Origin of the sequence: Phormidesmis priestleyi ULC007, assembly GCF_003003695.1 — a bacterium.
GTDB classification, from domain to species: Bacteria; Cyanobacteriota; Cyanobacteriia; order Leptolyngbyales; family Leptolyngbyaceae; genus Phormidesmis_A; species Phormidesmis_A priestleyi_A.
Map to the genome: position 1 here is coordinate 1 of NZ_PVWG01000034.1, position 51,590 is coordinate 51,590.

Annotated in this window: 41 protein-coding genes and 3 pseudogenes; 32 read left to right on the forward strand and 12 right to left on the reverse strand. The window is 48.5% G+C overall.

Translation table 11 applies throughout. The features are described 5' to 3' along the window. From C7B65_RS19940 to hypE, 5 genes are all read left to right on the forward strand, one after another. A partial coding sequence (locus tag C7B65_RS19940; RefSeq protein WP_146135837.1) for a 4Fe-4S double cluster binding domain-containing protein occupies window positions 1-1,981 on the forward strand: 1,981 nt, incomplete at its 5' end. A gap of 1 nt (window position 1,982) precedes the next feature. Further along, the gene (locus tag C7B65_RS19945) at window positions 1,983-2,978 is read left to right on the forward strand and encodes a dihydroorotate dehydrogenase-like protein (protein ID WP_073074398.1); all 996 of its coding nucleotides are present in this window, start codon (window positions 1,983-1,985) and stop codon (window positions 2,976-2,978) included. 59 nt (window positions 2,979-3,037) lie between these two features. Next, a complete protein-coding gene (locus tag C7B65_RS19950; RefSeq protein ID WP_073074399.1) occupies window positions 3,038-3,544 on the forward strand; it encodes a hypothetical protein in 507 nt (168 codons plus the stop codon). Window positions 3,545-3,615: 71 nt separating this feature from the next. Then, a complete protein-coding gene (gene hypD / locus C7B65_RS19955) occupies window positions 3,616-4,698 on the forward strand; it encodes a hydrogenase formation protein HypD (protein ID WP_073074400.1) in 1,083 nt (360 codons plus the stop codon). An 8-nt stretch (window positions 4,699-4,706) separates the two neighbouring features. Next, complete coding sequence (gene hypE / locus C7B65_RS19960) at window positions 4,707-5,786, forward strand: hydrogenase expression/formation protein HypE (RefSeq protein WP_073074401.1); 1,080 nt, start codon at window positions 4,707-4,709, stop codon at window positions 5,784-5,786. 432 nt (window positions 5,787-6,218) lie between these two features. Here hypE and C7B65_RS19965 read toward each other — a convergent pair whose 3' ends face one another. Together C7B65_RS19965 and C7B65_RS19970 are read right to left on the reverse strand one after the other, a co-directional pair. Continuing rightward, the gene (locus tag C7B65_RS19965; RefSeq protein WP_073074402.1) at window positions 6,219-6,635 is read right to left on the reverse strand and encodes a hypothetical protein; all 417 of its coding nucleotides are present in this window, start codon (window positions 6,633-6,635) and stop codon (window positions 6,219-6,221) included. 5 nt (window positions 6,636-6,640) lie between these two features. Continuing rightward, window positions 6,641-7,393, reverse strand: a complete 753-nt coding sequence (locus tag C7B65_RS19970) for a DUF305 domain-containing protein (protein ID WP_073074403.1) — start codon at window positions 7,391-7,393, stop codon at window positions 6,641-6,643. Window positions 7,394-7,742: 349 nt separating this feature from the next. On the opposite strand from C7B65_RS19970, the gene ppsA reads away from it, so the two are divergent. From ppsA to C7B65_RS20020, 9 genes are all read left to right on the forward strand, one after another. Next, entirely contained in the window at window positions 7,743-10,181 is a 2,439-nt protein-coding gene (gene ppsA / locus C7B65_RS19975; RefSeq protein ID WP_073074404.1) for a phosphoenolpyruvate synthase, read from the forward strand. Between the two features lie 265 nt (window positions 10,182-10,446). Beyond that, window positions 10,447-10,632, forward strand: coding sequence for a DUF1816 domain-containing protein (locus C7B65_RS19985; protein WP_073074405.1), 186 nt, complete (start codon window positions 10,447-10,449; stop codon window positions 10,630-10,632). A 35-nt stretch (window positions 10,633-10,667) separates the two neighbouring features. After that, the gene (locus tag C7B65_RS19990; protein WP_073074406.1) at window positions 10,668-10,925 is read left to right on the forward strand and encodes a peptidoglycan-binding domain-containing protein; all 258 of its coding nucleotides are present in this window, start codon (window positions 10,668-10,670) and stop codon (window positions 10,923-10,925) included. A 207-nt stretch (window positions 10,926-11,132) separates the two neighbouring features. Then, window positions 11,133-11,903: a cysteine hydrolase family protein gene (locus tag C7B65_RS19995; RefSeq protein WP_073074407.1), complete on the forward strand. Its 771-nt coding sequence runs from the start codon at window positions 11,133-11,135 to the stop codon at window positions 11,901-11,903. A 118-nt stretch (window positions 11,904-12,021) separates the two neighbouring features. Beyond that, entirely contained in the window at window positions 12,022-12,483 is a 462-nt protein-coding gene (locus C7B65_RS20000; protein WP_073074408.1) for a cupin domain-containing protein, read from the forward strand. Continuing rightward, entirely contained in the window at window positions 12,476-14,104 is a 1,629-nt protein-coding gene (locus C7B65_RS20005) for a CocE/NonD family hydrolase (protein WP_073074409.1), read from the forward strand. The genes C7B65_RS20000 and C7B65_RS20005 overlap by 8 nt, the downstream gene beginning before the upstream one ends. 124 nt (window positions 14,105-14,228) lie before the next feature. Beyond that, entirely contained in the window at window positions 14,229-14,666 is a 438-nt protein-coding gene (locus tag C7B65_RS20010; RefSeq protein ID WP_073074410.1) for a GNAT family N-acetyltransferase, read from the forward strand. A 4-nt stretch (window positions 14,667-14,670) separates the two neighbouring features. Next, window positions 14,671-17,271, forward strand: a complete 2,601-nt coding sequence (locus tag C7B65_RS20015) for a phospholipid carrier-dependent glycosyltransferase (protein WP_073074411.1) — start codon at window positions 14,671-14,673, stop codon at window positions 17,269-17,271. A 162-nt stretch (window positions 17,272-17,433) separates the two neighbouring features. After that, window positions 17,434-17,754: a hypothetical protein gene (locus C7B65_RS20020; RefSeq protein ID WP_073074412.1), complete on the forward strand. Its 321-nt coding sequence runs from the start codon at window positions 17,434-17,436 to the stop codon at window positions 17,752-17,754. An 81-nt stretch (window positions 17,755-17,835) separates the two neighbouring features. On the opposite strand, the gene C7B65_RS20025 is transcribed toward C7B65_RS20020, so the two are convergent. Further along, window positions 17,836-20,025, reverse strand: coding sequence for a lytic transglycosylase domain-containing protein (locus C7B65_RS20025; RefSeq protein WP_073074413.1), 2,190 nt, complete (start codon window positions 20,023-20,025; stop codon window positions 17,836-17,838). Between the two features lie 291 nt (window positions 20,026-20,316). Here C7B65_RS20025 and C7B65_RS20030 point away from each other — a divergent pair, with 291 nt between their 5' ends. The 9 genes from C7B65_RS20030 to C7B65_RS20070 all read left to right on the forward strand — a co-directional run bounded on the left by C7B65_RS20030 (window position 20,317) and on the right by C7B65_RS20070 (window position 32,156). After that, entirely contained in the window at window positions 20,317-21,786 is a 1,470-nt protein-coding gene (locus C7B65_RS20030; RefSeq protein ID WP_073074414.1) for a leucyl aminopeptidase, read from the forward strand. 250 nt (window positions 21,787-22,036) lie between these two features. Further along, the gene (locus tag C7B65_RS20035; RefSeq protein ID WP_073074415.1) at window positions 22,037-23,167 is read left to right on the forward strand and encodes a histidine kinase; all 1,131 of its coding nucleotides are present in this window, start codon (window positions 22,037-22,039) and stop codon (window positions 23,165-23,167) included. 250 nt (window positions 23,168-23,417) lie between these two features. Further along, entirely contained in the window at window positions 23,418-27,158 is a 3,741-nt protein-coding gene (locus C7B65_RS20040) for a hypothetical protein (RefSeq protein ID WP_073074416.1), read from the forward strand. A 168-nt stretch (window positions 27,159-27,326) separates the two neighbouring features. Further along, on the forward strand, window positions 27,327-27,602 hold the full coding sequence (locus tag C7B65_RS20045) for a hypothetical protein (protein WP_073074432.1): 276 nt from the start codon (window positions 27,327-27,329) through the stop codon (window positions 27,600-27,602). Window positions 27,603-27,849: 247 nt separating this feature from the next. Then, window positions 27,850-28,482, forward strand: coding sequence for a thioredoxin family protein (locus tag C7B65_RS20050; RefSeq protein WP_073074417.1), 633 nt, complete (start codon window positions 27,850-27,852; stop codon window positions 28,480-28,482). Window positions 28,483-28,497: 15 nt separating this feature from the next. After that, on the forward strand, window positions 28,498-29,187 hold the full coding sequence (locus C7B65_RS20055) for a cytochrome c biogenesis CcdA family protein (protein ID WP_073074418.1): 690 nt from the start codon (window positions 28,498-28,500) through the stop codon (window positions 29,185-29,187). Between the two features lie 23 nt (window positions 29,188-29,210). After that, the gene (locus tag C7B65_RS20060; protein ID WP_073074419.1) at window positions 29,211-29,819 is read left to right on the forward strand and encodes a cytochrome b/b6 domain-containing protein; all 609 of its coding nucleotides are present in this window, start codon (window positions 29,211-29,213) and stop codon (window positions 29,817-29,819) included. Between the two features lie 10 nt (window positions 29,820-29,829). After that, window positions 29,830-30,537 carry a molybdopterin-dependent oxidoreductase gene (locus C7B65_RS20065; RefSeq protein ID WP_073074420.1) on the forward strand — a complete coding sequence of 236 codons (708 nt, stop codon included), beginning with the start codon at window positions 29,830-29,832 and terminating at the stop codon, window positions 30,535-30,537. A gap of 152 nt (window positions 30,538-30,689) precedes the next feature. Further along, window positions 30,690-32,156 (forward strand): sensor histidine kinase, encoded by a 1,467-nt coding sequence (locus C7B65_RS20070; RefSeq protein ID WP_083583137.1) that lies wholly within the window; start codon window positions 30,690-30,692, stop codon window positions 32,154-32,156. A gap of 115 nt (window positions 32,157-32,271) precedes the next feature. Here C7B65_RS20070 and C7B65_RS20075 read toward each other — a convergent pair whose 3' ends face one another. Beyond that, window positions 32,272-33,096, reverse strand: a complete 825-nt coding sequence (locus tag C7B65_RS20075; protein WP_219898665.1) for an MOSC domain-containing protein — start codon at window positions 33,094-33,096, stop codon at window positions 32,272-32,274. A gap of 334 nt (window positions 33,097-33,430) precedes the next feature. Here C7B65_RS20075 and grpE point away from each other — a divergent pair, with 334 nt between their 5' ends. Genes grpE through C7B65_RS20105 form a run of 6 tightly spaced genes read left to right on the forward strand, consistent with a single transcriptional unit; the run spans window position 33,431 to window position 40,215 of the window. Further along, window positions 33,431-34,108 carry a nucleotide exchange factor GrpE gene (gene grpE / locus C7B65_RS20080; protein WP_143162100.1) on the forward strand — a complete coding sequence of 226 codons (678 nt, stop codon included), beginning with the start codon at window positions 33,431-33,433 and terminating at the stop codon, window positions 34,106-34,108. Between the two features lie 21 nt (window positions 34,109-34,129). Further along, on the forward strand, window positions 34,130-35,662 hold the full coding sequence (locus C7B65_RS20085; protein WP_073074422.1) for an Hsp70 family protein: 1,533 nt from the start codon (window positions 34,130-34,132) through the stop codon (window positions 35,660-35,662). A 14-nt stretch (window positions 35,663-35,676) separates the two neighbouring features. Next, on the forward strand, window positions 35,677-36,432 hold the full coding sequence (locus tag C7B65_RS20090) for a hypothetical protein (RefSeq protein ID WP_073074423.1): 756 nt from the start codon (window positions 35,677-35,679) through the stop codon (window positions 36,430-36,432). Window positions 36,433-36,471: 39 nt separating this feature from the next. Beyond that, complete coding sequence (locus tag C7B65_RS20095) at window positions 36,472-39,303, forward strand: CHAT domain-containing protein (protein WP_073074424.1); 2,832 nt, start codon at window positions 36,472-36,474, stop codon at window positions 39,301-39,303. 33 nt (window positions 39,304-39,336) lie between these two features. Further along, window positions 39,337-39,849 (forward strand): hypothetical protein, encoded by a 513-nt coding sequence (locus C7B65_RS20100; RefSeq protein ID WP_073074425.1) that lies wholly within the window; start codon window positions 39,337-39,339, stop codon window positions 39,847-39,849. Between the two features lie 57 nt (window positions 39,850-39,906). Beyond that, window positions 39,907-40,215 carry an HNH endonuclease gene (locus C7B65_RS20105; protein WP_073074426.1) on the forward strand — a complete coding sequence of 103 codons (309 nt, stop codon included), beginning with the start codon at window positions 39,907-39,909 and terminating at the stop codon, window positions 40,213-40,215. Window positions 40,216-40,342: 127 nt separating this feature from the next. Here C7B65_RS20105 and C7B65_RS20110 read toward each other — a convergent pair whose 3' ends face one another. The 4 genes and pseudogenes from C7B65_RS20110 to C7B65_RS20120 form a co-directional block, all read right to left on the reverse strand. Beyond that, window positions 40,343-40,618 carry a hypothetical protein gene (locus tag C7B65_RS20110; protein ID WP_073074427.1) on the reverse strand — a complete coding sequence of 92 codons (276 nt, stop codon included), beginning with the start codon at window positions 40,616-40,618 and terminating at the stop codon, window positions 40,343-40,345. Then, complete coding sequence (locus C7B65_RS27995) at window positions 40,615-40,791, reverse strand: hypothetical protein (RefSeq protein WP_181314454.1); 177 nt, start codon at window positions 40,789-40,791, stop codon at window positions 40,615-40,617. Before C7B65_RS27995 ends, C7B65_RS20110 begins: the two co-directional genes overlap by 4 nt. 206 nt (window positions 40,792-40,997) lie before the next feature. Then, window positions 40,998-41,282: pseudogene (locus C7B65_RS29665) on the reverse strand (bacterial transcriptional activator domain-containing protein); the annotation flags it as partial. A gap of 146 nt (window positions 41,283-41,428) precedes the next feature. Then, window positions 41,429-43,081: an ABC1 kinase family protein gene (locus tag C7B65_RS20120; protein ID WP_073074429.1), complete on the reverse strand. Its 1,653-nt coding sequence runs from the start codon at window positions 43,079-43,081 to the stop codon at window positions 41,429-41,431. A gap of 325 nt (window positions 43,082-43,406) precedes the next feature. Here C7B65_RS20120 and C7B65_RS20125 point away from each other — a divergent pair, with 325 nt between their 5' ends. Beyond that, window positions 43,407-45,152 (forward strand): mechanosensitive ion channel domain-containing protein, encoded by a 1,746-nt coding sequence (locus C7B65_RS20125; RefSeq protein WP_083583140.1) that lies wholly within the window; start codon window positions 43,407-43,409, stop codon window positions 45,150-45,152. A 91-nt stretch (window positions 45,153-45,243) separates the two neighbouring features. Here C7B65_RS20125 and C7B65_RS28860 read toward each other — a convergent pair whose 3' ends face one another. The 4 genes and pseudogenes from C7B65_RS28860 to C7B65_RS28500 form a co-directional block, all read right to left on the reverse strand. Next, the gene (locus C7B65_RS28860) at window positions 45,244-45,426 is read right to left on the reverse strand and encodes a hypothetical protein (RefSeq protein ID WP_244913248.1); all 183 of its coding nucleotides are present in this window, start codon (window positions 45,424-45,426) and stop codon (window positions 45,244-45,246) included. A 93-nt stretch (window positions 45,427-45,519) separates the two neighbouring features. After that, window positions 45,520-45,600 (reverse strand): annotated as a pseudogene (locus tag C7B65_RS29670) (hypothetical protein); the annotation flags it as partial. 221 nt (window positions 45,601-45,821) lie between these two features. Further along, a complete protein-coding gene (locus C7B65_RS20135) occupies window positions 45,822-49,409 on the reverse strand; it encodes a nitric oxide synthase oxygenase (protein WP_219898666.1) in 3,588 nt (1,195 codons plus the stop codon). A gap of 27 nt (window positions 49,410-49,436) precedes the next feature. Continuing rightward, complete coding sequence (locus tag C7B65_RS28500; RefSeq protein WP_219898667.1) at window positions 49,437-50,255, reverse strand: hypothetical protein; 819 nt, start codon at window positions 50,253-50,255, stop codon at window positions 49,437-49,439. Window positions 50,256-50,538: 283 nt separating this feature from the next. Between C7B65_RS28500 and C7B65_RS20140 the strand changes: the two genes are divergently transcribed. Together C7B65_RS20140 and C7B65_RS20145 are read left to right on the forward strand one after the other, a co-directional pair. After that, window positions 50,539-51,018, forward strand: coding sequence for a hypothetical protein (locus C7B65_RS20140; protein WP_073074431.1), 480 nt, complete (start codon window positions 50,539-50,541; stop codon window positions 51,016-51,018). A gap of 253 nt (window positions 51,019-51,271) precedes the next feature. Then, a pseudogene (locus C7B65_RS20145) lies at window positions 51,272-51,454 on the forward strand (transposase); the annotation flags it as partial. Between the last annotated feature and the right edge of the window lie 136 nt (window positions 51,455-51,590).

Genomic DNA, 51,590 nt, shown 5'->3' on the forward strand with positions numbered 1-51,590 from the left:
GGGATCAATTCTGGAACAAGCTGAATCAATATGGCTTTTCCATTGCGCTCTAAGGGTATCAAATAAAGGTCGCACCCCTGTGATGCAGGTTTGTTTCTTTGCGGTGTCTGGAGTTTTGGAGAAAGAGGACGCGATCGCCCACATCAAACGATCGATCGAAAAAACCTACCGCAAAAAAGGCGATGAAATCGTCCAGATGAATCTGAATGCTGTTGATCAAACGCTGGAAAACCTCCATGAAGTGAATGTCCAAACTACACTCCACACTCCACACCCCACACCTTCAATCAAGCCCCCTGTAGCGGATACTGCACCCCCGTTTGTGCGCGAAGTTTTAGGCAAAATGATCGCGGGATGTGGCGATCGTCTTCCCGTGAGTGCTTTACCTGTAGACGGCACCTATCCTACAGGTACGGCAAAGTATGAAAAGCGCAATATTGCCCAAGAAATTCCAGTGTGGGACACCGATGTTTGTGTGCAATGTGGCAAGTGTGTGATGGTCTGTCCTCATAGTGTGATTCGCAGTAAAGTCTACGACGTAGAAGCATTGGAAACTGCGCCAGAAACCTTCAAACATACAAACGCCAGAGATCACGATTGGCAGGGGTTGAAGTTTACAATTCAGGTTGCTGTAGAAGATTGTACAGGCTGTGGCATTTGTGTCGATGTTTGCCCTGCCAAGAACAAATCGCAGCCGCGCTTGAAGGCAATCAATATGAACCCACAGCCACCCCTGCGCGAGTCAGAACGCAGCAATTGGGACTTTTTCTTGGATTTACCCAACCCCGATCGCCCATCGCTCAATCTCCACAAAATCAGTCAGCAGCAAATGCAAGAACCGCTGTTTGAGTTTTCGGGAGCCTGTGCCGGATGTGGAGAAACCCCTTACCTCAAATTAGTGAGTCAATTGTTTGGCGATCGCGCCCTGATTGCCAACGCTACAGGCTGTTCTTCTATCTACGGCGGCAACTTACCCACCACACCCTGGACTCACAACGCTGAAGGACGTGGCCCCGCCTGGTCGAATTCCCTGTTTGAAGACAATGCTGAGTTTGGTCTAGGTTTTCGCGTCTCTATTGATAAACAACGCGAATTTGCTAGTGAACTGCTTCAGCAATTAGCCTCCGAACTGGGAGAAGAATTAGTGAATGCCATTCTGAATGCAACTCAACACGATGAAGCCGACATCTACGAACAGCGCGATCGCGTGGCATTGCTCAAGGAAGGGATTCAAACTCTGCTTGAGCAAATATCTGATAACACTCTAAAATCCAAAATCCAAAACCTAAAATCCCTCGCTGATCTATTCGTCAAAAAGAGTGTCTGGATTATTGGTGGCGATGGTTGGGCGTATGACATTGGCTTTGGTGGCTTAGATCACGTTTTGGCAAGCGGTCGAAATGTCAATGTTCTGGTTTTGGATACCGAAGTGTACTCCAACACAGGCGGGCAGATGTCCAAATCCACCCCGCGTGGAGCCGTTGCCAAATTTGCAGCAGGCGGCAAACCTGCACCCAAAAAAGATCTGGGTTTAATCGCCATGACCTATGGCAATGTCTACGTTGCCAGTGTAGCAATGGGAGCCAGAGATGAACACACGCTCAAAGCCTTCCTGGAAGCCGAGGCGTATGATGGTCCCTCGCTGATCATTGCTTACAGCCATTGCATCGCCCACGGCATTGATATGAGTACCGCCATGCAGAATCAAAAAGCAGCAGTTGATTCTGGGCGGTGGCTGCTCTATCGCTACCATCCCGATCGCCGCCAACAGGGAGCCAACCCACTGCAACTCGATTCCCATGCACCCAAGATTCCCCTGGAGCGATCGATGTATCTAGAAAATCGGTTCAAGATGTTGACCAAAAGCCAGCCAGAAGCCGCAAAACGCCTGTTAGAGGAAGCGCAACAGGATGTCAACACGCGCTGGCAGATGTATCAATATCTAGCTGCCCGACCAACCCAGACTGCAAGGGAGGACTGAAATGGATTTGACTACAACCTATATGGGATTGACGTTGCGATCGCCCCTCGTCCCCTCCTCGTCCCCGCTTTCAGAAAACATCGACAACATCCAACTCATGGAAGATGCGGGAGCCGCTGCCGTAGTGATGCATTCCTTGTTTGAGGAACAGTTGCGGCTGGAACGCTACGAACTGCACCACCATTTGACCTACGGGACTGAGAGTTTTTCTGAAGCGCTCACCTATTTCCCCGAATTGGGCAGTTTTCGGGTGGATTCAGAAACTTATCTTGACCATATTTGCAAGGCAAAGGAGAAGGTCAACATTCCGATCATTGCCAGTTTGAATGGTTCCTCTGTGGGTGGTTGGACAAACTACGCCAAGCAAATTGAACAAGCAGGAGCCGATGCGCTGGAATTGAATGTGTATTACGTGCCAACTGATATGAATCTGACCGGAGCGCAAATTGAACAGACTTATATTGACATTCTTCAATCGGTAAAAGCAGCGGTCACGATTCCGGTTGCGATCAAACTCAGCCCCTACTTCACCAACCTGGCAAATATGGCGCAGCGTTTAGATCAGGTAGGTGCGAATGGACTGGTCTTATTCAATCGATTTTATCAGCCCGATATCAATTTAGAAACACTAGAAGTAGAACCAAATGTGCTCTTGAGTACACCACAGTCGATGCGGTTGCCACTCCGTTGGATGGCGATTCTCTACGGTCACGTCAACGCCAGTTTAGCCGCCACTAGCGGCATTCATAGCGGACAGGATGTGCTGAAAATGTTAATGGCAGGCGCGAATATTACTATGCTCTGCTCAGTGCTGTTGCAACACGGTATTCAGCAGATTCGCGTGATTGAACAGGAAATGCGGGAGTGGATGGAGCAATACGAATACGAATCAGTTCAGCAACTACAAGGGAGCATGAGTCAACAAAATTGCCCAAATCCGAGTGCGTTTGAACGTGCTCAATATATGCGATCGCTCCAAACTTATAAACGGCTCTGAATTTTACAAAAAAAGAGTATTATTAAATTTGATTTATTCAACTCATAAAAATCGAAGATATGTATCCAATCACGCTTGGCTATGAAGAGGCAAAAAATAGAATAAACTCTCTAATGCAGCATGGGCATCATGCAGAAGCTTTGGTCACCTCTGTATTTACGACAGAGAAAATGTTAAGACGTACTCTTAGAAAAATTATTGTATCGGCTGGATTTACCAGTAAAGTTGCTGAAAAATTGATTGGGAAAATCAATGGTTTAGAAGCGATTAAAATATATTGGGAGTTTTATGAGCCAAGTGGTAAGACACTAATCAAAGTAATCGGTGAACGAGAATGGAGCCAGATTAAACAATCGGCAGAGATGCGAAATAAATTAGTTCATGGAGTTCGAGTGTATGAACAAAGTCGTTGTCAAGAAAAGACTGAGAAATTACTCTCTACTTTAGATATCGTGAAGCAAAAACTTGACGAAACTTATGGCTATAGTGGATGGGAAAGATTCACAATTAGAAAAAGAAATAAATTACATATTGACCCAAAAGTGAAGATTGAAGAGAATAAATAAGTAGATCATTTTGATTACTTTATGCTTTTGACAGAAAGCCTTGAATTCCCCTTCACTGTAAAGAGGTCTCAATGAAATTCGTCGATGAATACCGGGATGCAGCCACTGCCCAACAGTATGCAAGGGCGATCGCCCAGATCACCACGCAACCCTGGACGATCATGGAAATCTGTGGCGGACAGACTCACTCGATCGTCAAATTTGGCGTTGACGAATTGTTGCCAAACGAGATTACGCTGATTCACGGTCCCGGTTGTCCCGTCTGTGTTACGCCGATCGAGTTGATTGATCAGGCAATTGCGATCGCATCCCTCCCTAATGTCATCTTCTGTTCTTTTGGCGATATGCTGCGCGTACCCGGTAGCCATGCGGATTTACTCACGGTTAAAGCCAAAGGGGGTGATATTCGGATTGTGTATTCCCCTCTAGATACGATCAACATCGCTCAGGCAAATCCCACAAAACAAATCGTATTTTTTGCCGTTGGGTTTGAAACCACTGCTCCTGCAACTGCGATGTTGGTTTATCAAGCACACCAGCAAGGTATTCAAAATATTTCCCTACTCGTCTCTCATGTTCTGGTTCCCCCCGCAATGGCAGCGATCCTGTCCTCACCTCAGAACAAAGTACAGGGCTTTTTAGCCGCAGGACATGTTTGTACAGTAATGGGCTACGGCGAGTATGAGGCGATCGCCCAGACCTATCAGGTTCCCATTGTGGTGACAGGGTTTGAACCCGTAGATATTCTCCAGGGCTTGTATCTGTGCATCCAGCAGCTAGAACACGGACAGGCACAGGTCGAAAATCAATATGCCCGTTCTGTGCGCCCATCGGGAAATGAGGTGGCTCAAAAACTGATGCGCGATGTGTTTGCGATCGTGCCCCGGCAATGGCGCGGCATTGGTGAAATTCCTTACAGTGGCTTGGGATTGCAGGATGCCTATGCTGACTTTGACGCACTCAAGCGGTTTAACCTCTCCACTGACACCGCGACAGAAGCCACCGAATGTATCAGTGGATTGATTCTCCAGGGCGTGAAGAAACCGCACGAATGTTCCGCCTTTGGCACTCGTTGCACACCCGAACATCCCCTCGGTGCGCCGATGGTATCTTCTGAAGGAGCCTGTGCCGCTTATTATCGCTACCGCCCCTGATATTGACTATGAGCATGAACCCCAACTTTACGCTGTCCTGCCCCATTCCGATTCAGCAATATCCAACAGTTTTGCTAGCACATGGAGGTGGCGGCAAGTTGATGCATCAGTTAATTGAACAAATGTTTGTACCAGCGTTTAGCAATGCAACACTGAATGTCCGGCAGGATGCGGCGGCGATCGCCCTCAATGGTCAAAACTTAGCCTTCACAACAGATTCTTATGTGGTTCGTCCCTTGTTCTTTCCCGGTGGCGATATTGGCTCTCTGGCAGTGAATGGTACGGTGAATGATTTGGCAATGGTCGGGGCGCGTCCCCTTTATCTGAGTGCTGGCTTCATTTTGGAAGAGGGGTTGCCAATGGAAACGCTATGGCGAATTGTACAGTCGATGCAGCAAGCCGCTCAAGCCGCGAATGTGCAGATCGTCACAGGTGATACAAAGGTTGTAGATAACGGTAAGGGCGACGGTATTTTTGTCAACACGGCTGGCATTGGCATCATTGAATATCCCCAAATCATTGCACCTCAGAGCGTTCAGCCCGGTGATGTTGTGATCTTAAATGGCGATATTGGACGACACGGCATTGCTATTATGGCGGTTCGTGAAGGGCTAGAGTTTGAAACCACGATCGAGAGCGATTCTGCCCCCCTTGCCGATTTAGTGCTTCAGCTTCTAGCAGCCGGAATTGAAATCCACTGCATGAGAGATTTGACCCGTGGTGGGTTAGCCAGTGCGCTGAATGAAATTGCTGAAGTCGCAGGGATGGAAATTGCGATCGTGGAAACCCAAATCCCCGTCCGCGAAGATGTTCAAGGTGCCTGCGAAATTTTGGGCTTTGACCCGCTTTATGTTGCCAACGAAGGACGATTCGTTGCTTTTATACCCACAAAAGACGCTGAACAGGCTTTAGGAATCATGCGTTCACATAAGATTGAAAAAGAAAACTCAAACCTATCAGACATCAATCCATGCATCATTGGTTATGTCACAGAAAAGTCATCAGGCATTGTGAAAATGACCAGTAAAATTGGTGTTCAACGCATCGTCGATATGTTAAGCGGTGAACAACTACCCCGCATCTGCTGAGGCACACAGCTTTCTCTTTTAAGGATATAGCAATCCTAAATGATTTGTGAAAGCGGGCGAAAGTGATAAACTGCTTTACATTCTCCAGTTAGTGCTGTCAATTTATCCATGAACGAACTCACTGAATTCATCCAGAGTAACCCTGATTCGCGTGAACTAAAACGGGCGTTAGCTAGTTCGGCGGGAATCCCCACACCAACGAAGCGTATGGTGTGGGATGAAAGCCAGGGTTATTTTTTGCCGTCTTGTTTGTGGTCTTCACCATCGCTGGAGAACAAGCAAGACAGGCAAAAAATAACCAATTTCTTACAAACGAAGCGATAGTTCTGATATACTTCTGAGCAAAGCAACATAAACGCTGCAAGTAGAATCCCAATACTAATCAAAATACCTTTGATTACGAAGACCTCCCATCATCCCAGCGATGTTTATCTAGGCGTTCTGTTTTCGATTGGTTAAGGTATTGCGTAGCTTCGCAGCAATTAGCGGCGCAAAGGTGAGAATAACAAGTCCGATTACCATTAAGCCACCCTGAGACAAATTATAGTCAGACAGAATCCGTTCCCAGGAATAGCCTAAAATTAATCGTCCTAAGCCAACCTCAAATGCCAGGGTTAAGACCGCCCACAACACGCCAATTTTTAACAATTGAGACCGTGATGCCTGAAGCCATGGCACAAAGAGAGTAGCGATGGCTAATATCAAAACAACACCTGTAAAAAACGAGACTTGACGAGCTGGGAGATCGCCAATTAGGGGCGCAAGCCATAACGTTCGAGCCGTGCCATGTAGCGTTTCGGCAAGGATGATCACAAACCAAACGACAACCCCTTTGAGCCAGACTATCATTACTTTCACCTTTGTGGATACCAGGTTTGATACCATTGCTGCATTTGTTCGATCTCAGCACTTTGACTGCGAGCGATCGATTGAGCCAGAGCACGAATTTCAGGATGCTTCGCACTATTCGCCACCATCGTAGACATCATGATTGCCATCTGATGATGAGGAATCATTTGCACAATGAATTCCCGATCAAAGTCCGCAGCGTTCTCTAAAGCATTGAGATCTGTACCCATCGATCCCTTGCCCACCTGTCCTCTACCCATCATTCCAGGTCGTTGGGAGGGTGATGCTACTCCATTACGCCGCATCATCCCCATTCCCATTCCAGCAGACCAAGCAGGAACATCTGCACCGTACCACTGTTTATACCAGGCTTGCATCTGCTGGATTTCCTGCGTTTGTGTAGTTTTAATGGCTTTAGCCAGCGCTTTGAGTTCAGGATGCTGTGCCCGACTGAGCGCTAAATCTGCCATTGCCACTGCGTCTTCATGATGAGGAATCATCATCACAATGAAGTGTTGATCTGCTTGAGCCATCATCCCTGGCATTCGAGGAATAGATGTTGGAGCGCTGGTCGGAGAACTTTGGGGAGAAATGACTTCTCTAGCTGATATATTTCCTGGAACAGTGGACGAATTCACAGAAGATGGCGGTTTGGGTCTGACGTTATAAACAATCAGTGATGCCAAAACTGCACCCATAGTCAATCCGATCAGACCATACAAGAGTGGTTTCTGATGGCTAAGTTTGTTCGCTTTCATGCTGCTGACTCCCTTTCAATCTATCCAATTTCAGCCTAGCGCTCAAATTTGAGGAACCTGTGAGGAGAAAGTGGTTAGCCCTGTTTTGCAGTTACATATTTTTATATTTGCAGCATTACTTGGGTGCGATCGCCCATACTCACAAGTTCCTCAGACTCTTTTTTTATAATCAAGGGATGGAGCTTCAGAGATATAGCAGTTTTCACTAGAGTGAGGTACGGCATCGCATCTATAATGCCTGTGCAGTAAGGATCTGATGTACTTCATTCATGCGGGAACCGCTATAAAGGCAATATCCAACACTCTTCAACACTCCATTAATGCTCTTAATAGTTGGAGAAAAAATTTTATGGTGCAAACAACAATTGCCCAATCATCTCTGTACGGAAAGGCACAAGCATTTGTATTACCTCTAAGGGATGTTGGCATTACAGATATCCCGATCGTGGGCGGCAAAAATGCATCCCTGGGAGAAATGCTGCAACAACTCTCTCCGAAAGGCATTAACGTTCCTGATGGCTTTGCGACAACGGCTTATGCCTACCGTCACTTTATTAAGGTTGCAGGACTAGAAGAAAAGCTCCGCCACCTCTTTGCAGCTCTGGATGTTGAGGACATGCCGAGTCTACAGCAGGTGGGACAGCAGGCACGATCGCTCATCCTTCAAACACCGTTTTCCGATGAGTTGCAAGCCGCCATTATCCAGGGCTATCAAACGTTGTGTGAATGTTATGGTGCGGATACAGACGTGGCAGTGCGTTCTAGCGCTACGGCAGAAGACTTGCCCGATGCTAGCTTTGCTGGACAGCAGGAAACCTATTTGAATGTGCATGGCAGCAACAGCGTATTAGAAGCCTGTCATAAGTGTTTTGCCTCGATTTTTACCGATCGCGCCATTTCCTATCGGCAAACCAAGGGTTTCGATCACTTTAATGTCGCCCTTTCAGTCGGTGTGCAAAAGATGGTGCGCTCTGATCTGGCAACTTCAGGCGTGATGTTTTCGATCGACACCGAAACAGGCTTCAAAGATGCGGCTTTGATTACCGCTGCCTACGGCTTAGGTGAAACCGTGGTGCAGGGTGCTGTCAATCCCGATGAATATTTAGTGTTCAAACCAACACTGAAGCAGGGATTCCGACCCATTTTAGAGAAGCGGCTGGGCAGCAAAGAAATCAAAATGATTTATGACGTGGGCGGCTCTAAGTTCACCAAGAATGTTCCCGTACCGCTAGAACAGCGACGGCAATTTGCCATTAGCGATGATGAGATTTTGACCCTGGCACGGTGGGCCTGTGAGATTGAAGACCACTACTCCACCGTTCGTGGTCTCTACACACCAATGGACATTGAATGGGCAAAAGATGGCATCACGAATGATCTCTTTATTGTGCAAGCCCGTCCAGAAACAGTGCAATCGCAGAAGATGCAAAACGTTCTGCGGAGCTACGAACTGAAAGAAAAAGGCAGCGCTTTAGTGAAGGGACGTGCGGTCGGTGAAATGATTGGTCAGGGCAAAGCCAGAGTCATTCTGGATAGCCACAACATTGATCAATTTCAAGCGGGTGAAGTATTGGTGACAAACCGGACTGACCCGGATTGGGAACCGATTATGAAACGAGCCAGTGCAATCGTCACCAATCAGGGCGGGCGTACCTGCCATGCTGCCATTATTGCCAGAGAAATGGGCATTCCGGCGATCGTCGGGTGTGGCAACGCGACCACTGTTTTGCAACCGGGACAGGCGCTTACCGTTTCTTGTGCTGAGGGTGAAGAAGGGCGAGTTTACGAGGGCTTATTATCCTTCAGTGTCAAGGAAATCCCCTTGGAAACATTACCCCGCACCCGCACCCAAATTCTGATGAATGTGGGTAATCCTGAGGAAGCCTTTGGTCTCTCTGCGATCCCGAGTGATGGCGTTGGCTTAGCCCGCATGGAATTTATCATTGCGAATCAAATTCAGGTGCATCCACTGGCACTGTTGTACTTTGATCAGTTAGAGAATGAACCTGATCGAGACAAGATTACTGAGTTAACGTCTCAGTATGAGGATAAAGCGCAATTCTTTGTAGACAAATTAGCACAGGGTATGGGCATGATCGCCGCTGCCTTTTATCCCAAACCTGTCATTGTTCGGATGTCTGACTTTAAAAGCAACGAATACGCCAATCTGATCGGTGGCAGGCAGTTTGAGCCGCATGAAGAGAACCCGATGATGGGCTGGCGTGGAGCATCTCGTTACTATGACGATCGCTATCGAGATGGCTTTGCCCTGGAATGTTACGCCATGAAGCGCGTGCGGGATGAGATGGGTTTAACCAACGTGATTTTGATGATCCCTTTCTGCCGCACACCTGAAGAAGGAAAATGTGTGTTGGCTGAGATGGCAAAACATAGTCTGACGCGAGGTGAAAACGGTCTAAAAGTCTATGTCATGTGCGAGTTACCCAGTAATGTGATGCTAGCAGATGAGTTCAGCCAAGTCTTTGATGGGTTTTCCATCGGCTCGAATGATCTGACGCAGTTAACGCTCGGACTCGATCGCGATTCATCCCTCGTTGCCCATTTGTTTGATGAACGGAATAACGCTGTGAAACGCATGATTCAGCAAGCGATCGTCACTGCAAAACGATGCGATCGCAAAATTGGTATTTGTGGTCAAGCTCCCAGCGACTATCCTGAGTTTGCTCGCTTCCTAGTTGAGCACGGCATTGATTCTATCAGCCTCAACCCAGATTCTGTCCTCAAAACACTGCTGGAAATTGCGGCGGTTGAAGCAGGTGAAATCTAATTGGAGAGTTTTACACCACTCGTTTGTTAATTTCTTGTTGCAGCTTCACATTCCAATAGCTCAACGACTCCTGGAAAAACATCCTGGGGGGTAATGGTTTGGATCGATTCGACATAGTAGCGGTTTTTGCGCTCCATCATCTCCTGAAGTCGTTTTTGAATTAGAAGATAGACAAGCGGAAAGTTCTCTCTTGTATTCTTTGCATCACAGAAGTCTTTCAAACTCGATCGCTTTGAACCAGGCTTAGAAACTACAGGTATCTCCGATGAACTCGTTGTCGCCGCATCAATCTACGTTATCTTGGTGGGTAGAAGTCTACACCTCTTTTCCCCAGAAAATTTATTACCTGGCCCCCTTCAACAGTCGAGAAGAGGCGAAGACTTCTAGAGGCGCACATATTGAAGCTCTGTATAACAACGAAGCGAGAGACATTGTTGCCTTGATCAAGTAGCGTTAGCCTAACAACTTTTTAATTAGAGAGCTATCATGTCAAACTCAGTGCGCCGTTACACTGCACCCCCTAGTAGCTGCCCGATCGCTTTTTTGCGGCAAGGCTCAACTGGAACTGATGTCATTGACTTGCAGTATAGCTTGCAACAGCGAGGCTTTAATCCAGGGGCGATCGATGGCAGCTTCGGCAGTCGCACCCACACCGCAGTTTACAGATTTCAATTTTCTCAAGAACTGTCGCTGACGGGCAGCGTTGATTTAGAAACTTGGCAAGCCCTAGATCATGTTTGTTAACTTGACGATCGCTCCGTCATTGCTTCAACTAGAACTCATACATTTCGCATCGTAATTCATCAACTCAATCAAGAAATCAAACACTTTTCCAGCATCTTTATAAAAGAGTTTCTCTAGCTCTTTCAACTTTAACCATTGAATCTTTGGAAAAATAGTGATATTAGATGTTGATCGGGGTAAGGAATCTAATACCTAATCTATTGCCCAATGAAGCTATCTCTAAAAACTCTAGGAGTTGCCCCCAACGCTTGGGCAGTCGATGCAGCCACCGCCGATATTACCCGACCGCCTTTAGAGCCAAAGCCGATCGCGATCGCCACAGACACCAAAACGCTGCGCCTTGATCTAGCCAAAGCCGCAATTCTGGTGATCGATATGCAGAACGATTTTTGTCATGCGGATGGCTGGTTGGCGCACATTGGGGTCGATGTCACCCCAGCCAGAACTCCGATCGCGCCACTCCAACGATTCTTACCAGGGCTGCGAAGTCAGCAAGTGCCTGTAATTTGGGTCAACTGGGGCAATCGTCCTGATTTGCTCAACATTAGTGCGGCGGCTCTTCACGTCTACAATCCCACTGGGTCGGGCATTGGGTTGGGTGATCCATTACCTCGCAATCAAGCGCCAGTGCTGATGGCAGGAAGTTGGGGAGCCGCTGTCGTCGATGAGCTAACCCAAGCGCCCGAAGATGTCTGTGTGAATAAGTATCGTATGAGTGGCTTTTGGGACACGCCACTCGATAGCATTCTCCGCAACTTGGGCAAAACGACGCTCTTTTTTGCAGGGGTAAATGCTGATCAGTGCGTCATGACAACCTTACAAGACGCGAACTTTTTAGGCTATGACTGTTGTTTAATCAAAGACTGCACTGCCACGACTTCGCCTGATTTTTGTTGGCAAGCTACCTTGTATAACGTCAAACAATGCTTTGGGTTTGTCACCGAATCTGAGGCGATTTTGAGTGCGATCGCAAAATAGGGGCACGACACTGCCATGTCCTTACCTCAACATTCGGGCGGATTGTATCAGAATTGGCAAACAAGTTAAATATAAGAGGCTGAGATCAGACTATTCGCCACTCTTAGAGGAGACTCTCATGCTCGAAGACAGTTGTGTAATCGCTGTAGTCAAATCTCCGCAAGATTATCAGGCTTATCGCATTAGCCCTCAAGATTCAAATCGGTTGGCGATCGTGTTTGACCCCGCGATCGCCAATTTTTCGATGACATTCTGTGTGGAAATTTTTGATGTTGGTGGAAAAACGCCGCCTAATCGTCATCAAATGGCGATCGAGATGTTTTTTGTCCTCAAAGGGCAAGGCATCGCCATTTGTGATGGCAAAGAAGTGCCGATTCAGGCGGGTGACAGTCTTCTCGTTCCGCCGACGGGCATTCACCAAGTCAAAAACACTGGCTCTGAGCGACTTTATGCTCTGTGTTTTATGGTGCCAAACGAAGACTTTGCCGAACTGATTCGCAGTGGCGTTCGGGTTGAGCTAGACGAAGAAGATATGGCAGTTTTGCGGCGCACTCCCGTTCCCAAACTTTCTCATGTTTAAAGTGTTGCCTAAGCAGACGCATTCGATGCAGACGCGCGATCGCGTGCGTTTGGATGCAGATGTTTACTATCCCGATGCAGTTGGCCCGTTTCCGGTGCTGCTGATGCGGCAACCTTATGGGCGGGCGATCGCGTCTACGATCGTGTATGCTCACCCGATCTGGTATGCGGCTCACGGCTACATTGTGGTCATTCAAGATGTGCGGGGTCGCGGCACTTCTGAAGGAGAATTTTGGCTGTTTGAAGATGAGATCGAAGATGGCTACGACACGGTGAATTGGGCGGCAGCGCTTCCTCAGAGCAGTGGCGTGGTGGGAATGTATGGGTTTTCCTATCAGGGCATGACTCAACTCTATGCGGCGGTGAAACGTCCCGTTGCGCTCAAGGCGTTGTGCCCCGCGATGTTGGGCTATGACCTCTATCACGATTGGGCTTATGAGGGCGGGGCGTTTTGTCTGCAAGCAAATTTAGGATGGGCGATCCAAGTTGCGGCAGAAACGGCACGACTCAAAGCAGACGAAGCGACATTTTTAGCGCTTTCTGATGCCGCGAGAAACTTGCCGCTGCACGATCCTGTTCCGGCTCGTCCCGCGATTATGAGTGAGTTGGCAGCAGATTCATTTTATCACGATTGGCTCGATCGTCCCCCATCTGATCCTTATTGGCAGAGACTATCTCCCAAAACTTATGTCGAAGCGTTTGATCTGCCAATGCTGCATATTGGCGGTTGGTTCGACCCCTTTATGCGCGGCACATTAAATCTCTACAATGCAACGGCAGCGCGTAGCCAACATCCTCAGCATTTGTTAGTCGGAGCCTGGGCACATTTGCCCTGGGGTCGCAAAGTAGGTTCAGTGGATTATGGATCAGAGGCGGCAAGCTTGTGCGATCGCGCTCAAATTCGCTGGTTTGACCAATTTCTTAAAGGCATTGACACCGAACTCCTGAACGAACCCTCCGTTAAATTATTTGAACTCGGAAGCAACCAGTGGCGATCGTTCGATCGCTTTCCCACTGACGCTAAGACTCCCTACTATCTCACCAGCACCGGGCTGGCTGGACTTACGGACGCTGACGGTTCGTTAACTTCGACTCCGGGTGATTATTCTGCCTTTGATCAACTGGTTCATGATCCTTGGCGACCTGTTCCGGCGTTGGGTGGTCATGCGTCTGCGCCGTCTGGCTCGTTCGATCGCGCCTCTCTTGATTGCCGAAGTGATGTTCTCACCTACACTTCTGCGCCTTTTGATGACGGGTTGCAGGTGATCGGACAAGCGATCGTCACGCTCTATTGCAGCGCCGATATGCCCAGCTTTGACTTATCTGCGGTGCTGTCTGAAGTTCGTCCGAACGGCGGAGTTTATAACGTCACTCAAGGCTATCGACGCGTCAACTCTAGCGAAGTGACCGAGCCATTGCAGATTGTTCTTCAGCCTATTTGCATTCAGATTGCTAAAGGGAGTGCAATTCGACTCAGCTTGAGTGCCGCCTGTTTTCCTGCCTACCCGGTGAATGGGGGAACCGGAGCCACGCCAGGAGAGGCAAAAGCGATCGCAGCTCAAATCATCACGCTCACCCTGCAAACTGAAGATTCTTGCGTCTTATTGCCGATCTCAACCTAATAGGGACACTAAATTCGACTACGATTGGCAGAAATCACGGATGCTGACACACTATTGAGAGGTTGTCACACTAGAGGATTAGTGATTTTGTGCCAAGAAACCCATTCGATCGGAGTCGATTTCGATGAAGCAACTCAGCGTCAAAATTGCCCACCTGCCAGATGATTGGGCACCCATTCGGGCAATTCGCCGCGCCGTGTTTCAGCAGGAGCAAGGCGTTGAGGAAGCCTTAGAATTTGACGGACGGGATGACGAAGCCGTTCAGTTTTTAGCGTCTCTAGACGATCGCCCCGTCGGAACGGCTCGAATTCGCTTTTTAAGTCAATCTACGGCAAAGTTAGAACGTCTTGCAGTGCTATCGGATGCCAGAAAACAAGGAGTCGGTCAACAGATCATGCAGACCGCTCTCAAGTTTTTAGGTGAAAAAAACATTTCAGAAATCCGTATTCATGCCCAAGAACCTGTAAAAGAGTTCTATCAGGCATTGGGGTTTGAGGCTGAAGGCGATCGGTTTGAAGAAGCCGGAATTCCTCACTTTAAAATGAGCAAACGATTGGGATGAATTAGTGGGCGCGACAAAACCAGACTGGATTAAAGGATTGCCGATTTTAGGACTGATCTGGCTCACCGGAGCCGTGATCGATCGAGTCTGGTTTGCGATCGACCAATCCATTCCCGGCTGGGATCAAGCTGACTATCTCACGGGCGCGATGAACTATTGGCGCGCGCTGCAATCTCCTCAGTGGTTTTCTCAAAGCTGGTGGGCAGAGTTTTGGATGCTGTCGTCTAAAATTCCGCCTTTAGTCTACATTTCGACCGTGCCGTTTTTATCGATCTTTGGCACAGGAGTCGAACAGTCTACGATCGTCAATCTGCTTTATAGCGCGATTCTGCTCGGCTCTGTTTATGGGCTAGGGGCACGGTTGTTTGATGTCCAAGTCGGTCTATGGGCAGCCGCTATTTGCCTGCTGTTTCCAGAACTTTATAGAATTCGCTTAGACTTTCTGCTCGACTACCCATTAGTCGCTATGGTGACTTTAAGCATTTTCACCTTAACGATGTGGGCAGTTAGCAAGGGTGAATCTCTGAGCAAATCTCAAAATCATCCTTCTTTTCATGGATTAACGCTGCATCCTGCAAGTTATCCCTGGATTTGGTCGATCGCTTTTGGCATTGCTTTTGGGCTGTCGCTCTTAACGAAACAAACCGCTCTATTATTTTTAGCCGTGCCGATCGCCTGGTTATTATTCACATTTCTCTGGCAAAAAGCGTGGATAAAACTGGCTCAACTGCTGCTGAGTTTGACGATCGCGCTGACCATCTGCCTCCCGTGGTATCGCCTCAATTGGCTGCTGGTTTTAACCTCTAGTAAACGCGCCACGATCGATTCAGCCATTGTGGAAGGAGATCCGCCCCTCAACACGTTAGCTGCCTGGATTTTTTATCTCAAACTGTTGCCGTCTCTCGTGTCTTATCCATTGCTGATCGCGGGGCTAGTAGGGCTATTGCTCTATTGGAAGCGATCGGTGATTTTAGGTGAATGGTTTATCTCAGGCGGTCGGCTGCGACAGAAAATAGACTACGGCGGATTGCGAAAAAGAGGCTATCGACAAGCCATTTATCGCCGTTGGTGGCGATCGTTAGGGTGGCTTGCAGTGTTTTTAGCGGGCGGTTATTTATTGAGTTCGCTCAACGTCAACAAAGACGATCGCTACATCACGCCTTTGTTGCCTGTGCTAGCGGTAGTGTTAGCACAGGGATTGGTGCTATTTCCCGATCGCTTACGTGGCTTGCGCTGGGGCGCTGTTGGGTTGTCAACTCTGATCATGGTGTTTAACTTAATGCCGATCGAGTTTGTTCCTAGATTCTGGTCAAGCACTTACTCTCATCACGCAACACTGGCAGCAGACTGGCATCACGAAGACGTAATTGATGAAGTGATTCGCACCGATCCCTATCTCCGCAGCACAGTAGGCGTACTCCCTTCTTTACCGAGCTTCAATCAACACAACCTCAACTATTTCGGAGTGCTGCAAAACTTTCAGGTTTATGGGCGGCAAGTTGGCACAAGACTCAAGCAAGTTGAACAAGATGCCCGATCGCTGTCCTGGTTTGTGACGAAAAGTGGCGATCAAGGTTCTATTCGCCAATCATCGGCTCTAACTGCATTAGAGAAGACGATCGTTCAAAGCTCAGATCTTCAGTTAAAAAAAACCTGGTCACTTCCCGATCGCAGCACGCTTTATCTCTATCATCGTCAGGTTCCGACGCTGCAAGTTCAACCGCTTGAGACTAAAGGTGGACAACCTGTACGGTTAGAGCAGGTGCGAGTGCCCAATCAAGCGGCACCCGGACAACCTTTACCCGTCACTTATCGCTGGTCAGGCTCTTGGAAAGAGTTGAAATCAGGCTTAGTGTTACTTACCTGGAGTCGAACAGATGGAACTAAAGCCGGAAATCGCTGGCTGCATGACCACGCGATCGCGTTAGGAATGCTGCAACCCAAGGCGGGCAAAGACAATGCTCAATTTCAGATCATCGAACGACTCGCCATGTTGCCGCCTGCTAATGCCGCAGGAAGCTATACCCTAACGGCAACCTACCTCAACTCTAAAACAGGCGAAACTTATAGAATTCCGGTGCCAGAAGTGCGGTTAAAGATTAATGCTGATGCGATCGCCATTGCAGACGCGCAGGTTGATTTTGTGACAAGGCTACGATCGCTGTCTGCCCTGATCCCCAAAGGAGTCAGTGCGCTCCCTGGGGTTTTTGAGCAAATCGGCAGCATCAATCAATATGACCCTACTCAAAGCTATGCAGTGCAAGCGCGTCAAACGTTAGCCTATCGACTTCAGCAAGAGCCTAAAAACCTTGAGTTTGCCTATAATCTGGCACTGGCAACAGTGTTGACTCGGCAGGTCGATCGCGCGATCGTTGCCTTTGAGCGAGTCACTCAATTAGACTCCAAAAACCCCTATGCTTATGCCTATCTGGCGTTTGTCAATCTCTATGACTTTCGACCTAAAGCGGCTCAAACTGCTTTGCGATCGGCGTTGGCACTCAACCCAAACCTACCAGAACTACACGCCCTCAATGGAGTTGCTGCTCTCATGCAGGGCAATCTAGTTCAAGCGGGGCAGGAAGCGAGGACGTTTCAAAAGGGTTAGATAGGTAGACTAATCCTGGGCAGAGTTGTCTCAAAGACAGAAATAGGACTAGCGGCAGAGTTGAGCGATGATAAACCAAGCATAAACGAAGCAAAAAGACTTTGTTCGCTGCTCTAGCATCTTGTTATAGTGATTTGAACTTCTAGCATAGAGAAATCTTTTATGGCACTCAATGACTTTAGAGAAGTATTTCTTCCTTACTGTTTAAAAAAGCAAGATGATGGACGATACGTGGTGCTTAACAGAGAATATAAGCCGATTGGCTTCAAAAATAGAGAAAATGTCAAGTATGAGGACTATCCTATTTGTGTTGAATTGAAAGGGATAGGTTCAGCAACAGCGGCAAAGCTTTCTTACAAAGGTGATTCAAGTATGGATAATATTTATTTATACAATGATAGTTGTGTTCCGACTGAAAGTGCCGAACACATGAAAAATTACCTTAAACGCTTAGAAATCTTGGCAAAACTTAAAGTTGTCTAGTTAAGTAAATATAGTCAGTTTATGAAAATCTTCACTGTGATCGTTGAGCAAGGTTATGACACAAACTTCTATGTTGGCTACTTAACTATCCTTTGGGTGTTCAGAGGACACTTTAGAAATTTGTTTCGAGATTTCAGGATTGTAGAGCCGGAGATAATTCCAATAATTGCCGAAGACTGATTTCACATAACCCTTAGTTTCATCGTAGGGAATCATCTCAACAAACTCATCGGTGTCTTGGGTTTTTGCCTTGGATAGCCAACCCCCAACCGCGCCAGGGCCCGCGTTGTAACTCGCGACCGCCAACATCGAATTGTTGTTGTACTCCAGGTGAGTATGATCGAGATACCAGGTGCCTAGCCGAATATTGTCGTTAGGGTCATCGAGCTTAAACTGTTTGAGTTTGATATTGCTGGCGATAAACGTTGCGGTGTCGGGCATCACCTGCATCAAACCCGTTGCGCCCACCGATGATTTAATTTTTGACTCAAAGCGAGACTCTTGGCGAATCAGCGCTGTCACCAAAAGCGGATTGAGTTGCTGCTGCTGTGACCAATTTTCGATTTCCTGCAAATAGGGAAACGGATAGAGTGCTTGCCAGTAGGCAGATTGTTGCTTTAGCGATCGATACTGTTCTTTTTCTTCGGGCTTGTCGCGATCGCTGAGATTGGACACCATAAAAATGCCGTCTAGATTATCGCCGACTCCTAAGCGCATCACGCCATCGGTAAACTGTTCTGCCATCGTGGGAGCCATGCGACCTTGGAACTCAATCTGCCAATGAGTCCAGGCATCGCGGTCTTGCCCAAGCTGGTAGAGTTCTTTGAGAACAGGCGACCCGCTAACCAGTTCGGGGCGAGTGGCGGGTTTATTAACAGCAGGGTTGAGCGATCGCACACTGTTAAAGTCGCCAACATTCCAGCCTAGTCTACTGGCCGATCGCCACGCATAATAAGAGTCTGAATGCTGGGCAAGCACTTTTTGATAGATAGCTTTTGCTTCGTCAGATTTGCCGAGTTTCTCAGTCCATTTGCCGACCCAAAACCCAGCTTGTGCGGCGATTTCACTATCGGGGTTGTTGTTAAGAATCGGTTCTGCCCACTGTTTTGCGAGTCGAAAATCTCCGGCTTTGGCGCGTTCTTGAGCATAGGCCCAGCGCATTTCTGCTGCCGCATCGGTGTTGGCATATTGAGTTAGCACGAGTTGCCGGACTTGAGTCGCAAATTTGCTGCTGTTGAGTTTGTCTAGTTGTTTAGATTTTTCGACCAGCGCGGCAGGTGCACGATCGGGAAAGTGTTGAATCACCTGATCGAGATAAGCGATCGCGAGTTGGGGCTGTTCTGCTAATGCCGCAAGTCGAGTCAGCGCTAACCCAGCTTCGGGTGAGTTGGGAAACTGTTGGACGACCTGCCGATAGCGATCTTCTCCCCCCGGTTTGCCGCTTAAATGGAGGCCGCGGGCGGCTCGATAGGCGTTGACAGCAGTTTGAGGCGCACGAGCGTAGGCAAAAGCACCTTTGTCATAAACCTGATTTTCCCAATAGCCAAACGCGATCGCTTCCCAATCTTTGGGCTGTAGCTGAGGGGCAAATTTTTCGGTTATTTTATTGAGAACCCCCGTGTAGCCTTCGCTATTAGTTGCATGATTTACAATCAGCATTAGCAATGCAAGCTGATTGGGATTCTTTTTGAGGCGGAGTTGAGCAATTTCGACTGATCGAGGATGCGCCGGAAACTTCTCGATCGCTTGATCCCAATATTTAGGATTCGACTTCCCTAAGAAAAACAGCGCTTCTGCGGCAGCCGGATCATTGGGATATTGCTTTACTAATTCCTGCCAGGTTGCCGTTGTCTCCGATTGCTTTCCAGCTACTTCGTAAGCTTGGGCGCGTTTCAGCAGCACTTGCGCCGAGAGCACCGGGTAGTCTTTTTCTAAACCTTTGAGTGATTCGATCGCTTTGTCACCTTGCCCCTGAGCGATCAGATCGCTTGCCAACAGATATCGGGCCCGATTACGCTCTAGCGAAACCGTGGACTTTTGGGCGGTTGCCTTGAGAGTGGCGGCACGTTGATTAGGCGATTGAGCAATCAGCGGGCTGACGATCGTACTCGGCGAACCCACGCTTTCTGGTTTAGTGGAATTTGATCCCAAACCTATGGCTTGATGGGAAGCGTCCTTCAGTTTCTCGATCGGCAAAAAAGTGCCAATCAATAAAGCTGACAGCCCGGTGCCTGCTGCCAGCACAATCCAAATCTTTCGTTGCTTCAACATCGATTCTCTCCCAGGGTGGGTGAAATCTTCTAAAACTCCTAGCAGTTATAGCAAAGATCTGTAAGGTGCTAGTAAGAAAAAATAAATATGAAGAGTTTTTGTATCTTAAAACACTTGGAAATTCATTGTAAGTCCTTTTTGCTACTGGTGGAGGTACTCGATCAAGTCAATCTGGATGATCAACCGAAATAGAACTCTAAAAGTTACTCACATCCCCAAAATTTACCCACACCTCTTTCAGTTTTGATCGATACTGGATCAATCATTGAACCCCAAACGAAAGGTTAGGTAATGAAGTTACAAGCAACAGATACTTCGCGTCTCAACTGGTCTGGTGATGGTCTGGCGATCGGCTTATTTGAAGATGAGGTTGAGCTAACGGGCGATTTGGCAGCCCTTGACGAACAGCTTTTGGGATCGCTAAAAGACTTGATTGCTGACATGGATTTTAAAGGCAAATCTGGCAGCAGTGTCTCGACTCGTGTCGGTAATCAACAGCCGATTCGCAAGCTGATTTTGGTGGGGTTGGGCAAATCAGACGCGCTCAAACTAGATGGGATCAGGCGATCGGCGGCGGCGGCGGCAAAACTGGCTAAAAAAGAACGTTGCAAAACTTTGGGCATTAGCTTGCCTACTTGGAATCAGGACGCAGCGGCCACCGCTCAAGCGATCGTCGAAGGCATCGAACTCGCGCTCTATCAAGACACCCGCTTTAAGTCAGAACCTGATGACAAACCCAACGTCGAACAAGTTGACTTAATTGGGTTAGCCGGACAAGACGCTGCGATCGACCATGCCCGCAAAGTTTGCTCTGGTGTCTTTTTAGCACGAGAACTGGTTGCCGCACCTGCAAACTATGTCACGCCGATCACTCTGGCAGAAACTGCACAAGCGATCGCGCAAGAATATGGTTTAAACCTCGAAATCTTAGAGAAAGAAGAATGCGAAGCGCTAGGCATGGGGGCGTTTTTAGGAGTCTCTCAAGCGTCTGATTTGCCGCCCAAGTTCATTCACTTGACCTATAAACCTGATGGCACACCGCGACGCAAATTGGCGATCATCGGCAAGGGGATCACGTTTGATTCGGGCGGGTTAAACATTAAAGGCGCAGGCAGCGGCATCGAGATGATGAAGACCGACATGGGCGGAGCGGGCGCTGCGTTTGGGGCGGCAAAAGCGATCGCTCAAATCAAACCGGATGTTGAGATTCACTTTATCGTCGCTGCGGCTGAGAATATGATCAGTGGTCATGCCATTCACCCCGGCGATATTCTCACTGCCTCGAATGGGAAGACGATTGAAATTAACAACACTGATGCAGAAGGGCGGTTAACGCTGGCAGATGCACTGGTGTTTACTGAAAAACTGGGTGTGGACGCGATCGTTGATCTGGCAACGCTAACGGGGGCCTGTGTGGTTGCATTAGGTGACGATATCGCTGGGTTGTGGAGTCCTGATGATGGGGTGGCAACTCAACTTCAACACGCCTCAGAGCAAGCAGGCGAGAAACTTTGGCGGATGCCGATGGAGGAGAAATATTTTGAGAGCATGAAGTCTGGCATCGCCGATATGAAAAACGCAGGTGCCCGCGCGGGTGGGGCAATTAGTGCAGCGATGTTTCTCAAGCAGTTTGTGAAAGAAACTCCTTGGGCACACCTGGATGTCGCTGGGCCGGTTTGGGCGGATAAAGAAAACGGCTATAACGGGGCAGGCGCGACTGGATATGGTGTGAGAACGCTGGTGAATTGGGTGATGGGCTGATCCGAATGGGCTGTGCGATCGTCTTGCAGATATTGCCACGCTGACGTTGCTGAACGAATGCATGATTGGGGTAGGGGCAATCCCCCCGTGGTTGCCCTCTTCGCGTAAGGGGTAGGCACGGGGGCGCTATCCCTACCGTCGTTTCATACCCACAATTCGCAACGCCAAATTCGGGTTTTATAATTCACAATTCTCGATCGCCGCATCGACGGTCTTTAAACGGTTTAGCGGTTCATTACGCTGATAAACGATGCAAAACCTACCAGATGTTTCGCCCGATCGCGGTTACATTCGTCCCGCTCGTCGTGGGAAGCATAAAGTATTTATAGGCATGTCTCCGGGCGTGGGCAAAACCTACAAAATGCTAGAGGAAGGGCATTCTCTCAAGAAAGAAGGGACGGATGTTGTGATTGGGCTACTTGAAACTCATAATCGACAAGAAACGATCGCCAAAGCGGTTGGCTTAGAGCAGGTGCCTCGTCAAAAAATCACCTGGTCGGGTGTGACGCTGACTGAAATGGACACCCCGGCGATTATTGCTCGTCAGCCTCAACTGGTGTTAGTCGATGAGTTGGCTCACACAAATGTCCCTGGTTCTGAGCGAGAAAAGCGCTATCAGGATGTCGAAGTGATTTTAGCGGCTGGAATTGATGTCTTTTCAACAGTCAACATTCAGCATCTAGAGAGTTTGAATGACCTCGTAGCAAGAATTACAGGCATTGTCGTCAGAGAGCGTGTCCCCGATCGCTTGCTCGATGAGGCAGATGAAGTGGTCGTCGTCGATGTCACACCCGAAACGCTAGAAGAACGCTTGAGAGATGGCAAAATTTACGCACCTGAAAAAATCGATCAATCGCTGCAAAACTTTTTTCAACGTCGTAATTTAATCGCCCTGAGAGAACTGGCACTGCGAGAGTTAGCCGATCAAGTTGAAGAAGGTGCGATCGAAAATGGCAACCACTCAACTAATGAGGCTCCCTACTGCAATGTTCATGAGCGCGTGTTGGTGTGTGTCTCGACTTACCCAAACGCCATTCAGCTAGTTCGACGGGGTGCCCGAATTTCGGGGTATATGCATGCGCCTTTTTACTGCCTATTTGTAGACAATCCCGATCGCTTTTTAAACAAGTCAGAAAGTTTGCATATTGAAACCTGTGAGCGATTGTGTCAGGAATTTGGGGGGCAGTTTGTGCGAGTGGCGGATCACAATAAAGCCAGAGCGATCGCTGATGTTGCCAAAGATTATCGGATCACGCAAATTGTGATCGGTGAAAGTCAACAATCGCGCTGGAAAATCCTATTGCGCGGTTCATTAACTCAACAGCTTTTGCAATCGCTTAAAAACATTGATGTGCATATTATCGCCGCTGAAAAAGTCTAGCTGAAGGTTTCTTTGGGGCGAATTCGACGACTTCGTTGCAAGGTTGTCGTGCCCCCTAAATCCCCCAAGTTTGGGGGACTTTGAACTCCGGCTCCCCCAGAATTGGGGGTTGGGCGGTTCGCCAGGGTTCATCGAACTCACGTCTCTTTAGTACGATCGCAGTCAGCATCAAAAGTTACACAAGTCACCGTGCGCGTTGGTCAAAGCTCTGCCATGATCACCCCATCGACCTGGAGGGCAATGGCAGACGATGGAACACCCCAAACGCTTGATTCGGCTTGATCTACAGGTGCGCCCTGATCAGACAGAACTTTTAGAAGGGCTAGACTTCTGGCTGCAACTGGGGCTGCTCTCCAATTCTCAAGTGCGCCATTTAGGGCAAGACTCGCTGACCTGCCCATTGCCCGATGCCTTCGGCACACGCGAACGTGAGCGGGTTGCCGTCCCAACTTCAGACTCCTACGCAGCAGACTTTATTTCTGAAGCCGCCCTAGTTTCTGTCCCAGTCTCGCCTGAGCCTCGCCAAACTACGGCTAGACCATCTTGGGTGGGTCAGATGCTCTCGTCGCTAATGGCAGAAATTAGCGTCGTTTGGCTGCTGTTTTTGGGCGTGTTTATGGTCGTCGTGTCGTCTGCGGTTTTGGCGGCAAGTCAGTGGAAAAACGTCTCGATCGTCGGGCAATACTCAATCTTGTGGGGCTACACTATAGCGTTTGGGTTAGCGGGACTTTGGTCAGGGGCGAGATCGAACCTCCGCCTCACGGGACGGATGCTGCAAATTGCGACGCTGCTGCTCGTTCCGGTCAACTTTTGGATGATTGATGGATTTGGGCTGTGGCAAAATGGCTTGGGCTGGGGAATGGGCGCAATTGCCGCATTGAGTCTTTCGGCTCTGACGTTTCGACTGTTGCGATCGAGTCCTCGCACCACGCTGATCAATGCTTGGGGGTTAAGTTGGCTGCACTGGGGTTGGGCAGTGCCCGGAATTCCCTTAATTGCGGTTTATGTGGGCACGATCGGCACGGCTGTCTTACAAGTAATTAGACGAGATCGGGAAGAATCTTCTACCCGATTTCCGCTTGATTTAGGGGCAATTGCGATCGCATTCTCAACGCTGCTTTTGATTGGCAGAGCCGTCTTGGTGAAAGGAATTCCCTTCAGTCGGTTAGGATTAGCGCTAGGAATTTGTGGTTGGATTCTCTGCTGGATGAATCGCCGCACTCAAAACCCACTTTGGACTCCAGCCGGAGCCGGATTGCTCGTAGTTGGGTGGCTTGTGACAGTCACAGCCGATCAATGGCAAGCTTTAGCGGTGAGCGGGTTAATTCTCTGGCTGCTGGTGGAGCGATTGCAGCGATTTTGGCGAGTGCAAGACGTGGTGGCTCTGATTCTGGTAGGGTTTCAAACTTATGCTCTGCTGCGCGTCATTTTTCCGCCTGCGGTTCGTCGTAGCGTCATGGCGACGATTGCTGAATGGGCGCATCTCCAGCAAGGTGCTTGGGAATTGACCGGGTTAGGATTTTTCCTATACGTTCTGATTATTTTAGGATTTGCGGCTTATTTACGGCGATCGCAGCATTCTAATTTAGCGATCGCTGCCGAACAAATGGCATTGGGGTTAGGCATTCTTTTAGTGATTCCGGGGGCGTTAAATCCTTTAGTTCGGGCGATTTACTTACTGATCTCTGGGCTGACGCTCGGCGTGTTTTTACGAGGTCGGTCTGCCATCGTTTGGTATATCTATCTCACTCACATCACCGGACTGTTAGCCGTTTTCGCCTGGATCGATTGGGGGTTTCCTAATCTCGCTGCGCGATCGTGGGCGATCGTGTTGCTAGTCACGATGATTGCCGAGTGGGGAGTGTGTGCGATCGTTCGTAACCGGGGATGGCAACTCAGCGCCTGGTATTTTGGAATCGGATTGGCTGCCTGTAGCTACGTGCTGTTAATTTCCGTTAAGGTTGACAATGTTGAAAGCAATCTCGTCTGGTTAGCAACCCCAATTTTACTTATGCTGCTGGCTCGTCGTCCTCAGTTTATCCATGCTCGTTGGGCAAGTTGGCTGAGTACGATTGCGTTATTGATTGCGCCAGTCTTGACGATCGGACAACTCGATCTTTTACTGATCACGTTTGCGATCGCCACTGTTGTGATGGGAGTCAATACTCAATCTCTACAGCAGTTAATCGCGGCGGCAATCACTGTTGGCTTTGGGGTGAGTTTTGCAATCACGCTGCTGTGGCGCATTTGGAACCCGATTTCATCGCCCTGGATTTTTCCCTGGATCGCGATCGTCATCATCGGACTTTGGCTATTGCGTCATCTGTTGAGCCGTCAGCAAACGATTCTCGCCCGTCTCTACATGCAGGCGTTAGATGGCTGGGCGATCGCGCTCAGTCTGTGCAATCTTGGCTTACTGACCCTGATAATTGTCTTATCAAATCCGCTTGAGTGGCAATATGTGTTAGCAGTCGGGCTAACTACCAGTGCGATCGTTTATCGCGTCGTGCAGCGACCGACGAATCTAGGACTGTGGGGCGCAGCGTGGAGCATTGAATTGCTAGCGCTCAGTTGGGTCAATTTGCGCGGAGGAACGTGGGACGATTGGGCGATCGTCACGCTCGTTTTAGGATTGCTCACTCAACTCTTAGGCAACTTTTGGCTGCGTCGCCATCCCGATTCTACGCTCACCAGTCTGCACGGAATTCCACCGTTCTACGCAATTCTGGGCGGACTTTTAGCTCACTATCACTTCACTCCAACGACTGGACTTTATACCTTTGCGGCGGCATTGCCGTTAATCAGCGTAGGTCGTCGTCAGCCCGATCTCAAACCACTGACTTTCTTAGGCATCGCAGCCATTTCGATCGCCGCTTATGAAGGATTAACTTACCAATTGCTGCACAGTCCTAGAGGAGCCGAAGGAGATGGCATTACGCTTCTAGCAGGGTTAGCAGCGGCGATCGCGATCACTTATCGCCTAATGGCTCGGTGGCTACGTTCTTATTGGCGACTCACGCAACCTGAGCTTTTAACTGTGACGCATCTGCACTGGTTCGGCGGCAGCATTCTGGCGTTGATTGCGCTGATAGCTCCTCTCAGCCAAACAGGAAGCCCGATCTGGATCGGGGTGGCAACCCTGTTAGCTAGTTACGCAATCTGGCAAGGACGAACGCAAGAAAAATGGGTATATCCCGGTGTCGTCCAAGTGTCTGCTGCGATCGCCCATGCTCTCTATAAAACGCTGCCAGAATCGACGCTGTTGAATTGGGGAGCCGCGATCGCGGTTCTGGTCGCTTATGGATTTTATGCTCTACCCTGGCACACTTGGGGCTGGTCGCGCCGACCCTGGCAAAGATCAGCCGCACTGTTGCCGGGTGCGATCGTACTGATTACTAATCAAGACATCACAGTACAAAGTCTGTTAATTGTGGGTGCATTTTACGCCTGGTTTGCGAGAGTCACGGCTCAAATTCGTCTCAGCTATCTGGCGCTGGGGTTGGCAGATTGGGCAATTCTCAAGGTGCTAAACGACTATTCGCTCACCGATCCACTGTGGTTTATGACGGTTTTAAGCGGCTCGATTCTCTATGGAGTGCAGATCGATCCGGCTTTGCGATCGCCCTCGTCTCGCGAAGTTCGTCATCTTTTGCGCTGTTTGGCAGTGGGGCTGTTTTGTCTGACGGCTCTTTATCAATCCGATCGCAGTTGGGTGCAGGGATTGTTGACGATCGCCTTTAGTTTAGGCTTGATCGGGGCAGGACTAACACTGCGAGTTCGGGCTTTTTTATATGTCGGGACGGCAACATTTATGCTTAAAGTTGTTCGTCAGCTTTGGTTTTTTATCAACAATGAATCTCTTCTGTTATGGGCAATGGGCATTGTTTTAGGACTGGTGTTTATTTGGATCGCTGCCACCTTTGAAGCACGACGCAGCCAAGCGATCGCGCTCGTGCAATATTGGGTCACAGAACTCGATCGCTGGGAGTAATTGTTTCCTCTAGCGGACTTTTCTGAGAAAACGCTGAGTTTAGACTGAGAACATTTAATGCAGAAATTCAGGAAACTTGGAGATTGATTTCAGAGCCGCCTCAGACTCGATCGACATACTGTGAGCATCGAGAAACATTCACAGTCTTTTAACGGGATGGCAACAAACATGAATTGGAAAATTATTGGTTCGGTGGCAAGTTTCGCTTTGATGGCAAGTCTTGCTGCCTGTTCGAGTACGCCTGAAGTCAATCAACAAGCTGCTCCTAGCCCAGCATCTAGCGTTCCGGCTGCTAGTATGTCTCCCTCTAATGGCGCGATGAAAAATGATGCCATGAAAAATGATGCCATGAAAGGTGATGCGATGAAAAAAGATGGCGACGCGATGAAGAACGATGCGATGAAAGGCGACGCGATGAAGAAGGACACAACCACTAAGCCATAGTTCCTCAGATGGATCAGAGCTAAGAGTTGTGAATTAAATGTCGTGCTTGTTGACCCGAAAGCCCACCCGGAACTTAAGTTCCGGGCTGATAGCAGAAGTCCATTGAAATGGACTGAAATCCTGACCTAGTGCTCTTCAGAGCACTTTCGCTATGAGACAGGAAATTGATTTCCTGGCGGACTCGATCGCAACGAGTTGCGATCACTGACACAGGATTTTGAACATACTCTTCGTTAGAGACAGTCTTATGGACAAACAATCGCGTCAGCGTCGTCAATTACTGCTTTATCTGGGGTTAGGTGTTGTCGGTGCAGGAACAGCCACCGCGTTTGGAGTGATTTCTAAAAACGCAAATCCGACTGCCGCCATCACAAAGCCGATCGCGCCCGAAACTTCCCATCCAACATCTACGATCGAGCCTGACACCTTAACCTCTGCACGATCCTCCCTCCCAGATTTTCAGGGAATCAGTCAATGGTTAAATTCGCCTCCAACCTCGATCGCTAGTCTCAAAGGCAACGTCGTCTTGGTGCAATTTTGGACGTTTGCCTGCATCAACTGTCGGCGCACTTTGCCTTCTGTGGTTCGCTGGCACCAACAATATGCTCAGGCGGGACTAAAAGTGATTGGCATTCATACCCCAGAATTTGCATTTGAGCGATACACCAACAACGTCAAACGAGCTTTAAAGCAACATCAAATTACTTACCCAGTGCCGATCGACAACGACTTTAAAACCTGGAAGGCATACAACAATGAGTATTGGCCTCACCTATTTTTAGCCGATCGTCAAGGTCTCATTCGCTATGACCACATCGGCGAAGGTGCCTATGACACTACTGAACAAATGATTCGGCAACTCTTGACAGAAAAAGCCTAAATTCAGATTTCACAGATGACTTTTACGCTCTCGACGGGTCTTGCTTTTTTAGCAGGTGGACTCACTGTTCTGTCGCCCTGTGTTCTACCGATTTTGCCCATTCTGATCGGACGATCGCTGCAATCTCATCGCTATGGCCCGATCGCGTTAGTTACCGGATTGATTGGTGGGTTTGCTGTCGCCGGAAGTTTGTTAGGCATCACTGCAAGTTGGCTGACTGGGGTTGCCAATGTTTTGCGAATTGGGGCGATCGTACTCCTCTTGCTTCTGGGTATCTTCGCCATCTTTCCCACTGGGAGCTATCGGATATTTGGCTATTTGCCGATCGCGTGTTGGGTAAAAGAGCCGCCTCGTGTCGGGCTGTGGGGAGAGTTTTGGCTAGGCACTCAGCTTGGGCTATTATGGACTCCCTGTGCCGGGCCGGTGCTCGGCGGAATTTTAATCTTAGCGGCGGTTGATCATCAAATTACAGGCGCATTTGGTCTGCTGATCGCTTATGGACTGGGGGCAGCATTACCGCTTTTAGCGATCGCCTATGGGGGACGAACCCTTAGCCAACGTCTAATGGGGCTACGTCGCCATAGTGCTATCTTGCAAAAAGTCGGAGGCGTACTTGTGATTGTGACCGCGATCGCAATTCTGCTCGGTTGGGATGTTCAACTTCAGCTTTGGCTGGCTCCATTTTTTCCGGTGCCATCTTTATAAAATTTAGTCAGGAGCCTCGATCGATGACTTCTTCGGTGACTGCTAAACGTCCAAAATCTCCACCCGTACCGACTCAGGCAATTTTGGCAAAGACTTTTCACTGGGTTAACATTCTCAGTTTGCTAGTGATGTTGACTAGCGGATTGCAAATTTATAATGCTAATCCTGTGTTTGGGGGGCGTGGCGGCTGGCATTTTCCAGATTTTTTATTGTTGGGTGGATGGTTAGGCGGTGGGCGTAATTGGCATTTTGCAGCGATGTGGTTTTATTCGCTAAATTTATTGTTTTATGGGTTATATATTCTGATATCTCACCGTTGGAAAAAGCGATTTGCGAGTAGTAGCGATCTCAAAGCTTTGCAAGTGAGCCAAAATGTCAAACGTAAAAATTATGCGTTACATCGATTAATCTATACCATCATCATCCCAGTGTTGCTGCTTGCAATTCTGTCAGGGTTAGCAATGTATAAACCTGTTCAGTTTCATTGGTTAGCTGGATTGTTTGGAAGTTGGCAAACGCTGCGAACCATCCATTTCATTACCGTTCCCATAGTCATTTTATTTACGGTGGTGCATTCTTTATTAGCGCTTACCGTTGGCAGCACTCGCCTCGTTAAATCTATGTTTCTCTAGAGGTTATCTGATGACTTTTAAACCCGTGATATCTCGTCGTCAACTCTTGCAGTGGTCAGGGCTTTCGGGTGCCAGCTTGCTGCTGGGTGGATGTGCGACTAGCTTATTTTCAGAGCAAGTAGGTCAGGCATTTGAGCCACTTAACCAAAATCTTCAGGCGCTGCTGTTGAGTCAAAAACCTGTGCCTGAGTTTCCGACTAGCGCGATCGAGCCAAATAAACTGCTGATTAACACTTTCGATACGACTCCGCAGATCGATCCGCTTCAGTTCCGCTTGCAGATTCAGGGAGAAGTCAATCACCCAATGCAGCTAAGTTTAGCCGATCTGCAAACCATGCCCCTCACGTCGATGGTGATCCGCCATGTGTGTGTCGAAGGCTGGGCCGCGATCGTGCAGTGGGGCGGCGTTCGATTGCAAGATTTAATTCATTTGGCACAACCTAAATCAAATGTTCGCTATGTTTATTTCAAGTCAGCCGATGGCTATTATGAAAGCTGGGATTTAGCCTCTGCGGTGCATCCTCAAACGCTCATGGTTTATCAGAAAAATGGGGCACCGCTCTCGATCGAAAATGGGGCACCGTTACGTCTCGCATCTCCGGTCAAACTTGGCTATAAACAAAGTAAATGGGTGACTCAAATTACCCTGTTGAGCCAACTAATGCCGATGAAAGGCTATTGGGAAGATCAGGGCTATGAGTGGTTTGGAGGACTGTAGAAAAATTCTGAATCAGTGACGATATAGCAATCCTAAATGAATTGGGGGATGGGCATCTCGCTCGTACAGGCTGGAGGCCTGTCCCATTCTTACAACTGAAATAGGATTGCTATAGTGATCGTGTGTGACTCATCGTAGGTGTCTACTCTTCAATGCAACTGATTCGCCAAATTCAAGAGAAAATCCGCCAACTCAGGCGTAATCACCTCGATCCATCCTCGCTTCAGTTTCGCCTGACGATCGAGATCGCAGCGCTGTCAATTTTGGGCTTGAGCAGTGTTGCCATCTGGACGAGTTGGAAAATGCAGCAAATCTTGATTGCCACGCACACGCAAAATGTGGAGTATATTGCGAGTCGCTTTCCTCGTGATGTGCAGCTTTATAGCGAGATGTTGCCGATCGAAGCTGGGTTGCAAAAGACGATTAACAATGTCTCTGTTCCGGGGTTGCTAATTTGGGTAAAAAATCCTGATGGCAAACTGTTGGCTCAATCGGCAGATTTCAATTCTATCTTTACCGCCAAAGCTGAGTTGATGTCTCTTGCAGAAATGCCACTCCAGCCCCAGGTCTATCGAGCGGGCGATCGTTACCTGGTTTTATATCAAGGGACTGTGGCGGTGAAGGGTACTCGGCTGGGCAAAGTATACATGGCACAAGACATCACCGCAGGTCAGCATGAACTGATGACTGCCATTCAAAGTCTAGCTCTGGTGTGTACGATTTCAACTGTTGTCATGATGATTGCGATCTCGCTACGAATTCGCCGCGCTCTCCAGCCGTTACACGAGATGAGTCAGATGGCTGGCATCATTTCAGCCGAAGATTTAGGAGAGGCAAAGCTGCAATTACGCCACGCGCCGAGTGAAGTTAAAGAGCTTGCAAATACTTTTAACATGATGCTGTCTCGCCTCTCAGAATCATGGGAGCAACAGCGTCAATTTGTCAGTAATGTTTCCCATGAGTTACGCACGCCGCTCACAGTGGTGTCAGGCTATCTGCAAAGTCTATTGCGACGCAGCAACAATTTAACTGACTATCAGCGAGAGGCATTAGAAACAGCCTCGTCTGAAGCCGATCGTACCATTCATCTCCTCCAAGATTTGCTAGATCTGGCACGAGCAGACAGTGGTTATGTGCAGTTTAATTTAGAATCGATCACGCTCAACGATCTGCTGATAGAAGTCGCAGAGATGTCAGAAAAGTTTAGCAGTCGTGCCATCATTCTGAATGCAGAACGATCGATCAAAGCTATCGCCGATCGCAGCCGATTAAAACGAATTTTAATCAACCTAATTGATAACGCGGTGAAATATTCTGAACCCGACCAGCCGATTACTTTAACGCTAGAGCAAACCGATCAACAAGCTCTGATTCAGGTTCACGATCGCGGTGTGGGCATTCCCCTTCACGACCAAACCCGCATCTTTGAGCGATTTTATCGAGTCGATGAATCTCGTGCCCGCTTCCCCCTGCGAGGATCTGTAGAGCAATCAAGCGGCGGATATGGACTAGGATTAGCGATCGTCAAGACGCTAGTAGAAGGCATGAACGGCAGCATTCACGTCAGGTCAAAGCTTGGAGAAGGCAGCACATTTACGGTCGCGCTACCTCGGTCTTAGATCTAATTCGTATTGCTTTTCTGCTTGCTCCCCAAAAACTCCCGTGTAGCTTTGAGACGCTTACCGAGTGAAGTATCCAGCCTGTCTATAAATCACTGCTATAGCGATCGCAGCATTAGATGATTGCTACTCGATCGCCGCGTCGAATCGTGCCGCCCTGCACCACGCTAGCGTAGATGCCGACGTGACCTTGATTGTGTCGGACGATCGTTCGCAGAATGTCTACATCATTGGGTAGTTCAGACTGCGGCATCGTAGTCATAACGCAGCGCGGACAGGGTTCAGTAATGTTGAGGCGGACTTGATCGCCGATCACCAAAGTCTTACCCACCCAGTCATTTTCCACAAACCCCGTTGCGCCGCTGATGGGCTGAATCACAAAGTTGGGGCGAAATCGTCGCGTCTCAAATCTCGACGTGGGCTTGAGAGACTGAAACTGATTGAGCGTTGCAGTCGTGAGCAGATGCACGGTTGCGGCATCAAAGAACGTGTTGGGGCGAATCGCGGCATTTGTCTCGGTGTTGGCATCCGGGATGTCTGCGATGTCAGGCGTGTACATCTCGATGCTGGGTGCTTCAGGAGGAGCGATCGAGAGCTTCACTTTGCGCCCAAAGGCTTGAGACAAAATTTCATTCACGTCAGCGGCATTGCCCATGACGATCGAGCCATCCGGTAAGGTGATTTTCACTTGGGTTGGAGAATCAAGCGCGGCACGGCAGTCAAACAAAACGCCCCATTTGCGCGGCAGTTTAGCGCTGATGATCGCACCTGTTTCGGCATCGACTAAGGCAAAGGCGCGATCGCCCATCAGTCCCCGTTCCATTACTTCGGTGGTGTTGAGTTCTTCGCCCAACATCGACTTGACTGGATATCGCCACATTGAGACGATCGAACCGACTACTGCTGCATCCGACATCACTAAACTCCCAATTTCTGCCATTCAAAAGACCGTAACATGAGCGATCGACTGCGATCGCTCATCACGAACGAATATTAACTACTGCCCTACCAAAATCTTTCAGCGTCGATAAAAAGCTTGAACTGCTTTAGAGGTTGAATTGTGGGGATTGGAAGGCGATCGCCACAATCACATAACTTTACTCTTGCCCAAGTGAAAATTTACGGAATTGCGTTGCATAACGTTGTAAACATGGGAGTAAATAAATCTAAGAGCGACAGTGGAGAATTTCCATCTCTCCAGCGCTCGTCTTAAGCCTCACAAGCCAGTTCGTTGGCTGCCCCTAACCGAGAACATCTGTTTGGAGGAACTCAAAATGGAACAAGAGAAAGCCCCCGACAATAAGCCAAAGCAAGACACTGAAAGTCAGGATATAGACAGACAGATCCTTGAGTCCGTGAATAACTCGGAAAACGAGCCAGAGCCGATCCAGGCTGGACAATCTAATGTCGAAGAGCTTGAGCCTAACTATCCTTCTATTCTTGACAAGCTCGATCAACTAAACGTTCTGTTTCAGGAAAAAATTCAAGACGACACCACCAAGGCAGTTTTGTTCGATCGGCTTTATAACCAGTTAACGGCTTATCGTGATGATTTTGTCTTTAAACACGTCATACAGCGAGTGTTGAAGGATCTGCTTCGGTTGTTTGACACCCTTGAAGATACTCTTGACGAAACAACGTTAGCGAATATGCAGCGAGAAGATTTGATTAGTCGGCTCCAGAGTTTTCAGGCACAGATGCTTAAGACGTTGGAGAGACAGGAGGTTGAGCTAATCAAACACAACGGCTCCATGCGGTTTGATGAAGCCACCCAAGAGGCAATAGATGTTCGGTTAGTCCATTCACCAGAAGACGATCAGAAAGTACTTAAAGTCCATCGGCAAGGATTTAAATACCGTGACAGCCTTCTACGACCAGAACAGGTGATTGTCGGCAGGTATGAAGGGCAAACCGTGTCTGAAGCTACAACGGATTCCAGTCAGCAGTTCTAGTCACCCAAAAGGAGAAAAAATATGGCTAAGGTTATTGGCATCGATTTGGGAACAACCATGTCAGCTATGGCGTATGTGAATGAGCATGGGCAAGCTGAGATCATCAAAAATGCGGAAGGACAGAATATTACACCCTCTGTTGTCAGGTTTGGGAAGAACGATCAGGTGGCAGTAGGTCGGACAGCCAAAAATGCCGCCGTTGCCCAGCCTAAAAATGTGGTTCAGTTTATCAAGAGTCGTATGTCTGACCCAGACTACTTGACCCCACCAGATGACAGTGGTACGACTCACCGACCGGAGGAGATTTCTGCACTAATTCTCAAGAATCTGAAGCAGGATGCTGAAAAAGCTTTAGGAGAGGTGGTGACAAAGGCAGTGATCACAGTGCCTGCCTATTTTGGGGATTTGGAGCGGCAAAGGACAAAACAGGCTGGAGGGATTGCAGGTTTTGAAGTACTGGATATCATTGATGAACCAACTGCGGCTGCTATTGCCTATGGCATCAAACAAACACAGGAAAACATGACCATCCTGGTTTATGACCTAGGTGGTGGAACCTTTGATGTCACAGTTCTACGAGTGGTTGGTGGAGGAGAACTCAAGGTGCTGGCTACTGAAGGCAATAAATCGCTGGGTGGCACATATTTTGATGAAGCGATCTGCAATTTTTTTGCTGAACAGTTTAGGTCAACTCACCAAGCTGATCCCCTAGAAAATCTTAGAACATATCAAGACTTCCGCAATAAAGCCGAAGTTGCCAAGGTAGACCTGTCTAAAGATGTGGAGATCTATATAAATCTCACCGCAGAGGGGAAGGTATTAGATATTGAGCTGACGAGAGAACAAGTTGAAAACCTGATTACTTCTGATATTGATCAAACTCAGGTTTTAACTGAGAAGGTGCTAGAAGCTGCTGCACTGAAATGGGGCAACGTGGACAAGGTGCTGTTGGTAGGCGGCTCAACCCGCATTCCGCTAGTGCAAAAGATGGTTAAAGCTCTGACGGGCAAAGAACCAGAAACAGGGATTAACCCAGATGAAGTTGTGGCAATGGGTGCAGCAATTTATGCGGCGGGTCTAGGAGGAATAACCTTACGAGGTGCAGGTGGTAAAGCGATTGCCGCTCCCAAAGTCCGCAATGTAACGGCCCACTCATTGGGCATCATTGCTAAGAACGATGCCGAGGAAGATATCAACTTCAAGTTGATTCAGAAAAACTCTGAAATTCCAGCAGAAGGGGAAGGAATTTTCACCACCTTTGAAGACAATCAAACAGAAGCCCGCATCCAGATCGTTCAGGGAGAAGATGAGAACCCTGAATATTGCACCAAAGTCGGCGATGCAGGCGTGTTGACAGGAATTCCTCCCAAATCCAAAGGGACAGCCAAGATTCAAGTGCGGTTGGGTTATGACAAATCAGGCATGGTTCGGCTCCATGCTAAAGAGTTGGAGTCTGGGGTTGAACTTGTTGCAAATATCGAAAATCATGCGCTGCTGTCTGGGGAAGAGATGAGAAAAGTGACTGCGAAAGTACAAGGGCTACGAGTAACCTGAGGAGTAAATTGATCATGAGTGATGAATACGATTACTTTGACATGTTTGATCTATCAAGACAAGATACTCGGCAGTTCAACTATGACAAGTTACAGAATTTGTTATACAAAGAAAACCAACGTAATGGGCGAAAAGCAGAAACGAGGCAATCACTACTCAAGGAAGCTGTATCATTTTTCAAAAACGAAACTGAATACCAGAACTATCTGAAGAAGCTGGATGCCGGAAACAGTTCAACCAAAGCCCCCGAACCTGAGGAGCCAGAACAACCAGCACCCGGAGCACAGCAACAAGCCGTTCCTTCCAAAACAAAATTGCTGCATAAATTAGGAGACTCCCTCAAAGGGAAACTTAATTTACCAGAAGATGGGGTTCGAGCTACAGCTATTGATCTTCTTGTAGACCATCTAAGCAACAAGCAACCTCAGGAATGGCAACCCTCTGTTAATCATCAGCCAACCGTCACTCAGCAATCCATCAACTTGAGTGGTAACTGGCGAGATGTTGATGGTGGTTTCTTTTCTGCCCTGAATTACTCAATCACTCATAGTGGAAGTTGGTTGCAAATGCAGGGGAAAACATGGGGAATTCTAGGGATGCAAGGGGAGGGAACCATTTCTGGACGATTTGTTCACATTGACTATCGGTTTGCCAATGGTGTGACTGGGCAGTTAGATCTTGAAATATCTGCTAATGGGCGAAGCTTGAAAGGGAAATGTACCAATTTCTCAACCAGATTGACTTCCGATGTCCATTTTGCTCGTATTTAGAGCAGGGTAGGACTAAGTATTTTCTGAAAGGTTGGCAGTATGAATGAAAATCAAGCGAGAGAGATCATTGAAGCAATCATCACAGCACCAACGGTGTCCTTAGCCGTTGAGTATGCTTGGGTCGATCGTCAACAGTTGCTGAGTCCCACGTGTTTTCGAGTTCTTATGACGATGCTGCAAGCAGAAAACGAGCAGTGGGGGAACAGCAAACGTTACGAGGCGTTGTTAAGGCTGAAATACTTTAGAACAGTTTTATTTCAAGCCCAATCACAGAATGCTGATGATACTGACGATAGGAGAATTACTTCCACCCTACCTGAGCTAATGGTAGTTTCGACAACCATCACAGTGGAAAATGTCATGCAACTGTTCAAAAGTGGTGACATCACTGCCCGAAAAGCTTTTTTCGCCGAGCTTCCCCGGTCTCATATGGAAAATCAACTAGTTCTCAGTTCAGAACTTGGTTTGGCGCTAAGAGGGCTAAACATTTGGAGCGATCCCTACTGTCAAGGCGGTGACATTGAACTGGGAATGGCACTTAGCAAAGCTGCATATCAACTTTCACAGCAATTATTTGACGCAAGTCAGAATCGAAACTTCCTGACCACTGCTGAAGGCGGGGCACATAATTATGCGATCGCTCTTAAAGCTTCAGGGCAACATCCTGAGGTGCTTCAGTTTACGTCAGAAGCGATTCAGTGGTTGGAAGCCAGAGAATCTAAGGACATGACACCAGAACTCCTACTAGATCAAGTTGAAGCTCACATTAACCTGGCTCAAGTTAATGCAGAACAGTTCGATCAATCCCATTTTGAGCAGGCAGAAACCCTTCTGAAGCAAACAGATTGGCAGGCACTCATTCCAGTCGATCGTCCTGCTGACCATCAGAGACAAGTGGATCTAAATGAGCGATTGGAGAATATCAAGCAATTAGTAATAGTTCTGGCACAACAAAAAACAAACTACGTTGAGACGATTAAGCAAACTCGCTACAAAATGCTTGAAATGCTTAAGTCACTTGCAGCGATCGCCCCTGAATATGCAGACTTTATCGCAGAGCTTGAACTGATGATCGATCAGGACATCCCTGGTTCCTTAGAAGAGTGGGCAATTCGATCCCAACGAGCAATGGATTGGATGACTCATGTGTTAAGTGGAGGAAACCCATCCGATATAATCAACGCATATCACGGCGATCGATCGACAGAACTTGATCCATTCCAGTTTGAGAACCCAATTCGCAATCGAGACCAACTCAGGCAGCGGTTACGACACGCTGGTCTCATCTTTTCTCCAAAACAACAACCTGAAGCTAAAGAGATTGAGCAAGCTGGATCAGTGCTGACAGATGCTTTGCAGTGGGCAAGAGACCACCACTTTGCCGAGGAAGAAAACGATGCACTATGGATCTTGTATCTGTATTACAACCGGGTTGCCCAATATCCCCAAGCAGTTGAAACTCTGAAAACGCTGTGGGCAAATCTAGAAGTAATCCGCAGTCGCATCGCCAATCCACTGGAACGCGCTGGAGTAATGGATAAATTTCCTCACTTGTTTAGCAGTCTGTGTCGATCGCTCCATCAACTCAACCGCCCGGCAGAACTAATGCAAGCCATAGAAGGAGGAAAGGGGAGATACTTAGCAGATGTTCTGCTGAAACAAACGAATCAGCTTGAACAAGATCCATCCTTTTCAATACCTACTCAATTTTTTGACAAATTAAAGGAACAGAAAAATGCTCACTATCTGACGTATTTTGTCGATGCTGAAGAAACCTATGTGGTATTAATTGCAAAAGATGGAACCTTTCATATTCCCGATGATCCGATTCCATTGGGTAAGACTCAACTTCAGGAATGGCTAGGGTACGATAACAAAGATCATGATCCTCTCAATCCTCAAAACTGGGGCAAGAGCATTAGCAGAGTAAGGTCTGTTGTCAGTGACTTAACTAATCGATTGGCTCCCTTGGTTAGCTGGCTAGAAGATCTGGTTGAGCAATCAATCCTGCAACAAGACGATCATCTTTGTTACTGTCCAGATGCTCAATTGCATTTGATTCCACTCCACTACATTCCATTCCGAGGAGAACCTTTAGTACAGTTCTTCTCGGTATCGCGGATTCATGGTGCTGCTGCATTAACAGCAATTCTCAACCGAAAACCTCTTCGTCCTGCCCAATATACTGCTGTTCGTATCTCGGCACAGAGCGATCGCAATCCTGAACTCAGTAATGTTGAAGAAAAACTAGCTGCTTTTCGTCGAGTTCCAGAGTGGCTCAGGCAAAGTCGGTTAACTGGACAAATTGTTGCTGAAGAAGATGCAGATTTGCCAACGGTTGCTGCACTTCCCTTCAAACAAAGATTGGTTCACTTTGCGACACATGGCATTTTTCCTGATCGGGATCATGAGAATCGTGAAGTTAATCCTTATGAGAATTCAGGCTTGCTTCTGGCACAACATGGACAATTACCCGCGACTAAAGAAGGAATGGATAGTTCTCTACTCACACCCCAACAGGTATTTGATCGCAAGTTGGATTTTTGGGGAAGTCATGTCACTCTGTCAGCCTGCGTGAGTGGTCTGGCAAAAGAAGGAATTGGGGGAGATGCCCTTGGGCTAGAATGGGCTTTGCTACAAGCTGGAGCAACCAGTTTATTAGCGACTCACTGGGATGTGGATGTGGAATGGGTCGCCGAGTTCAGTGAGATGTTTTATCAGAAGTGGCTATTCGAGGGAGTTTCGCGGGCTGTGGCTTGGCGCGAAAGTGTCCTGAACTTGATGAAGAAAAATTCGCTGCCTGAGTACGAAGCCACAAAACATCTTGAATACTTCTGGGCAGCGTTTAGTTTGTCAGGAGATTGGCGGTAAATATGACCTTAACTCAATTTAGGAGAAGAACTCATGACCTCTAATTTAAGCGATCGCATCAACACATTCAGTGATCTCCGGGTAGTCGAATTCCTCCAGTACTTTAATCAAAGTCTGTTGGATGGCGTGGTTGGCGACTTAGAGCCACTGTTTGAAGACATTCCACCTTCTATTCGCGAAATTCCAGGGTTTTCTCGCATTGAACAGCTTTCCCTAGAAGAGGAAGAAATCCAGTTAGATGATCAGGAATCGATCGTAGTCTCTCGCCAGATCTTGCAGGCTTTAGCACAAAATCCTAGATTGTCTCCCCTTCTAGAAAAAGCATTGGATATTTATGCCGATCGAAAAGGAGGTGCAGCAAAGAACATCCTGGCAGTTGGATTGGCAGCCTCAATGATGCTTCTGGCAGGAAATATGAGATCCTTTGAAGTCGAAGCATTTGGAGCTAAGGTAGATGTCGAGAATACCGGGGTCACTCCAGAAATGGTCGAATTCACCAAAGCCGTATTCAGCCCTCTAGCTAATTTGCCAGCCAAAGGGAAATAGCCAATGGCATCTCTTTGTCGCCTGCTATAAGATAAAACCATCTTATAGAAAACTCAGATGAGCGCACAGGCACCTTTGAAAGAACTGGTCAGACCACAAAAGCATAAGATTAAAGCAGCGGTTAAGCAGCGATTTAACGGGGCTTGTGCTTTTTGTGGATGCGTTCCTCGGTTTTTGACCTTGGATCATATTGTGGCTCGATCGAAGGGCGGGTTAGATGTGAAGTCTAATCTCGCCGCAGTTTGTCAACGCTGCAATAGAAGCAAAGGAAGCCGTCCGCTCTGGGAGTGGTGGCAAGCATCTCGCTGCTGGAATGAGGAGCGGGCAGCTCGGTTTGCCGCGATCGTTCTCGTGTGCAAGATTTAGCGATTAACTGTAGTTCCTCTTAGTTTATGTCTAGTGGTGCTAAAGCAGAGACGGCGGCTAGACCGATCACAAATAGTTGACGTTTCATGATGTAATCTCCTCAGGTTTGATTTCAGGGTTGATTGCGTTACTGGTAATGGCGACGATCGAGCCATGCTCGTACTTCTGCTTCAGAGTTAAAGAACATTTTGCGATCGAGAAGCGGTTCATAGCCTGTCCAGAAAAAATTGCCAAGCTTGTCTCTTGATTCATAGATCTTTGGCTCATTCGTCTTGAAAACTGATTCAAAGAAATTGATCAGAATTCGACCAAGATTTGATCCGAATCTGGAAAGTTTTTGGTTGCTGTAAAGCTTTTCAGCAATGAGTTCTAGCTTGTTGTAGTTTGTCTCTTTCACTTTCATGATGGTTTCTCCTGAGTATAGGTTAGCGATTGATCTTGAGGCTGCTCAGACAATGGTTTTGCCTCCAGCTTTGTCTCAATAGCGACTGCAAATTGACTGAGATTAAAGACAAGCGAATCCTGACGGACACGGGAAGCGGGATACCGTGCCGCGATCGCACAAAGTTTGCACATAGGTTTGACTCTGACTGGTTTAACGTGAATTCGATGAAGCTTTTCGCTACGGTTGCCAATCTGGGCTGCCCCCTAAATCCCCCAAAATTGGGGGACTTTGAACCTAAATTCTGGGCTTGAAGTTCCCCAGAATTGGGGGTTTAGCAGGGTGGTTTCATTGTCGTTAAAGAGAAACCGCTGAGTGGCTTGAGCCTGCTCCACCCTCCTCACGAAGTGGGGCGAAGCCCTCGCCAACCCTTCTCCCTGAATGGGAGAAGGGAGCAAAGAAACTTTCCGGCTCTCCTCTCGCCCTTGTGGGAGAACTGCTCATAGAGTTTGCGAGTGTTCGCACTCGGATCAACCCCTAACTCTTCACGCAACATTATTATGCAGCGTTGATAGGTCTGGAATGCATTGGCGCGATCGCCACTCAACGTATACAACTCTGTCAAAGCGGCATAGGCGACTTCATTCAGTGGATCGATTCGCAACAGGTGTTGGGCATAGCGAAGGGCAGCACTGTAGTCTTGTTGCGTTTACAATTGTTGGATCAGCCAGGTATAAACGCGAATACAGGCTTGATGCAGCCGCTCTTGTTCCGGTTCGATCCACTCGTCGTAGCAGTTTGGCAGCAGCTTTCCTGGGTAGACGAGTCGATCTATTTCAACTGCCCTGATCGAATGATTCCCCAAATCAGCCACAGTCCCAGAAAACTCGCGGCTGCAAACAAAACATCACTCACCCAGTAGACTTGACTCGATTGAGTATTGGCAGAAATAATGGCTGCTCCAATAATTAGCGACCCGACCACAACGCTGAACGAAAGCCGATTTGCAGACGTGTCTAGGGCCCGGCGAACTGGCTCTAGCTCTCTGACTGACAGATTCCACTGCAACGTTTCTGACGTGACGCGATCGAGCAACATCTCGACCTGACGCGGAGACTGCAACGAGAGGTTTTTGACATCCAGCACGGTTCGCAGCAGTGCCGCTAACGGGGCTTCTCCGACGATTTGACGTTGAAACACTTCCGTCATCATCGGACGAATTTTATTGGGAATATTGAAGTTAGGATCAAGGGTGCGGGCAATGCCTTCTAAGTTGGCGATCGCTTTTGCACACAATCCTAAATTGCCAGGAATGCGAATTTTGTTACTTCGCGCTATCTGTAAGACTTCGTAAACGAGCTTGCTAAAATTCACCTGCGAAATATTGAGGCTATAGTAGCGCCGCAGCAGTTGATCAAACTCGGTTTCGAGCTTGATGCGATTGACCGGGTGAGCCGGGGGAGCCAGTTGTAATACTAATTGAGTGCAACGTTTAGCATCGAGGTTGACGATCGACAAAATCAATTCCAGCAAAATTTGCTGAGTGCGTGGGTCGAGTCGCCCCACCATGCCGCAGTCAAAGAGCGCAATCCGTCCATCTCGCAGATAAAACAAATTGCCGGGGTGCGGATCGGCATGAAAAAATCCGTCGAGACAAATCTGCTGAAAAAAGGCTTTTAACAACAGCGTTGAAATTTCTTCGCGTTCTCGATCGGCATTGCCATCAAACGCCGGATTTGCAAAGTTAGCGGCTAAAAGCGGCACTCCGTCGAGCCACTCCATCACCAGCAGTTTCTCAGTGGTCAGATCCCAATTAATTTCGGGCACCGTTAGGCGATTTGGCTCGATCCAGCGAGAGGCTTGCAGATTGCGCCGCAGCAAATCGGTGTTGTGAGCTTCTTGAGTAAAATCGAGTTCGGCTCGCAGCGCTTGCGTAAATTCTTCGGCGATCGAGACAATATCGTAATATTGTCCAAAATCGGTTTGGGAAACGAGCCTGGCAATCAAGCGGATCAGGGCGATGTCTTGCTCAATCACAATCTCTAAGCCCGGACGCTGAACCTTGAGCGCCACATCTCGACCGTCTTTGAGCGTAGCACGGTGAGTTTGAGCGATCGACCCTGCCGCGACGGGTCGATAATTGACTGAGGCAAAGGTTTCTTCGAGCGATTGGTGCAACTGTTGCCGAATCACAATTTCAACTTCTAACCAATCAACGGGGGGCACCTCGGCTTGCAGGGCTGAAAGCGTGTCGATATATTCGGCGGGCAGCAGGTCAGGACGGGTGCTGAGGAGTTGTCCTAGTTTGACATAGACGGGTCCAAGCTCGACTAAGATGTTTCGCAAAACAGCAGGGGGCGGCAGTTTGGGTTCATCAACTTTGCCTCCGGTCAACAGCCGTCTCATATAGTCCCAGCCGTTGCGTAGCACGACTTCGACAATTTCGCCTTGTCGAGAGCTAGTTTGGACGATGCGTGAAAACATAGAAAAATAATTAAAACTTTAATTGAGCAATTCGTTAGGAATCAGTCTTCTCAAACCTAGCGTATGTAACGATTTTCAGCTATCTAACTTTTGAGACAGAGCAGGATAACTACTGGTTGCTTTTCTCATGGGGGTGTTCTCGATCGTTCATCTCTGCATTATCGATGAATTTGGTGTTGCAAGTAAGAGTTTAAAGGAAGGTAGGAAATTGATAAAGCGATCGCCATCTGCTACTTTCTGAGCAGGTCATATCTCCTTACCTTCTTGTTCTAAAATCTTTTATTTGTTAAAAACTTTTACTCTACTCGCCTTCCATGATGACTCAATGAACCAGCAGCCAATCTCCTTCCATCATTCTTGGCGATCGCTTTCCTATCCCATCCGGCGATGCATCCGCGCAGCAGCCTTGATCTGTTTGATTGCAGCTTTGATCGTCACAACTTCGCTTAGCGTAGTCTCGCAAACGCCACCTGTTACGACAGGTAAAGCTGCTAGCGCAGCAGTGAAATTAGATAACCAGCCTGTCTTTGTGATTCGCGACAAATCTCAGTTTGCCTCACTTGAACAACGGGCGCAGCGAGTTTCCGATCGATTGCAGCGTTTTGCTGATAACCAGTCAATTCCACTAGAGGCGATCGCAACTGCCTCGGTAGAAGGAAATTCTGTGATCTACGCTGAGGATAATATCTTAGTGACTGTCTCAGCAGCAGATGCAAAAGCAGCAGGGCTATCTCAGCAAGCGTTGACGAATGATTATTCGCAGCACATCCGGCAATCTGTGAGTCAGTACAGGCAAGAGCGTAGCGCCAGCTACTTGATCCGGGCAGCAATCATTGCTGTAGTTTGCACGATCGCTCTGATTGTGCTGTTGATCATTCTCAATAATGCAGTTCCTCATTTTCATCGCTGGTTAGATAGACAGCGAAACCGCCGGGTTCCGAGCTTGCAGATTCAAAACTTTGAGCTAATGTCCTCAGATCAACTATCAGATTTGCTGCTGGATCTGACCAGTCTGCTGCGGATAGGACTAATTCTAACGATTCTCTACGTTTATTTCTCGCTGATTCTCAACCTGTTTCCTCAAACTCGACCGCTTGCCAGCCACCTGTTTAGCTATGTCCGCAATTTAGGCGTGACGGTTTGGACTGCGTTTGTCAATTATTTGCCCAGCCTGCTGATGGTGGGGCTGATTGTGATTGCAACTTATTACCTGCTGCGTTTTCTCAAACGCGTTTTTGACGGGATCAGCCGCCGTGCCTTTTCAATTCGCGGGTTTTATCCTGAGTGGGGAGAACCCACTTACCGTCTGTTGTCTTACTTAATTATCGCGCTGGCGGTCATTGTCGCCTTCCCTTTCCTGCCTGGATCGAGATCACCTGCTTTTCAAGGGATCTCCCTATTTTTGGGAGCGCTCGTTTCGCTGGGGGCAACCGCAGCCGTTGCCAATATTGTGTCTGGCTTCATTCTGGTGTATACACGAGCATTTCAACTGGGCGATCGCATCCAAATCGGAGGCGTTTTGGGAGATGTTGAGGAAAAACTGGCACTTGTGACTCGAATTCGTACCTTAAACAATGAACTCGTGACGATTCCCAATGCTGCGCTCATGGCAGCCAATATTACCAACTATAGTGCTTTAGTGAGAGACAGCAATACGCCCCTGATTTTGCACACAACTGTTACGTTAGGATACGACGTTCCCTGGCGTAGGGTTCACCAAATTTTAGTTGAAGCTGCCCTTGCTACGGCGGATATTCTGCCAAACCCGTCTCCCTTTGTGCTGCAAACTGCTCTTACCGATTTCTACGTCAACTATGAATTGAGAGCTCATACCGTTCATCCTGAAAAGATGCCCGCCATCTATTCCACGCTTCATCAAAACATTCAAGATAAGTTTAACGAAGCAGAGATTGAAATCTGTTCGCCACACTACTCAGCGCTTCGGGATGGCAATACGACGACAATTCCAGGCAGTTATCTACCCCAAGACTATACTCCACCCAGGTTTCGAGTTGACTCGATCGATACCTCTGCCAAACTGGAAGATCATTCCGGCGATCGCCAAGTTTAGCTAGTGCAATTTTAGGAAACCTGCTTTGCAAGCGAATCGAGTAAGGGACAATCAAAATACTGACAAATTCGGACTTTCAGTTCTGGTGCAGTCAATTTGTGTGCAGATCCAGTGCCCAATTCGGATACTGTTCACTCAAGCAAATCAATCGGTTGCGTTGATGCTTTTTTAGCGCGTATTGCTCATCGGGTGAGACAATCCAAGCCTTGCCAAAGTTGCGTGGACTCTGATGCAATAGGGCGCGTAGTTGTTCTTGCTTTGCAGAATTGAACATTGGTTCCACCGTTGTCGGACAGGTCGATTGGGCTTGCAAACACTGGAGTCCGTCACGCTCAACCGCTCGAATCGTATTTCTCACCGTTTGCACACTACAGCCGAGTTGAGTGGCGATCTGCTTGGGGCGTTGATGCTTGGCACTTGAGAGCAGAATTTGACAGCGCCGTAGGATGAAGGCATCTCTGGAGCGTAATCCTTATTTGAGTGCCGTTCGTTCAATTGGACTCAAGGGGCAGACAAATAGAGGAGCTTTCATGATGCTTCTGAAAGATACAAGGGGGCTTCCCAAATTCACAATCAGAGTGAACTACTTCTGTCGAACTGACATTAAAAAAACAGAGCCAGGAAGCCTAATCATAGTCTCTTGGCTCTCTCAGATTAGGCTGAATTTGTCTAAACCATTAATGGTTGGCTTTCCTCGGTGGCTACTGATTCATCCGTAGGTTGTTTTACTCGCTCCAGCCACTTCTCAGCCTTCGAGTAGTTGTCCTTTTGCACCTGTTGAATCGCTTGCTTGAAGTTGAGCTGCACGCCCCACACATCGGTATGAAAACGGTGTTCTTTCTTCATCTGATCGAAAAACGCGGCGGCTTCAACGTGGGAGAGTTGACCGATCGTTTTAGCGATCGTCATAAACCCTTCAAACACATCGTCTGCCATCTTCGCGTCACCACAGACATAGTAATGACACTGAGGATGACTTAGCGATCGCCAAAGTGCTTGGGCGTTCTCTTGCATCAAGCCTTGAACATAGACTTTCTGGTCTGTTAAACGAGAGAAGGCAACTTGTAGATCAGTCAACACGCCTTGATTTTGCCAAGTAATCAGTTGGTCGCCGTAGAGGAAATCAGTATGATTGCGACAGCCAAAGTAGAGGCAAGCCTCCCCTAAGGTTGTTCCCTGCTTTTGCAGCGCTTCCCGATATTGTAGGAAGGCAATCAGCGGTGATACTCCAGTGCCGGGGCCGACCATCAGCATCGGGGCTTGAGCATCGATCGGGGGACGGAATCCAGAGGTGCGAACCCCAATGCGAACCTGAGAGCCAAGTTGCAGTCCAGACAGATAGTTAGAGCAAAGCCCCTGTCTCGTCTTGTTCGCATCCGTTTTGATTTGTAGGACTCCTACCGTAATTTGAATGTGCTGAGGATGCAGCAACGGACAGGAGGAAATGGAGTAGAGGCGCGGCTTTTGCTTGGGTAACAGTTCTAGCAAAACGTCTAACGAGATCGGAGCCGAAGGAAACTGATCAAACAGATCGGCAACGCTCATGCAGGTGTCGGTAATCGTCTTCCTGAGCGCCACACTGTCAGAATGATCTTCGCCCTGCCGCAAAATCTCTAGCCAGGTTTCTAAGCGATGCTTTTCTTGCGGATTTTGAGCAACGGAGTATAGGTACGCCAACAACTCGTTAAAGGGTTCGCGTAATGCCAGATCGAGTTCTTCAGAAAGTAGCTGAACAACCGTAGTCGGAACGGCAACCGGAGGCTGATCGTCTGTGGTCTGTCCATCGGGCGTGACGTACTGAGCTGTAAAGTAGGTGTTTGGAGAAACTCCAACTCGCGCACAGAGGCGATCGACCAGTTCCGGTGGATTGCAGGGATAAACGGCAACGTGATCGCCCGTTTCATACTGCAAGCTAGTATCGGCAATGTCGAAAGCGATGTAACGAGTAGAACGGCTGCCCGGAATCACTTCTTGCAGCAATTCGTCGTTGGCAATCACGGGAACGGCAATGCCACGATCGCCTGAAATAGCAGCAAGGGGCGGCAGATTCGTCTCGTCTAGGAAGGTCACGGCGAGTTTGGGAGCCGTTGCGCTTGCCGAATCGCCAGCGGTTGCATCTTCACCCAACACGCGAGAGATCAAGCCCAACCATTGCTTGAAGGTGTCTGCTTGACCTTTAATCTCATCCCCTTTATGCAAAGGAGCCGCGCGATTCGCTCCCGCTTTTGCTAAAGCTTTATCTACAGAAGTTCCCGCCGCGCAGAACTGCTCATACACGGTGCTGCCGATGCCCAATACAGAATAGTTCAAGCCACCGAGCGACCCCGCAGGCTGCTGTTTCAACCATTGCAAGAATCGCTTACCGTTGCTGGGCATTTCGCCATTGCCAAACGTCGAGGTGACAATGAGCAGCAGCTTCTCACTCGCTAGGGTTTCAACCGGGTATTCGTCGAGTGCCATCACTTTCGGGCGGAATCGCTGTAACTGCCGTGCGGCTTTACGAGCAAACCCCTCTGCGGTTCCCGTTTCAGAGGCGTAGAGAATCAAAATCCGATCTTGTCTGTCCCCGTCTTCATCCGCAACCGCCGTTAGTTTGTCCAAGTCGATGCCGTCTTCGATCGCCCACTGATCAGCGGCATGGTGATAGGCAGGCTCGAGGTAAAAATCGCGCATCTGGTGATGCCAAACCGGACAGGTACTGCCGCCTGCTGCCGGAACCACCCAACCGGAGTCCCCAGGGCATTCCCGCCCTGCTTTTTTCTCCCGCAAGTCGTGGGTGAGGAATTGACGCGATGCCGTTTGGTGATCGACCATTGTCACTTTCGCTTTCTGGAAGGAGTGGAGAATGGCCACATTGAGTTCTAAAGCCACCCGATCGCGCCACAAAGTCTGCTCAGAACTGGTGTCTAACTTCAGAACTTGGGCAATCTCCTCCATTTTGTTGTAGCGAGACTCATCGAGGAAATCTCGCATGATTTCGGTGTCCATATACCAGCCGTTGAAAGGCATACAGCCATACTGGATGCCGCCAATATGCACCGAGAAATTGCTGATCGCAGGAATGGCATACCAGCGCATCCCAATCTCTTTAACTTCTGGAACGGTAGGATGCTCAATATGCACTTCCAGCACTTCTTCTGGCTGCCAGTGATACATTTTTGGCTCCTGACCCGGAACCTCGATCACCAGAGGCAGAATGTCATAGGCAGTGCGGGGTTCTGACGGTTGCCAGCCAAATTTGATAATGGCATCGGTCAGACCCAGATTTGCCGCATCGCCCATGATGCTGCCATCAGGCATTCTATACGCCGCATAGCGATAGAGTTGCGAATTCCAGAAGCGCGAACCCCAGCGTTCTTTGGGCTGCTTGGGGCGGAAGACGGTCATCGTAATCTGCAAGTTGCCGCCGTTGGTTGCAAACTTGACGTGTTCCTGACATTCGCGGAACATCTCATCGGGGTCAGTAATGTGGCGACGATCGCGCACCACCATATTGTTCCAGGAAATTCGCCCGACACACTTGGAGGCATTGCGCCACGCAACCTGAGTGCCATACGCCAGTTCTTCATAAGTGTGGGCGTAGGTTCCCGTCGCGTTGACTTCCTCACGAATCTCTTTCCAGCGGCGCTCTTTGTCCTCCAGTTCCCATGCCTGTTCTGACGAAATCAGATCAAGGAACTGCTTGGCTTTTTTGAGAATGCGCTCTTGATTGAGCATCGGTAGCTTAATCACGCCGACGACGCGATCCATCAGCGTTTGCCATCCGTGCCGTAACTCTGGGGTAAAGTCTGTCAGGTACTTCTCAAATAGGGTAAATAGCGTATCTGTAATGGCAGGATAAGCACACGTCGGAACTTCCGCAAAACTGTGAACCTGTCCTAAAAAGCGCAGTTCTTGCAACATCTCCTCACTGCTGCCGCTCCGCAGACAGCGCACCAAAAATTCTAGCGCTTGAAACAGGTGCATCGACAGATGATCCATATCTGCCCGTCCAAAAATCGGCAACACGGAGGGATAATTCTCAAACAGGATTTGGTAAAACTCCATCCCCATTTGCTGCTTGTTTTGACCAAACACCTCCCAGCAAGCTGCCATCTCTTGCAGCATCTCTGGCGGCAGAGCATCATTGTATCGACGTACTGCCGCAGTCATCGGCAGAATAATATGAGTATCAAAGAATTTGTAGAGGGCAGAGTTTGCGCCTTTTTGCAGATCCTCGCGATCGTACTCCTCCAGATACGGAATCGATGGCAGCATCCACATCCACACCTGCCGCGCCTTGATTCAGTGCTGCGGACGTAGCCCGATTCCTGCAAAAAACTTGCCGTAATCCTCAACCGAATCCAGTCCATCGCCTTTTTCAGGCGGGATGCCCATCAAAGGTTCACCGACGATATTTTGAGTTTCGGGCTGAAGCTGGTGGATCGCGCAGTCAAACAACTCATAGAAGAAGTCGTTCATGCTATCGATCGCTTCCCCAAACAGATATTCAAGATCTGGCTCTTCTAGCAACAGCCGCTTCAGAAACGTTTCCATCTCTAGCTCTTTCCACGCCCGTAGCTTGTTCCACACGTCTTTGACGATCACTTCGTCCTGTGCAGTCAGTGGTCGGGACTGAGGTAGATCAATCTCCACTTTTTCTGCCGTGCCTTTGCGACGACGAAACCCATTCTGCTGACTGAAGACTGCAACCGTGCTGCTGCTGGCTTCACTCGTGCTTTCGGTCAACCGGACTTTCAGCTTTAGCTGCGGGGCTTGTTCCCAGGTCGTAATCGGAAACGCTAGATCGGCATTGGAGTCGCCGTTTAAAGACTCCTGGGTTGTAAAGGTCACGGTGCCCGCATCCTGCCAGGGGTTGCTAATATCGCCTTCCCGATAGCACAGAGTAAGGACGATCGTGCAGTCTCCCTGATTCTTTAATTCTACTAACCAGCTTGGCTGCATTCGGGAAAATAAATCCTTTTGCAGTAGTGATTCACCTTCCTGGGAGAGAAGCTGCACTCGGCACTTATACTTATAATGACTGGAAGCAGGAAACTCAGTAGCAGAGACTTCGGTCAGATGTACAGTTCGCGCACTGTTGAGAATTTGAAGATCAGGCATCTTGTAAGTTCAGAAGGAGCAGAGGAACCCGAAAGATTGTGAGATAGACACAAAATGTCTAAGTGTAATCTATCGCAAGTATTAAAACAGTGGGGAAGTTGTTTTCAGTCTTTTCCAAAACCTCCGAGGTTTGCGTAAGGAAATCCATCTTCAAACAAAAATTCTTTGGAGTTTGAAGGACGGTTAGCCGTGCGATCGAGCCACTCCCAGATCGAAAAAAACGAGCTAGTGTGAAAGAGGCTCCTCTGGGGTAAAAATCTTTGAACTAACGCGAGGCATGGGGATGAATCGCTTTTTGAGTGTTGCAGGAAAGCTAGTAGGTGGGTTGTTTCTATGTGGCGGCGGCACGGTGTCGATCGGGCTGCTGCTAGGTATGGCATTGTGGCATCCGACAGGTTGGGCATTAGCGGCTCTGTGGATACCAACCGTGATCTTTGGCTTGGCACCCTCCGCAGTGGGCGGGCTTCTTCTCTACGGCAGCGCTAAAGCACATCGTCACGCACTGCGAGAACGGTTTTTCCAGCTTTTGCAAGTCAATCGCGGACGGATTTCTCTACTCGATTTTGCGACTGCGACTCGGTTAGAACCTGCGATCGCGCGTCGTCATCTCGATGATTGGGCAAAAGTCTGCTCTGCCAGCTTTGAGGTGACCGATGGTGGAGACGTTTACTATGTTTTCTCGGCTGACCCGATCGCGCTTCCAGGTGATCCAAAAGGGCAGGAGTTTCGTCGGGCAGTTCGTGAGTTTATCCGCTCTTGGTAACGGTTTTTGTTGGGGTAATGCCTTGGCATTAAGGAAACCTCGATCGTCAGAAGCGATCCAGGTTTTACAGACTTGGTGGCGATCGATAAGAGTCCCTGAACTGCGAGAAACGGAATTAAGGGCGATCGCAACAATGTTGTGGAATGATGCTGCGTTACCCCTGAGGGGAACTGCGTAGCAACTACTCTTCTGTTGTCTATGATTGTTATATATGTTGGCTTTGTTGCATAAATAATCTAATCAGGTCTGAGGATTAGGAAAAATCTTTCACGAACTGGCACGACAGAAGGAGTGTTGGATCGAAGAAGGGCATTTATGTGCAGATCACGTGCATAGACTGATCTCGATTCCGTCGAACTATTCCGTGTCTCAAGGAATGGGCTTTATCAAAGGCAAAAGTGCGATCGCGATCGGAACTGTGGCAGGAAGCGGAAGAACTTTAATCTTTAGTGATTCGACTTACACAATCTTCAAGGATCTGAACTCGACTAACCCCTAGTAGAGAGTCAAGGTTGAATTGAGGGATAAAGCCGCTTCAGTTTGACGCGAGCATCTGCGGTGGTAAATCGCCA

Coding starts and splice junctions, on each gene's coding strand:
- C7B65_RS20090 (WP_073074423.1), top strand. CDS start 35,677: ATGAGTGATGAATACGATTACTTTGACATGTTTGATCTATCAAGACAA.
- C7B65_RS20035 (WP_073074415.1), top strand. CDS start 22,037: ATGCAAAACCTACCAGATGTTTCGCCCGATCGCGGTTACATTCGTCCC.
- C7B65_RS20075 (WP_219898665.1), bottom strand. CDS start 33,096: ATGGCAGAAATTGGGAGTTTAGTGATGTCGGATGCAGCAGTAGTCGGT.
- C7B65_RS20020 (WP_073074412.1), top strand. CDS start 17,434: ATGGCACTCAATGACTTTAGAGAAGTATTTCTTCCTTACTGTTTAAAA.
- C7B65_RS28860 (WP_244913248.1), bottom strand. CDS start 45,426: ATGTTCAATTCTGCAAAGCAAGAACAACTACGCGCCCTATTGCATCAG.
- C7B65_RS20050 (WP_073074417.1), top strand. CDS start 27,850: ATGGACAAACAATCGCGTCAGCGTCGTCAATTACTGCTTTATCTGGGG.
- C7B65_RS20095 (WP_073074424.1), top strand. CDS start 36,472: ATGAATGAAAATCAAGCGAGAGAGATCATTGAAGCAATCATCACAGCA.
- C7B65_RS20030 (WP_073074414.1), top strand. CDS start 20,317: ATGAAGTTACAAGCAACAGATACTTCGCGTCTCAACTGGTCTGGTGAT.
- C7B65_RS19970 (WP_073074403.1), bottom strand. CDS start 7,393: ATGAAAGCGAACAAACTTAGCCATCAGAAACCACTCTTGTATGGTCTG.
- grpE (WP_143162100.1), top strand. CDS start 33,431: ATGGAACAAGAGAAAGCCCCCGACAATAAGCCAAAGCAAGACACTGAA.
- C7B65_RS20045 (WP_073074432.1), top strand. CDS start 27,327: ATGAATTGGAAAATTATTGGTTCGGTGGCAAGTTTCGCTTTGATGGCA.
- C7B65_RS20135 (WP_219898666.1), bottom strand. CDS start 49,409: ATGCTGCCATCGATTCCGTATCTGGAGGAGTACGATCGCGAGGATCTG.
- C7B65_RS19965 (WP_073074402.1), bottom strand. CDS start 6,635: ATGATAGTCTGGCTCAAAGGGGTTGTCGTTTGGTTTGTGATCATCCTT.
- C7B65_RS27995 (WP_181314454.1), bottom strand. CDS start 40,791: ATGTGCAAACTTTGTGCGATCGCGGCACGGTATCCCGCTTCCCGTGTC.
- C7B65_RS20065 (WP_073074420.1), top strand. CDS start 29,830: ATGACTTTTAAACCCGTGATATCTCGTCGTCAACTCTTGCAGTGGTCA.
- C7B65_RS20040 (WP_073074416.1), top strand. CDS start 23,418: ATGGAACACCCCAAACGCTTGATTCGGCTTGATCTACAGGTGCGCCCT.
- C7B65_RS20085 (WP_073074422.1), top strand. CDS start 34,130: ATGGCTAAGGTTATTGGCATCGATTTGGGAACAACCATGTCAGCTATG.
- C7B65_RS19990 (WP_073074406.1), top strand. CDS start 10,668: ATGTCAAACTCAGTGCGCCGTTACACTGCACCCCCTAGTAGCTGCCCG.
- C7B65_RS20055 (WP_073074418.1), top strand. CDS start 28,498: ATGACTTTTACGCTCTCGACGGGTCTTGCTTTTTTAGCAGGTGGACTC.
- C7B65_RS20105 (WP_073074426.1), top strand. CDS start 39,907: ATGAGCGCACAGGCACCTTTGAAAGAACTGGTCAGACCACAAAAGCAT.
- C7B65_RS20005 (WP_073074409.1), top strand. CDS start 12,476: ATGTTTAAAGTGTTGCCTAAGCAGACGCATTCGATGCAGACGCGCGAT.
- C7B65_RS20110 (WP_073074427.1), bottom strand. CDS start 40,618: ATGAAAGTGAAAGAGACAAACTACAACAAGCTAGAACTCATTGCTGAA.
- hypD (WP_073074400.1), top strand. CDS start 3,616: ATGAAATTCGTCGATGAATACCGGGATGCAGCCACTGCCCAACAGTAT.
- C7B65_RS20100 (WP_073074425.1), top strand. CDS start 39,337: ATGACCTCTAATTTAAGCGATCGCATCAACACATTCAGTGATCTCCGG.
- C7B65_RS19945 (WP_073074398.1), top strand. CDS start 1,983: ATGGATTTGACTACAACCTATATGGGATTGACGTTGCGATCGCCCCTC.
- C7B65_RS19985 (WP_073074405.1), top strand. CDS start 10,447: ATGAACTCGTTGTCGCCGCATCAATCTACGTTATCTTGGTGGGTAGAA.
- ppsA (WP_073074404.1), top strand. CDS start 7,743: ATGGTGCAAACAACAATTGCCCAATCATCTCTGTACGGAAAGGCACAA.
- C7B65_RS20010 (WP_073074410.1), top strand. CDS start 14,229: ATGAAGCAACTCAGCGTCAAAATTGCCCACCTGCCAGATGATTGGGCA.
- C7B65_RS19995 (WP_073074407.1), top strand. CDS start 11,133: ATGAAGCTATCTCTAAAAACTCTAGGAGTTGCCCCCAACGCTTGGGCA.
- C7B65_RS20070 (WP_083583137.1), top strand. CDS start 30,690: ATGCAACTGATTCGCCAAATTCAAGAGAAAATCCGCCAACTCAGGCGT.
- C7B65_RS20060 (WP_073074419.1), top strand. CDS start 29,211: ATGACTTCTTCGGTGACTGCTAAACGTCCAAAATCTCCACCCGTACCG.
- C7B65_RS19950 (WP_073074399.1), top strand. CDS start 3,038: ATGTATCCAATCACGCTTGGCTATGAAGAGGCAAAAAATAGAATAAAC.
- C7B65_RS20120 (WP_073074429.1), bottom strand. CDS start 43,081: ATGTTTTCACGCATCGTCCAAACTAGCTCTCGACAAGGCGAAATTGTC.
- C7B65_RS20125 (WP_083583140.1), top strand. CDS start 43,407: ATGAACCAGCAGCCAATCTCCTTCCATCATTCTTGGCGATCGCTTTCC.
- C7B65_RS20000 (WP_073074408.1), top strand. CDS start 12,022: ATGCTCGAAGACAGTTGTGTAATCGCTGTAGTCAAATCTCCGCAAGAT.
- hypE (WP_073074401.1), top strand. CDS start 4,707: ATGAGCATGAACCCCAACTTTACGCTGTCCTGCCCCATTCCGATTCAG.
- C7B65_RS20140 (WP_073074431.1), top strand. CDS start 50,539: ATGAATCGCTTTTTGAGTGTTGCAGGAAAGCTAGTAGGTGGGTTGTTT.
- C7B65_RS20025 (WP_073074413.1), bottom strand. CDS start 20,025: ATGTTGAAGCAACGAAAGATTTGGATTGTGCTGGCAGCAGGCACCGGG.
- C7B65_RS28500 (WP_219898667.1), bottom strand. CDS start 50,255: ATGCCTGATCTTCAAATTCTCAACAGTGCGCGAACTGTACATCTGACC.